The sequence below is a fragment of the Microcystis sp. M179S2 genome (assembly GCF_020245805.1).
Classification (GTDB): domain Bacteria; phylum Cyanobacteriota; class Cyanobacteriia; order Cyanobacteriales; family Microcystaceae; genus Microcystis; species Microcystis aeruginosa.
Map to the genome: position 1 here is coordinate 1 of NZ_JADBUE010000108.1, position 41,139 is coordinate 41,139.

37 protein-coding genes are annotated in these 41,139 nt (G+C 40.8%); 14 read left to right on the forward strand and 23 right to left on the reverse strand.

The genetic code is table 11. From position 1 onward, the window contains the following. Positions 1-68: 68 nt before the first annotated feature. Complete coding sequence (locus IM500_RS06145; RefSeq protein ID WP_072927475.1) at positions 69-362, forward strand: hypothetical protein; 294 nt, start codon at positions 69-71, stop codon at positions 360-362. Here IM500_RS06145 and hrcA read toward each other — a convergent pair. Together hrcA and IM500_RS06155 are read right to left on the reverse strand one after the other, a co-directional pair. Next, positions 349-1,425, reverse strand: coding sequence for a heat-inducible transcriptional repressor HrcA (gene hrcA, locus IM500_RS06150; protein ID WP_287628919.1), 1,077 nt, complete (start codon positions 1,423-1,425; stop codon positions 349-351). The two genes, IM500_RS06145 and hrcA, sit on opposite strands and share 14 nt — an antisense overlap. A 137-nt stretch (positions 1,426-1,562) precedes the next feature. Further along, on the reverse strand, positions 1,563-1,901 hold the full coding sequence (locus IM500_RS06155; protein ID WP_190722022.1) for a rhodanese-like domain-containing protein: 339 nt from the start codon (positions 1,899-1,901) through the stop codon (positions 1,563-1,565). A gap of 210 nt (positions 1,902-2,111) precedes the next feature. Here IM500_RS06155 and IM500_RS06160 point away from each other — a divergent pair, with 210 nt between their 5' ends. The 4 genes from IM500_RS06160 (at position 2,112) to recJ (ending at position 8,334) form a co-directional block, all read left to right on the forward strand. Continuing rightward, the gene (locus IM500_RS06160; RefSeq protein WP_004163204.1) at positions 2,112-2,339 is read left to right on the forward strand and encodes a hypothetical protein; all 228 of its coding nucleotides are present in this window, start codon (positions 2,112-2,114) and stop codon (positions 2,337-2,339) included. A 138-nt stretch (positions 2,340-2,477) separates the two neighbouring features. Then, the gene (sbcC, locus tag IM500_RS06165; protein ID WP_287737979.1) at positions 2,478-5,501 is read left to right on the forward strand and encodes an exonuclease subunit SbcC; all 3,024 of its coding nucleotides are present in this window, start codon (positions 2,478-2,480) and stop codon (positions 5,499-5,501) included. 19 nt (positions 5,502-5,520) lie between these two features. Further along, positions 5,521-5,775 (forward strand): MoaD/ThiS family protein, encoded by a 255-nt coding sequence (locus IM500_RS06170; protein ID WP_190722026.1) that lies wholly within the window; start codon positions 5,521-5,523, stop codon positions 5,773-5,775. Positions 5,776-6,051: 276 nt separating this feature from the next. Further along, positions 6,052-8,334 carry a single-stranded-DNA-specific exonuclease RecJ gene (recJ, locus tag IM500_RS06175; protein WP_287737980.1) on the forward strand — a complete coding sequence of 761 codons (2,283 nt, stop codon included), beginning with the start codon at positions 6,052-6,054 and terminating at the stop codon, positions 8,332-8,334. 100 nt (positions 8,335-8,434) lie between these two features. On the opposite strand, the gene IM500_RS06180 is transcribed toward recJ, so the two are convergent. Beyond that, complete coding sequence (locus IM500_RS06180; protein WP_190722031.1) at positions 8,435-9,382, reverse strand: fused MFS/spermidine synthase; 948 nt, start codon at positions 9,380-9,382, stop codon at positions 8,435-8,437. Between the two features lie 174 nt (positions 9,383-9,556). On the opposite strand from IM500_RS06180, the gene accA reads away from it, so the two are divergent. From accA to IM500_RS06195, 3 genes are all read left to right on the forward strand, one after another. Next, positions 9,557-10,546 (forward strand): acetyl-CoA carboxylase carboxyl transferase subunit alpha, encoded by a 990-nt coding sequence (gene accA, locus IM500_RS06185; protein WP_190722033.1) that lies wholly within the window; start codon positions 9,557-9,559, stop codon positions 10,544-10,546. A gap of 137 nt (positions 10,547-10,683) precedes the next feature. After that, on the forward strand, positions 10,684-10,974 hold the full coding sequence (locus IM500_RS06190) for a nucleotidyltransferase family protein (protein WP_002736589.1): 291 nt from the start codon (positions 10,684-10,686) through the stop codon (positions 10,972-10,974). Further along, positions 10,964-11,242 carry a HepT-like ribonuclease domain-containing protein gene (locus IM500_RS06195; protein WP_012264355.1) on the forward strand — a complete coding sequence of 93 codons (279 nt, stop codon included), beginning with the start codon at positions 10,964-10,966 and terminating at the stop codon, positions 11,240-11,242. The genes IM500_RS06190 and IM500_RS06195 overlap by 11 nt, the downstream gene beginning before the upstream one ends. A gap of 179 nt (positions 11,243-11,421) precedes the next feature. On the opposite strand, the gene IM500_RS06200 is transcribed toward IM500_RS06195, so the two are convergent. The 3 genes from IM500_RS06200 to rplU all read right to left on the reverse strand — a co-directional run bounded on the left by IM500_RS06200 (position 11,422) and on the right by rplU (position 13,311). After that, positions 11,422-12,354, reverse strand: coding sequence for a phytanoyl-CoA dioxygenase family protein (locus IM500_RS06200; protein WP_287737981.1), 933 nt, complete (start codon positions 12,352-12,354; stop codon positions 11,422-11,424). 263 nt (positions 12,355-12,617) lie between these two features. After that, complete coding sequence (gene rpmA, locus IM500_RS06205; protein ID WP_002760283.1) at positions 12,618-12,887, reverse strand: 50S ribosomal protein L27; 270 nt, start codon at positions 12,885-12,887, stop codon at positions 12,618-12,620. Positions 12,888-12,921: 34 nt separating this feature from the next. Then, positions 12,922-13,311 carry a 50S ribosomal protein L21 gene (rplU, locus tag IM500_RS06210; RefSeq protein ID WP_008196982.1) on the reverse strand — a complete coding sequence of 130 codons (390 nt, stop codon included), beginning with the start codon at positions 13,309-13,311 and terminating at the stop codon, positions 12,922-12,924. A 195-nt stretch (positions 13,312-13,506) separates the two neighbouring features. On the opposite strand from rplU, the gene murQ reads away from it, so the two are divergent. The 4 genes from murQ to IM500_RS06230 all read left to right on the forward strand — a co-directional run bounded on the left by murQ (position 13,507) and on the right by IM500_RS06230 (position 17,190). Then, complete coding sequence (gene murQ / locus IM500_RS06215) at positions 13,507-14,427, forward strand: N-acetylmuramic acid 6-phosphate etherase (RefSeq protein ID WP_287737982.1); 921 nt, start codon at positions 13,507-13,509, stop codon at positions 14,425-14,427. A gap of 27 nt (positions 14,428-14,454) precedes the next feature. Then, positions 14,455-15,945: a site-2 protease family protein gene (locus tag IM500_RS06220; RefSeq protein ID WP_287737983.1), complete on the forward strand. Its 1,491-nt coding sequence runs from the start codon at positions 14,455-14,457 to the stop codon at positions 15,943-15,945. Positions 15,946-16,124: 179 nt separating this feature from the next. Further along, on the forward strand, positions 16,125-16,502 hold the full coding sequence (locus IM500_RS06225) for a DUF4164 domain-containing protein (protein ID WP_287628910.1): 378 nt from the start codon (positions 16,125-16,127) through the stop codon (positions 16,500-16,502). A gap of 109 nt (positions 16,503-16,611) precedes the next feature. Further along, a complete protein-coding gene (locus IM500_RS06230) occupies positions 16,612-17,190 on the forward strand; it encodes an esterase/lipase family protein (protein ID WP_004163225.1) in 579 nt (192 codons plus the stop codon). Between the two features lie 171 nt (positions 17,191-17,361). On the opposite strand, the gene IM500_RS06235 is transcribed toward IM500_RS06230, so the two are convergent. The 14 genes from IM500_RS06235 to IM500_RS06295 form a co-directional block, all read right to left on the reverse strand. Beyond that, a complete protein-coding gene (locus IM500_RS06235; protein WP_190722043.1) occupies positions 17,362-17,946 on the reverse strand; it encodes a HEAT repeat domain-containing protein in 585 nt (194 codons plus the stop codon). Position 17,947: 1 nt separating this feature from the next. Further along, on the reverse strand, positions 17,948-18,733 hold the full coding sequence (locus IM500_RS06240) for a HEAT repeat domain-containing protein (RefSeq protein WP_190722045.1): 786 nt from the start codon (positions 18,731-18,733) through the stop codon (positions 17,948-17,950). A gap of 41 nt (positions 18,734-18,774) precedes the next feature. Continuing rightward, complete coding sequence (locus IM500_RS06245; RefSeq protein ID WP_190722047.1) at positions 18,775-18,978, reverse strand: DUF6887 family protein; 204 nt, start codon at positions 18,976-18,978, stop codon at positions 18,775-18,777. Further along, positions 18,962-19,102 (reverse strand): DUF6888 family protein, encoded by a 141-nt coding sequence (locus IM500_RS24705; RefSeq protein ID WP_423202542.1) that lies wholly within the window; start codon positions 19,100-19,102, stop codon positions 18,962-18,964. The genes IM500_RS06245 and IM500_RS24705 overlap by 17 nt, the downstream gene beginning before the upstream one ends. 256 nt (positions 19,103-19,358) lie before the next feature. Next, positions 19,359-19,622 (reverse strand): type II toxin-antitoxin system Phd/YefM family antitoxin, encoded by a 264-nt coding sequence (locus tag IM500_RS06250; protein ID WP_002750215.1) that lies wholly within the window; start codon positions 19,620-19,622, stop codon positions 19,359-19,361. Between the two features lie 106 nt (positions 19,623-19,728). Then, positions 19,729-22,833 carry a HEAT repeat domain-containing protein gene (locus tag IM500_RS06255; protein ID WP_287737986.1) on the reverse strand — a complete coding sequence of 1,035 codons (3,105 nt, stop codon included), beginning with the start codon at positions 22,831-22,833 and terminating at the stop codon, positions 19,729-19,731. Between the two features lie 230 nt (positions 22,834-23,063). Next, complete coding sequence (locus tag IM500_RS06260; protein ID WP_002754005.1) at positions 23,064-23,408, reverse strand: hypothetical protein; 345 nt, start codon at positions 23,406-23,408, stop codon at positions 23,064-23,066. A 191-nt stretch (positions 23,409-23,599) separates the two neighbouring features. Beyond that, the gene (locus IM500_RS06265; protein WP_190720593.1) at positions 23,600-24,334 is read right to left on the reverse strand and encodes a M15 family metallopeptidase; all 735 of its coding nucleotides are present in this window, start codon (positions 24,332-24,334) and stop codon (positions 23,600-23,602) included. A gap of 31 nt (positions 24,335-24,365) precedes the next feature. Beyond that, positions 24,366-25,757: an NAD-dependent malic enzyme gene (locus tag IM500_RS06270; protein ID WP_287737984.1), complete on the reverse strand. Its 1,392-nt coding sequence runs from the start codon at positions 25,755-25,757 to the stop codon at positions 24,366-24,368. 407 nt (positions 25,758-26,164) lie between these two features. Further along, entirely contained in the window at positions 26,165-28,318 is a 2,154-nt protein-coding gene (locus IM500_RS06275) for an O-linked N-acetylglucosamine transferase, SPINDLY family protein (RefSeq protein WP_287737985.1), read from the reverse strand. Between the two features lie 12 nt (positions 28,319-28,330). Further along, the gene (locus tag IM500_RS06280; protein ID WP_190720601.1) at positions 28,331-30,490 is read right to left on the reverse strand and encodes an O-linked N-acetylglucosamine transferase, SPINDLY family protein; all 2,160 of its coding nucleotides are present in this window, start codon (positions 30,488-30,490) and stop codon (positions 28,331-28,333) included. A 19-nt stretch (positions 30,491-30,509) separates the two neighbouring features. Further along, on the reverse strand, positions 30,510-32,663 hold the full coding sequence (locus tag IM500_RS06285) for an O-linked N-acetylglucosamine transferase, SPINDLY family protein (RefSeq protein WP_190720604.1): 2,154 nt from the start codon (positions 32,661-32,663) through the stop codon (positions 30,510-30,512). A gap of 17 nt (positions 32,664-32,680) precedes the next feature. Further along, positions 32,681-34,831: an O-linked N-acetylglucosamine transferase, SPINDLY family protein gene (locus IM500_RS06290; protein WP_190720607.1), complete on the reverse strand. Its 2,151-nt coding sequence runs from the start codon at positions 34,829-34,831 to the stop codon at positions 32,681-32,683. A gap of 237 nt (positions 34,832-35,068) precedes the next feature. Then, on the reverse strand, positions 35,069-35,560 hold the full coding sequence (locus tag IM500_RS06295; protein ID WP_061430519.1) for a c-type cytochrome: 492 nt from the start codon (positions 35,558-35,560) through the stop codon (positions 35,069-35,071). Positions 35,561-35,588: 28 nt separating this feature from the next. Between IM500_RS06295 and IM500_RS06300 the strand changes: the two genes are divergently transcribed. Next, complete coding sequence (locus IM500_RS06300; protein ID WP_061430518.1) at positions 35,589-36,650, forward strand: mechanosensitive ion channel family protein; 1,062 nt, start codon at positions 35,589-35,591, stop codon at positions 36,648-36,650. A gap of 44 nt (positions 36,651-36,694) precedes the next feature. On the opposite strand, the gene IM500_RS06305 is transcribed toward IM500_RS06300, so the two are convergent. From IM500_RS06305 to IM500_RS06315, 3 genes are all read right to left on the reverse strand, one after another. Beyond that, complete coding sequence (locus IM500_RS06305) at positions 36,695-37,375, reverse strand: GerMN domain-containing protein (RefSeq protein WP_190720610.1); 681 nt, start codon at positions 37,373-37,375, stop codon at positions 36,695-36,697. 218 nt (positions 37,376-37,593) lie between these two features. Beyond that, complete coding sequence (locus IM500_RS06310) at positions 37,594-38,409, reverse strand: LmeA family phospholipid-binding protein (RefSeq protein WP_190720614.1); 816 nt, start codon at positions 38,407-38,409, stop codon at positions 37,594-37,596. A 7-nt stretch (positions 38,410-38,416) separates the two neighbouring features. Then, on the reverse strand, positions 38,417-38,659 hold the full coding sequence (locus IM500_RS06315; RefSeq protein ID WP_002763591.1) for a hypothetical protein: 243 nt from the start codon (positions 38,657-38,659) through the stop codon (positions 38,417-38,419). A 121-nt stretch (positions 38,660-38,780) separates the two neighbouring features. Between IM500_RS06315 and IM500_RS06320 the strand changes: the two genes are divergently transcribed. Beyond that, a complete protein-coding gene (locus IM500_RS06320; RefSeq protein ID WP_190720617.1) occupies positions 38,781-40,745 on the forward strand; it encodes an FAD-dependent monooxygenase family protein in 1,965 nt (654 codons plus the stop codon). Positions 40,746-41,139: the final 394 nt, after the last annotated feature.

Consider the following 41,139-nt stretch of genomic DNA (forward strand, 5'->3'; position numbering starts at 1 on the left):
AAAACTTTTTCAGCAGACCCCTATCTAGGACAGTCAGCTGAAAATTCCCGCAACCTTCCTAGCCACCGATGAGAGCGATCGCTAAAGATGATATTCTTTATATTCACCATGAGGATGTGCCGGTTTACAAAAAAGGCGGTTCAGTGGTGAGAAATAGTTATTTTTGGGCGCTAAAATCGATCGCCTGTGGAGCGCGTCGGGGACAGGATTGGGAGTTCGATGCGGAGGTGTGGGTGGCGCTGGTGCGGATGTTGCTCTGTTTTGCCAATTCTGGCTATTTGGGGGATGGTGAGACAATTTTAGAGTTTACTGTCGATTCTCCTATTCCCGAACCTTTGCGGGGGATATCTACTTACTTATAGCCTCGCTGAGATAGTTAGCGGTGGATTCCACCAGGGGAATAGTATTTTCGTATAACATTCGCGTCGGTCCGATAATGCCAACACTACCGACGGGAGTATCTCCCTGTTTATAAAAAGCGGAGATAAGAGTACAAGGGCGCATGGATTCCAGAGGATTTTCGGAACCAATAGTGATTTTGACTTTTTTAGCTGATTTTTCCGGTTCTGGTCTTTGTAAAATCAGGGGTAAAAGGCGATCCTGTTCTGCTTCCAATAGATGCAGTAACATTTGTACTTGTTGCCATTGGGCGAATTCTGGCTGTCGAATGACTTCAGCGACACCATGGACGATAATCTCCGGGGTGGCAGTGGATTGGAGACTAGCGCCGATTTCTTGGCTTAATTGTTGGAGAAAATGGGTATAACGGGCAAATTCTCGCTCGATTTGCCGCCAATCGAGGTTAATTAAATCTGCCAAGCAATAACCTTTTAATTTTTCCCCGAGAAAATTAGAGAGGATTTGTAATTCTTCTGCTAATCCATCCTTCTTGTCCGTTGCCATAGACTCAGGAATTTCTATCATAACCGAGCGTGTTTGTAAACTATCTGTAACAATAATTAACATTATCTGCTTGGCTGAGACAGGGATTAATTGCAGATGACGCAGGGTATTGGTGAGGGTGTGGGGAAGAGTAACGATAGCGATATAACCGCTTAAACCGGCTAAAAGTTGGGTGGCCCGTTGCAGCAGACTTTCGAGACTCCAAGCGGGAGATTTAGCATTTTGATGCAGATAATAGCCGATTTTTTCGCCGATACGGTCATCGGGAGTCATCAACTCATCGACGTAGAGACGATAACCCCAATCGGAGGGAATGCGTCCGGAGGAAGTGTGGGGTTGATAGAGTAAACCTTCTTTTTCCAGTTTACCCAGAGCATTGCGAATCGTGGCGGAACTAACAGTAAACTTGTACTCATCGAGTAGAGTTTTCGAGCCAACCGGTTCGGCCGTGGCGATATAATGTTGGATTGTCGCCTTTAAGATATGTTGATAGCGATCGCTGAGATGGGTTCTAGCGGACATAGGGGAATAATCTTAAGATAAAGATTTATAACATTTTTTTAGACAGTATAACGCTTAATCAGTTATCAGTTATCAGTAATCCATGGTGAGAAAGGGGATAGTTTGCCTCTCTCTTTTCCCGATGGTGGCCATGAAAATTAGTAACGGGGAATATTAGGGTCGACGAGGAGGGAATAAGCATCGATGCCACCGTTAATATTCTTAACATTAGTAAAACCCTGACTTTGTAGCCATTGGCACATTTGCAGGGATCTCATGCCATGGTGACAGATAACGAGGGTTTCTGCTTGGGGGTTGAATTGGCTGGCAATAGTGGGCGACCATTCTTGGTATTGACTCAAGGGTAAAATGGTAAAATTGGCTACAGATGCCATGGCAACTTCCTCTGGTTCGCGCACATCAATAAGTTGTAAATTAGGATCATGATCGGCTAAACGGAGAGCGAGTTCATGGACGCTAATTTCGGTAATGCTCATAGATTTGGTTTTAAGAATCGGTTATCTTTCCTTTAGAGTAGCAAATCGGGGGACCCTGAGCGGTTAGGGACTTGCGTAGGAATAATATCCCAGCCAAGTGGGGGGATTTGGTCAGTGCCAGAGCGGGGGGGGTGATATGATGGGGAAAGGGCAGGTATTGAAGAGATTGATGCTTTTTAGTACGCCGATTAATCGACCAGCTGAATTTTGATGAATATTGAACAAGCCGTTATCGAAAACTTGCGAAAACTTCCTTTAGAAAAACAACAAGAAGTCTTAAACTTCAGCCAATTTCTAACTCAGATAACTTCGCCAAAAATTGAAGAGATGACCTCCCAAGAAAAAGCAGAAGATTGGCTAAAATTTCTGGAAAGTCAACCCAAGGATACCCCCGGATTACCCGATGAAGCATTAGGGCGTGAAACTATCTATGACTAATGGCTAAATATCTATTTGATACTAATATTTTACTGAGGCTGAGTGACCGAATTTCCGCTAATTATGCCTTGTACTGTATTCTCCCCACTTCCCCACCTCCCCACTTCCCCACTTCCCCACTTCCCCACTCCCTAGCTTATGATTCCCCTACAATTAACCCTAAAAAATTTTCTCAGTTATCGCGAGGCAGTGCTAGATTTTCGCGGATTACATACTGCCTGTATTTGTGGTGCCAATGGTGCGGGAAAATCCTCTTTACTCGAAGCAATTACTTGGGCAATTTGGGGAGAAAGTCGCGTCTCGATTGGTGATGATGTGATTCATGCGGGCAGCGATTATGCGCGGGTAGATTTTGAGTTTAGTTATGGGGGAGAAATCTATAAAATTATCCGTAGTCGTCACCGGGGAGGGAAAGCTTCTGGTTTAGATTTTCAGGTGATTAATGATCAGAGTTTTCGTCCTTTATCGGGTAAAAGTATTAAAGATACTCAAGCACAGATTAATACTTATCTGAAAATAGACCATAAAACTTTCATTAATTCTGCTTATTTACGACAGGGACAAGCGGACGAGTTTATGAAACAGCCTCCCAGTGGTCGTAAACAGATTTTAGCAGAATTATTACAACTCGATCGCTATGAAATTTTAGCAAATAAAGCCAAGGATATATCGAAACAATTTGATGGACAGTCCCTCCAGATCGAGCAGCAAGTAGAAACTATCAAACTCCGTCTTCAGGAGAAAAATTCTTATCAAGAACACCTGCAAGAGTTAAGCAGCCAAATTAACCAAATTAATCAAGAACAAGAGGTAAATAATCGGCGTTTACAGCAACTACAGGGGGAAGAAAATCAGCGTCAGAATTGGGAAAAACAGCTGCAGTGGCAAAGAGAACAGGAGCGAGCTTTATTAGCAGAAATCGAGAGATTAGACAGGGAAAAAGTTAGTCTAGACAATCAATTAAATCAAATAAGGACTATTCTTCATCGCAAAAATGACATTATTACTGCACACGAGCGCCTAATCAATTTAGACAAGAAAGAGGCCAGTTTGTCAAGTCAATTGCAAGCTTGGCAACAGGCCCAGTATGATAAACAACAATTAGAACAGAAATTACAGCAAAAAATTAACGAATTTACCCTTCCCATCCAACAAACGAGCGCTCGTTTAGAAGAATTGGGAAGACAGGAACAAGAAACTCAAAAAATTATCGAGCAAGCGGGGGATATTCAAGCAGGATTAGAGAAATTAAATTATCATCGTCAACGTCTTCAGGAATTGGATAGATTAGCTTTAAAATATGCTCCTTTAAATAGCCGAAAAGCTGATCTAAATATGCAGTTGGAACGGGAAAAAGCTAAGATCAATGCTCGTCGGGAACAACTGCAAAGAAATCGGCAACAATTAGAGACAGAAATCGCTCGTATTCCTCTACTAAGAGAGGAAGCTCTCAATTTAGCCAAACGAATTAAGGAACTAGATAAAAAACAAACCTATTGTGAACGAGTTGAAGAAAAGGAAACTCTTAAACAAGTGGATAAAAAAAGTTTATTGGATCAACAGAAAAGATATGAAGAACAACTTTTAGAGTTAACTGATAAATTGGAAAAATTAAATATTCCCGATTCGGTTTGTCCTTTGTGTGAACAGAATTTAGACAGTCATCACCGTCATCAAGTAATCAGGAAAACCCATCAACATCAAGAACACATTCAAGAGCAAATCTGGTCCCTACAGGAACGGATGGCAGACTGCGATCGAGATTTAAAACGTTTAGGGGAGGAATTAGCCCAAATTAAACAAGAATTGCCAGCAAGATCGAATCTACAACAAAAATATGTGCAGTTGGAAGTCAAGTTAGAAACTATTGAAGAAAAGGAAATAGAACTAGAGAAAACCGAGGAGATACTTGTCGAGTTAGAAGCACTTTTAAGCAGTGGCAATTATGCCCTAGAATTACAGCAAGAATTACAAATTGTCAATCAAGAAATCGCCTTTTTAAACTATGATGAACAAAGTCATGCTTTAGTCAGAGGAGAAGAAAAAAGATGGCGTTGGGCAGAAATTCAAGAATCAGAACTTAAGCAAGCAAACCGTCGTTTAGCTAATATCAAGGCCGAGAAACCTAATTTAATTAATCAATTAGCTAGACTAGAACAAGAGAAGCAAGAACTAGGTCAAAACTCCCCACTTAAACAGGAAGTTGAACGCTTAGAAAAGTTTATTCAAAACTTAAATTATGATCGCAGTGAACATCAGAATATTCAAAATCTGATCCGACAATTACAGGGGGTAAGATTACAGTATCAAGATTGGCAACAAGCAGAAAAAAATTATCCAGAAATAGCTGCTAAAATTGCTGACATTGAGCAAAGATTACAGCTGCGAAATCAGGATCGCCAGAAGATAAATCAGGAGTTAGCAAATATTAGTCAAAAGATTGGTACTTTGACCGACTATCGCCAAGAAATAGCCGCATTATCGACTAATATTCAACAGCGAAGACAGATAATTGATGGATTGCTCTCCCAAAAAGGTCGGGTTGAGGAGAAGTTACATCAACTAGAAACTTTAGGTAAACAACTGACAGAAAAAGAGGGCGATTTAGCTAAAGTTAAAAAACAATATACAGTTTATAAAGAGTTAGCCATAGCTTTTGGCAAAAATGGTTTACAAACTCTGATGATTGAGAATATTTTACCTGAGTTAGAAGCCCAAACTAATCATATCTTAGCTCGCTTAACTGGTAATCAATTTCATGTGCAGTTTTTAACCCAAAAAAGCGGTAAAGGTACGAAGAAACAGCGACAAAAGTTAATCGATACTTTAGATATTATTATTGGCGATACCCGGGGCTCTCGTCCCTACGAAACCTATTCAGGAGGAGAAGCTTTTCGGATTAATTTCTCGATTCGATTAGCTTTAGCGAGATTATTGGCACAAAGAGCCGGAACAGCCCTACAAATGCTCATTGTTGACGAAGGATTCGGAACTCAGGATGCGGAAGGATGCGATCGCTTAATTGCGGCAATTAACGCTATATCCGCTGATTTTGCCTGTATTTTGACTGTAACTCATATGCCCCAATTTAAAGAAGCTTTTCAACATCGCATCGAAGTCCGCAAAACCGAACAGGGTTCTCAATTAATGTTATTATCCTAGGAAAAATATTGATGTAAAGATGGAAAAGATTACGATCACAGTCAAACTATTTGCTATTTATCAAGAAGTCTATCAAACTTCACAATTAAACCTCGAATTTCCTGCCCACACTTCCGTTACAGAAGTGTTACACTATATTATAGCCCCCTATCCTCAATTAGAAAGATGGCGCGATGTTACTCGTTTTGGAGTTAATCTTCAGTTTGTTTCGGGAGAGAAAATCCTTGAAAATGGCGATGAGATAGTTTTAATTCCCCCCGTTAGTGGTGGCTAAATGGGGTTTGCTGAAAAAGTACGGGCGAAGCATTCGGATAGAAAATCTACGGTTTCACCGATAGGTTATTGTCCGAATGCTTCGCCCCTACAGGACGCGGGCTGATGAAGACGCAAGGTTTTGAAGCACGATTCTCTCAAAATCTTGCACCTGTTTCGCTCGTAAAGCCACAAAACCCTTACCTTGCCTACATTTCACATTTATTCAGCAAGCCCTAAATGGAGATAGGGAAAATCACAAAAACTGCCACCTTTTTTACTTTTTCCTTGATATCCCGTGTCTAGCTGGCAAATTCCCCCATCGGTAGAGCTTCCCCAAGAGTTTTTAAAAATAGTCCAAGACTACACCCCAGAGTCGGATGGCAGCGTCGTGGCACAAATATTATGGCATCGCGGTGTCCGGGATATGGCGACTCTGGGGACGTTTCTGGATGAGAAAGCTTATCAGTCAAAAACTCCCTTTGATTTTGGGCAAGAAATGAACTTTGCCGTCAAAAGACTGGAAAAAGCCCTAAATAAAGGTGAAAAAGTGAGTATTTGGGGGGATTTCGATGCCGATGGTGTCACCGCTACCAGTGTACTCTGGGAAGGATTGGGACAGTTTTTCCCACCCTATCAACAGTTAGATTATTACATACCCGATCGCCAAAAAGAATCCCACGGCCTCAATTGTCCTGGTATCGAGAAACTAGCGCATCAAGGAACCAGTTTAATCGTCACCTGTGACACGGGAAGCACGAATATCGCCGAAATTGACTATGCAAACAGTCTAGGTATCGATATTATCATCACCGATCATCATACCCTACCCGACGAGCGCCCCGAGGTGATTGCCCTGATTAATCCCCGCTACTTTGTGGAAACCCATCCTTTCTATCATCTTTCTGGGGTTGCCGTTGCTTATAAATTAGTGGAAGCGATGTATTTAACCCTGGCAGATATTCCCAGAAAACCCCTAGAAAATTTACTGGATTTAGTTGCGATTGGTTTAATTGCCGATTTAGTCAAATTGACGGGAGAATGTCGTTATTTAGCCCAAAAAGGTCTTAAAAAACTGCAAAACACTCAGCGTTTGGGAGTTAAAAAATTACTGGATTTATGTAACAAAACCGGAGATAGACCGATGGATATATCCTTCGGTATTGGACCGCGCATTAATGCCGTCAGTCGCATTTATGGCGATGCCAGATTTTGTGTAGAATTACTTACCAGTGAAGATGAAAAACGTTGTCACGAATTAGCTGAACAAGCGGAATTGGCCAATATTCGTCGCCAAGAAATCCAACGGGATATTATTAAACAAGTTCAGAAAAAACTAGAAAGAATTGATCTTTCCACCACTAATGTAATTATTTTAGATGATCCCCAATGGCTGGCGGGAATTTTAGGATTAGTTGCGGGACAAATTGCCCAAGAATACCAGCGACCAACAATTTTATTAAGTACCAGTGAGCCACCTTTTGCTAAGGGTTCCGCTCGGTCAATTCGTGATATCGATCTCTATCAATTAGTATCCTCTCAATCCCATCTTTTACATCGTTTTGGTGGTCATCCTTTGGCCGCAGGTTTAAGTTTAACTATAGAAAATTTACCGCTATTTATTGAGGGAATTAATCAACAATTGCGACGCACAGGAATTGATTTAACTTCCCTTTCTTCCGAGATAGAAGTGGCTGCGGTGGTGACGGTTTCCCAATTGGGAAAAAGTCTATTTAGAGAATTAAAATTACTGGAACCCTGCGGGATGGGTAATCCGACACCGAAGCTATTAATTCAAAATTGTTATTTTCACAATCTTTGGCATAAAAATCTTGAAGATTTCAAAGGCAGAAAAATCGCTTATCCCCGGACAACTTTTGAGATCTGGGATAGTTCAATCGAGCAGGGATTCCCCGGTATGTGGTGGGGTCATCACAAAGACGAAATTGCTGCCGATACCCGTTATGATGCCGTAGTCGAATTAGATTTTAATACCTACAAAAATCGCTATGAAGTGCGCTTAATTGCCCTGCATCCCTATCAACAAGAATCCCTAACCTATAGCGATAAAAAAGATTTTTTAATCGACAATCGCCATCGAGAAATTAATCGAGAAGTTAGCCAATTAAATCCCCTTTTTCTCTGGGAATGTCCCCGGGATTGGACAAAACTTTCCCGGGAATATCAACAGGCAATTTTACGCGATAAAAAGTTAGTTCTTGCCTATGGTAGTCCTTTGAAAAAATCCGCTCACACTACATGGATAAACCTTGTCGGGATCGGGAAATATTTAGCTAGAACTAAAACCAGTATTTCCCGTCAACAATTACAAAACCGCTTAAACCTCAGTTATCATACCCTAGAATTAGGATTAATTTCCCTAGCAGAAAATGGCTTTAAAGTCAAGAAAAATCAAGAAAATTTATCCTTTGAATTAGTCAATCATGAGGCAAAAATTAATAAGATTGAGCAATTTCTAGAAGCGGTAGCTCTAGAGAACTTTCTCCAGCAATACTTTGCTACTGTTCCCCTAGAAATACTGCAAGCAATTCTTAATCATGAAGACTCGATCGATTTCTAGTTATAACCCTTATTTACTGATTACTGATTACTGATTACTGACTCCTAAATCCCTATCACCCTATCACCCTATCTCCTGACGACCGACTCCTGACTCCTGATTACTGGTCACTGATTACTCCTTGACCGAAGAATTTCGGGGGTTTTGCCAGGGTATAAACTTCCGTATTTTGTGCGATTGCTTGACGAATATAGAGAGGAGTTTGTAACATTCCTAGTAAACTCATGCCATCAATTAAACGTAATCCTCCCGTAGTTGTATCGCTGATTAATTCATCTACCACGTCCGGATCGGGACGAGTATTTAAAGGATGATTAGCACAGAGAGTAAAACCCCAAGGGGAACCATAACTAGGAGTGGGAGCGCAATAGGAATGAACGTAGGGAAAAACTGCTTTTAAAGTATTCACCAAACGCGCATGATACATCACCGAAGGAGGAGAAACCGGGCCAGATTGGACAACAACAATGCCATTTGCTGCCAAAACTCTTTGTAGTTTTTCAAAGTATTCTTTCGTGAATAGGGGGAAAGAAGGACCCTCTTCGATGGGATCAACCAGATCGGAGATAATAATATCCCATCGATCGTTAGTGGTGTCTAAAACTTCTAAAGCATCAGCGACAACTAACTCAAAACGAGGATCATCAAAAGTGCCTTGGTGCATTTCGGGAAGATGTTCCTTACAAGCTGCCACCACATCCCCATCGATATCGATCATCATCACTTTTTCGATGGTTTTCCAACGCAATAACTCCCGCGTTGTCGCACCTTCACCACCTCCCAGAATTAAAGCAGTTTTTGGTTCTTGGTGGGCCATCATTGCCGGTTGCACTAATGCTTCATGATAAATAAATTCATCCCCCGTACAAGATTGCCATTTGCCATCCAGTACCAAGGCTTTTCCATAGGCCCCCGATTCAACAATATACATCTCCTGAAAAGCGGTTTTTTTGTAGGCTAAAATCCTGGAAACCCCATGACTATAAATGTCCCAGGGGGTAATATATTCGTTAACCCATAGATCCGCTTTTAGTTCACTTCCTGCCATAACTAATCCTCCTTGGGGTGAAAAAGGCACGATCTACTATTATACGACAATTGACAAAATTCGATCGATAACCTGAAATGATCTCCCGGTCATCCCGAAGCTGTCGATAATCGATCGCTGAAAAACGGTAAGCTAGAAAAGATTAGCGAACAGTAAACTTCTAGCCACTAACCTATGACTAAAAACGAGACTACCGAGAAAAAGATTTTTCTCCTAGATTTTGAGAAACCCCTCTACGAATTAGAATCCCGCATCGAACAGATTAAAGAATTAGCCCAAGAAAATAGCGTAGATGTCTCGGAACAAATTAGTCAACTAGACGAACGAGCTAATCAATTACGTCGTGAAATTTTTAGCAATCTCACCCCTTCCCAAAGGCTACAATTAGCCCGTCATCCCCGGCGCCCCAGTACCCTAGACTATATTCAAGCAATCACCGATGAATGGTTCGAGTTACACGGTGATCGCAGTGGTTACGACGATCCTGCCCTTGTGGGTGGTGTTGCCCGTTTTAACGGTCGTCCCGTGGTGATTATCGGGCATCAAAAAGGCCGGGATACTAAGGATAATGTGGCTAGAAATTTCGGCATGGCTGCCCCCGGTGGTTATCGTAAAGCCATGCGTTTAATGGAACACGCCCATCAGTTTAATCAGCCAATTTTAACCTTTATTGATACCCCCGGCGCCTGGGCGGGGGTGGAAGCGGAAAAATTAGGTCAAGGGGAAGCGATCGCCTATAACCTCCGGGAGATGTTCCGTTTAGATGTACCGATCATTTGTACTGTTATTGGCGAAGGTGGTTCGGGCGGTGCTTTGGGCATTGGTGTCGGCGATCGCCTATTAATGTTAGAGCATTCTGTCTATACCGTGGCGACTCCCGAAGCTTGTGCCGCCATTCTCTGGAAAGATGCCAAAAAATCCGATAAAGCAGCAGTTGCCCTCAAAATTACCTCAAAAGATTTAAAAGAGTTAAATATTATCGATCAGATCGTTCCTGAACCCTCCAGAGGGGCCCATGCTGATCCGATTAGAGCGGCAGCCAATTTAAAAGCCGCTATTAGTGAAAATTTAGAGGCTTTATCTTTGTTAACTCCCCAACAACGGCGCGAATCTCGTTATCAAAAATTCCGCAATTTAGGCGTATTTTTAGAAGCTACAGCTTAATCAGTGAGCAGTGAGCAGTTATCAGATGTGAGTTTTCAGTGATTAGTTTGTTTTGTAGATTTGGAAGATTTCAGCTTCAGTTTAAGGGTTGCATCGACAAAGCTATAATATTGATGGCAGGTTCAAAGACACACCAGATGAAACGGGACGAGGTGCTGGCAATTCTAGAGGCACACCGAGAACAGTTACAAAAACTAGGGGTGAAATCTTTGTCTTTATTTGGTTCAGTGGCCAGGGATGAAGCTGATGCCGATAGTGATGTAGATTTGTTAGTAGAATTCGATCGACAAGGTGGTTTTTTTCAACTTCTGCAAGTACAGTATTATTTAGAAGATATTCTGGGATGCTCTGTGGATTTAGGAACTCAGGATGCCTTAAGAGAACATTTACGGGAACCTGTGCTTGAGGATCTGATCAATGCCTTCTAGAGATTGGCGACTTCGCCTTCAAGACATTTTAGAATCTATCAGTGAAATTGAACAGCGAACAAAGGCAATGACGTTTGAGGAATTTGCCAAGAATCAAACAAATATCAAAGCGGTTCTCTATGATTTTATTATTATCGGAGAAGCAACTAGAAATGTACCGAAGGAAATTCAGTCTCGCTATCCTCTTATTCCTTGGCGTTTAATGGCAGGAATGAGAAATGTTGCAACTCACGAATATTTTCAAGTTAATTTAAGTAGGGCTTGCTGAATAATGGTAAAACCCTTTTAAAATAAGACTTTTGACCTGTTAAAATCCGATGTTATACTAAATCCAGTTATTAAAGACGGATTATCTATTACCCCTATTGCCTCTCCTCATAAGTAGCCTATACTAAACGGATTTAGTATTATTCCGATTATTTCCGAGTTATTAGTGGTAAATTAATCTTACCAATTAAAAGGTCCCAAAGCCCGATCGTTGTAATCGCCACCCTCGGCAATAAAATGAATGACCATCGATTTACGGGTTAGCAGGGTATTATTAATCTTCCCACCACCATGAATTAACATTCCGTGCCAGAGAAGAATCTCTCCTTTTTTAGCAGTAAATGATTGACAGTCATAATTCTGAGCGCGCTGGTTAACATAATCTTGGTATTGGGGAATTTGAGCGGCAGTAATATTTTTAAGATTGACGGCGGGATAGTCTGGAAAAAAGTCAGTTACTTTGATATTTTTATGAGATTTAGGATAAAAAATTAGCGGCCCAGCATCGGCGGAAATATCTTCCAAGGCAATCCAAACACCAACTAAATGATTAGCAGGATGAACATAAAAAACTGCCATATCCTCGTGCAGCCCCTGCTCTGTACCGTGCAGGAAGTTGATGGAATATCTCGGTTCGCAGGATTTGCCAATAATTAAATTAACTAAATCTCTCAGATTTTGATTGTCAAAAATTGATCGAGCAGCGGGGGAAATCTCATGAAAGGCATGGAGTCGCCAAATAGAATTAACCAAGGCTTTTCTTTGCTCGATATCTAGGGCTAAAACTTGCTCGTGACTTAAACTCGCCGGTAGATTTTCTGCTTGAATGCCTTCAATTCTTAATCCAGGGATAGCCGATTCTAGGAAAAATAAATCGGCTAATTCCGCTACTAAATTATCGATCGCCGTTGCGGGAATTAAATCTTTGACAATACAATAACCCAATTCTCGCCAATGGTCAAGGAGTTGATATTCTCGTTCGGAAATTCGCCGTTGTTGACGAGCTTTTTGCAGGGATTTTTCGGCTCGCGATCGATCTAACCAGGGTAATTCGGCAGTAGAATTGAAAGACCAGGGAAAATTTTTTAAGATATCGGCAATTTTAAGAATCATGGTGAGTCCATCTTTTCCGAGCTACTTTCGGACTATTCTAATCTATGAGTGTTCGGTCTAGTCTGTCAACAGATATATAGCGTTTTTCAGTCTGCTGAGGTACAAAAGTTATGGGTTTTAGGCACTCATGCAAGAGGCAAAAGGCAAAAGGGAAGAAAAATAGGTGTACCTCACTAGCTTAGGAAACGATATAAATTATCTGAAAAAACCCCCTAGGATGAGTTAGGAGGTTACAGGGAAAAAATTAATCAGGGTTGATGGGATTAACTGGCGCTAACTTCAGAGGGATAAACGCTAACTTGACGGCGACTTTTATCCTTGTATTCAAATTTGACCACACCATCAATTAAAGCGAATAAAGTATCATCGCCACCACGACCGACATTTTTACCCGGGTGAACTTTAGTACCCCGTTGACGGATGAGAATATTTCCCGCTTTTACCACTTGACCACCGTAGCGCTTAACGCCTAGTCTCTGGGAACGAGAATCGCGTCCGTTGCGGGTACTACCCGTACCTTTCTTATGAGCCATAATTTCTCTCCAAATGCTTTTTTGATTCTAAAAGTTATTCTTCTTCATCGCTACTATCTTCTACAACTTCAGCGACGGAGGTAGCAGCAGTGGCGACTAGGGTTTTACCGTTATAATTGATTGAATCAATCATAAAACGGGTAATTTCTTGACGATGACCGCGTTTTTTACGGGTTTTCTTTTTCGGGCGCATTTTATAAACAATAACTTTTTTGCCCCGACGATGTTGTATGACAGTGCCTTCGACGGTGGCCCCTTCGATAAAGGGTTGACCGATGCTAATATCATCCTCATCATGGATTAATAGCACTTTGTCGATGGTATGGGTACTTTGTTCATCGACGGGAAGAAGTTCGATATCGTAATAGCGACCTGGTTCTACCCGAATCTGTTTGCCACCGGTCTCAATAATTGCGTAACTCATGAATTTTCTGCGCTCGTTTTGCCGTACAGGTAGCTGAAAAAAATTCCAGCTTTTGTGCTAATGTCCTCACCTGATCCGAGCAGGAATTGACACAATTTACTATTATCTAATATCTAGGGGGCAATTGTCAAGCTTTTAGCCCACCGATTCGCTATATACTGAAAATAATCTTACGAAAAACTCAATTAAACCGTTATGGAACAGTGGGAAAGCAGAGGACACCTGTTAACCGAACAAATTAACCCAAACAGCCTAAATTTAGACCAATTAAACCCGCTCGAATTGGTGGATCTGTTCAATCGCGAGGATGCCCAAACCCTAAAAGCGATCGCCATGGCCCGGCAAGAATTGGCCCTAGGTATCTCCCTGACCAGTCAAGCTCTGGCTAAAGGTGGCAGACTCTTTTACATTGGGGCGGGAACCAGTGGCCGGCTGGGGGTTTTGGACGCGGCCGAATGTCCCCCCACCTTCTGCACTCCCCCGGAATTGGTACAGGGAATTATTGCCGGTGGAGCGGCGGCGCTGGTGCGTAGTTCCGAAGATTTGGAGGATAAAGCGGAAGATGGGGCGGCGATTATTGCCCAGCGAGAAATTCACGAATTAGACGTGGTAGTGGGGATTACCGCCGGGGGGACAACCCCCTACGTTCATGGGGCTTTACAGGCGGCAAAACAGCGAGGTGCGACGACGATTGCTATTAGTTGTGTCCCCGCCGAACAAGTGGAGATCGCGGTGGATGTGGATATCCGGTTATTGACTGGACCGGAACTTTTGGCCGGCTCCACACGGCTGAAAGCGGGAACGGTGACGAAAATGGCTTTAAATATCCTTTCCACAGGGACAATGGTCATGTTAGGCAAGGTTTACGGCAACCAGATGGTCGATGTGGCAGTTACTAATCATAAACTCCATGACCGCGCCCTGCGGATTATCTGCAACCTTACCGATGTTAGTCGCGAGGAAGCGGCTATTTTACTGGAAAAAAGTGGCCGCCGGGTTAAACTGGCTTTGTTAATGCAGAAAACGGGACTTTCGGCGGCCGCAGGACAAGAATTGTTACAAAAGCATCGGGGTCAATTACGGGCCGCCCTGCAAGCTTATAATCAAATTGATTGATAAAAACCTATTGATTTTGACTTTCCTATGGTTAATATTTCTTCGGAAATTGCTGCGGTCGCTGTTATTTTCCTCGTCGCTGGTGCTATCTTGACTTGGAGTTTTTATCGGGCTAAACCCTACGGCCAACTGGGAATTTTAGCTTGGTTACAATCCTTGGTACTCATAGCTCCTTGGTTAATTTTTTTCTGGCTATTTGCAGCGAGAATTTATCTCAATCTAGCGGTAATTCTCTTTTTACTGGTTGCTTCCACCATTATCTATATTTATTTGGGCAACCGTTTACGCTTACTGAAAACCAATCAGATAATTGAACCGAAAGTTAACCAGGCAGTTAGCCAGTCCGTTACTCCTCTAGAAACCACGGCAGCGGTGACAGTAATTGTACCGGATGTGATGCCAATTCCCGAAGAGGATTTAAAAGTTATTCAGAGTATTTTTGGGATAGATACTTTTTTTGCCACCGAAACTATCTCTTTTCAGGAAGGGGCAATTTTTAAAGGCAATTTACGGGGAGAACCAGATATCGTTCACTCGCGCTTAACCCAGAAATTAAGTGTTCATTTTGGCGACAAATATCGTTTATTTCTGGTGGAAGGAACCGAGGAAAAACCGGTGGTAATTATCCTTCCCAAAACTAATGATCCTAGTCCTGCCACTCTTGCTCAAAAAAATCTCTCTTTAGTTTTGTTAGTAGCCACTATTGTCACCAGCTTAGAAGCGGCGGGAATTTTATTAGGTTTTGATTTGTTTAGTAATTGGCAGAGATATCGAGAAGCAATTCCCCTGAGTTTGGGTTTATGGTCGGTATTAATTGCCCACGAAATCGGTCATCTAATTATCGCTAAACGCCATAATGTTCGTCTCAGTTTACCCTATTTTCTTCCCACTTGGCAGATTGGTTCTTTTGGGGCGATTACTCGTTTTGAATCTTTATTACCTAACCGCAGTGTTCTATTTGATATAGCTTTCGCTGGTCCTGCTTTGGGCGGTTTGGTTTCTTTAATCTTATTAATTATTGGACTGACTTTATCTAATTCGGCCAGCCTTTTTCAAATCCCTAGTAACTTTTTCCAAAGTTCAATTTTAGTGAGTTTTTTAGCGCGGATAGTTTTGGGCGACGAGTTACAAAATGCTGTTATATCCGTGCATCCTTTAACTGTTATCGGTTGGTTAGGATTGGTGATTACCGCCCTTAATTTACTGCCTGCTGGACAGTTAGATGGTGGCAGAATTGTTCAGGCTATTTATGGTCGCAAAATTGCCCGCCGCACCACTGTGGCTACTTTGGTTATTTTGGGCATTATTTCCTTAGTTAATCCCAGTAATCCGATTCCTCTCTATTGGACAATTTTAGTCGCTTTTTTACAAAGAGAGTTGGAAAGACCGAGTTTAAACGAGTTAACCGAACCCGATGACACCCGCGCCGGTTGGGGTTTATTACTACTCTTTTTAATGTTGGCGACTCTGATTCCTTTAAGCCCTAGTTTAGCGGGACGGTTAGGCATCGGTGGCTAAATACTTCCCCGAAATTCTTGCCATTGATTGCCGTCAAAAAAAAGCTTGACAAAAACTCAAGTCTTGACTTATAATTTTCTTATAATGGGAATCCGTGTCCGCCTATAGACCCCTGATTTTTCCGTAAAATATAGCCTCCAGCATTTACCCCTGAAGATTTAACTTTTGGAGTTGCTTAAATGTCTAACGAAACTGTCACTTATTCCCTAGAAGCTGTCCTGACAAGGATTGAGGGGAAAATCGACTCTCTGGAAAAACGTATTGATGAGAAAATCGACTCTCTGGAAAAACGTATTGACGAGAAAATCGACTCTCTGGAAAAACGTATTGATGAGAGATTTGACAAGGTAGAAGACCGGTTAACTAAAGTAGAAATAGGACAGGCCGAACTCAAGGGAGAAATCAAAGCTCTGGATGAACGAGTAAGCACAAAAATCGAGGGATTAACTGCAAGGGTTGCCTATCAGGAATTCACCAATCGAGGAATTCTGATAGCATTGGTAGTCGCTATTTTAGGAGGTGCCGCTAAACTTTTTGGTTTTTTCCCTAATCCTTAGAAGTTGCCGGTAGCCGTACCTAGTAGATAGGCTCTTCCCCAAAATTTTTCGCTCATTACCCCGATCATTCGTTAGAATAGATTCAGAATTTAAGGATAAAATCTCATCTATGAATCCCGTTGTTTTGGTGCATGGTTTTCTGGACACTACTGCTGTTTTTAAACCGATGAGCGAGTATTTAAACTATCATGGTTGGCAGGTGCATAGTTTTAATCTAATTCCCAATCATGGTTACAAAAAGTTAGAAGTTTTAGCTGGTCAGGTGGAGAATTATATCGAGAAAAACTTTGCTAAAGAGCAGAAAGTAGATCTGATTGGGTTTAGTATGGGAGGATTAATTACCCGCTACTACCTGCAAAGATTGGGAGGAGTGGAAAGAGTGCAACGTTACCTAAATATTTCTGCTCCGAATCGAGGCACGTTAACCGCGTATAGTTTACCCTTAGATGGGATTAGACAAATGCAGCCCGGGAGTCAATTTCTAGAGGATTTAAATCAAGATTGTCAACAAATTTTAAATAAAATTAAAACCACAATTATCTGGACTCCCTACGATTTAATGATATTTCCTGCCCATAGTTCCCGTTTATCGGTGGGCAAAGAAATTTCCATTCCGGTATTGCTCCATGCTTGGATGGTCAAAGATAGCAAAGTTTTAACAACAATTAAAGAGACTTTACTAGAATAGAAATACTGGTTCTCTCCAATACCCGAACAAGGTCAAAATATCACCAACAAAAAAGTTAATTATCATCAAAAAAGCTTGACTTATGGTTATAATTGTGCTAATTCAAAAATGAAACGCATCAGCGGCGGACTTCGGGATTTGTATCATTAGAAGATTATTAAACCTCTAGGTTTAATCACTTAAATTAGCAGTTTCTAGCCATTTTTTACCCATTTCAATGGGAATACCGAGGGGAGGACAGAGAACTTTAATTAATTCAATTCCTCCCGTGATTAAAATGCTTCTTAAGCGAGAATTTTTCTGGATTTCTGCGTCAACTTGTGCGACAAAAGTTTGTTTTTCAATTTCGGTATTAGTGGGATAAGTTTGGGCAAGTTGGCTGATAAGTTGTTGGATTTCTTGAGCGGCTTCGGCTAAATTTTGGGGTGTGGCGTAATTATGAATAATGCCATCACCCTGTTCAATAATCTGGACGTTTTGGGGTTGAACAATGTTGTATTTAGAGCCTTGAGTATTTTCTGACATAGGTGTTTCTGAAGTTAAGTTATCTATTAAGACTATAGCATCCATAATAGAGAATTGAACAGCGAGATCATTTTCTGCTTCTAAGGCCTGACATAGGAGAGGAATTATTGATTCATCACCCATTTTTCCGAGACATTGAGCGGCTTTTATTCGCATTTGAGCATCGGAATGTTTTAGCCTTTTGGAAAAGGCTTCAATAACTAGCTGTAAATAGTCAGGCTTGAGTGCCATTTTAGGTTAAGGCATAACGAGAACCAATTTTACCGATTGCATCGGTGGCACTGAAACGAACGCTATCTTCTTCATCGGATAAGGCATTGATTAAAGCGGGAATAGCTTCTTCTAGTCCAATTTCACCTAAAGCCTCGGCTGCGTTCCTACGAACATCTTTATTAGAGTCTTCTAAAGCCTTGAGTAACTCCGCAATCGCTGTTTCCGAGCCAATTTTACCCAAAGCCTCGGCTGCGGACATACGAACATACTCATCAGAGTCTTCTAAAACCTTGAGTAACCCCGGAATGGCTATTTCTGAGCCAATCTTACCCAAAGCCTCGGCTGCGTACATACGAACATACTCATCAGAGTCTTCTAAAGCCTTGAGTAACCCCGGAATGGCTATTTCTGAGCCAATCTTACCCAAAGCCTCGGCTGCGTACATACGAACATACCAATGAGAGTCTTCTAAAGCCTTGAGTAACCCCGGAATGGCTGTTTCTGAACCAATATTACCCAAAGCCTCGGCTGCGTACCCACGAACCTCAAAATAAGAGTCTTCTAAAGCCTTGAGTAACCCCGCAATGGCTGTTTCTGAGCCAATATTACCCAAAGCCTCGGCTGCTTTGATACGAACAAACCCATCAGAGTCTTCTAAAGCCTTGAGTAACCCCGGAATGGCTGTTTCCGAGCCAATTCTCCCCAAAGATTCAGCCGCTTTAGCGCGAATTTCGGGGTGGTTATCATCTAGTTTTTTAGAGAGGGAATTAACGGCGATTTTGGTATATTCATTAATTTTAATCATATTGTTTTCTATTTGGTGATTAGTTGTTAAAAAAATTGATTTTATTTATCAATTTTTGCCCTGAGAAATTTTTCTAATTTCTTCATGTCTTCCGGACTAGGAGTCAGGGTAAATCGAGTTACACCTGGTTCAGTTCGCATTCTATCCATATAAATTCTTAAGGCTTCATCATCTTCTCGATGGGAGAGGACATATTTTCTTAATTCGGGGCGAGACATTTGGCAAAAATCAGGTTGATGATTCATCTTCAAACTCCACATTTCCGTTAGTTAATATGATAAAGCTAAGAGTTTCACCTGCTAGTATATAAATTTCCTTGCGTTTTTCATCATAGCGAAATAGATGAATATCGGTGTAGAAATTAGACAGGGTTTAACACATTCTAAGGCAAGTAAGCATCTGTTCGGGGGTGGGTATCATTATTGATGGATTTTTCCTCCAATTTACCAGTTTATCCCTGTGAGAAGTATAGCATCCTACAGTCCTTGAGATTGAGTAGATGATGAGGACGAGGTTTTTGTAGTAGAATTAGGAATATTTTGACTATCCTCTCCAAAACTGGCTATCTCTGAAAAAGTAATAGGTGTATATCTGACGATTCAGCAAGAACCTATTGGTTTAGCAGTTACCAACCGAGTTGTTTTTTAGCATCTTCCCAAGTAATTCTTTGTCCTGATTGATCCTGTTGAATTGCTTCAGATAGGATTTCGGCAAACTCTTTGTCTTGTAAAATATCAAGAGTTTCTAACCAAGATTCAATTTGAGCGTAATTCAGGGCAACCATAATGGGTTGACCTTCTTTGGTAATAATAATAGGTTCGTCAGTCATTTGCTCAGACCATTCAACCAGCTTTTGTCCTGTTTCAGTAATGTTTAGATATTTAGTCATGTCAGCAATTAAAATTTATCAAAAAAATCGGGTTTAAAACCTCGCCTTTTAAGGCGAAAAGTTTTCGGTATTTCTGCAAATGCGAGACGCACCCGCTTAAGCACAACTACGAACTAGAATCCTGAATCTGTCCATCACCTTTTTCAATAATCTGGACGTTTTTGGCATGGATAGTATATTTAGATTCTGACTTGACTGGAGATTGATTAGATACTTTTTGACCATCCTCTGCAAGTTTAGTTTCTACTTTTTGAATCATAGCTGCAAATTCCGATTGGCGGTGTAAGTCGATATTGAGGGTATTCATATCTTTAAGAATGTTGGTTAGATTATCAATATTGTCCCTGATTTCATCATATAAGTTTAATGTCGCCATGATACTATTAGTGTTAACTAAATCAAGTTGTTTGTATTTTGCTTGTAGTTTTGCTTTTTCGTCTTCCCAATATTTCAGGTAGTCTATGCGCTCGAAGTCTTTATGAATTCTGGCATCTGGTAAAATAATCGGGAATATTCTTTTATAAAAGTCACCATTTCTGGCAATTTCCACTAATTCAAACATACAGTTTTCTGATTTTAAGTATCTATCGCTGATGACGGCGACGACACATTTCCCCTGTCCAATTTGCCGCATAAAGTTTTTGATGGAGTCTTTATAGGTGGTGTGGGTTTTATCCCGAATAATCTCAATTCCTTTAGCGGCAAAAGCTTGGACGAGTTGATTAGCCATTTCGTTGCTGTCTTCTTGCCAGTTGTAGGAGATGTAAACTTGTTGATTCATGGGTTGGGAGAGGGGGTGATAGTATTTAAGTTTGTTTTGAATTGTGTCTAGTGCTTTTCTAGCTTGAAAGAGAGTATCACCATCATTTAATGTGACAAAATCAGGATTTTTCAGGCATTTGATAAGTTCAGTCATCGCCGCTTCCGAGCCAATATTACCCAAAGCCTCGGCTGCCTTCCCACCAACAAACCTATCAGAGTCTTCTAAAGCCTTGAGTAATCCCGGAATCGCTGTTTCTGAGCTAATTTTACCTAAAGCCTCGGCTGCCTTCCAACGAAAATACACATCAGAGTGTTCTAAAGCCTTGAGTAACTCCGGAATGGCTGTTTCCGAGCCAATTTCACCCAAAGCGAAGGCTGCGTTCCAACGAACATACACATCAGAGTCTTTTAAAGCCTTGAGTAACCCCGCAATGGCTGTTTCTGAGCGAATTTTACCCAAAGCCACGACTGCGTTGCTACGAACATCTTTATCAGAATCTTTTAAAGCCTTGAGTAATCCCGGAATGGCTGTTTCTGAGCCAATTTTACCTAAAGCCTCGGCTGCCTTCCCACGAACAAACCTATCAGAGTCTTCTAAAGCCTTGAGTAATCCCGGAATCGCTGTTTCTGAGCTAATTTTACCTAAAGCCTCGGCTGCGTACATACGAACATCTTTATTAGAGTCTTCCAAAGCCTTGAGTAACCCCGGAATCGCTGTTTCTGAGCCAATTTTACCCAAAGCCTCGGCTGCCTTCCAACGAACATACACATCAGAGTGTTCTAAAGCCTTGAGTAATCCCGGAATGGCTGTTTCTGAGCTAATTTTACCTAAAGCCTCGGCTGCCTTCCCACGAACAAACCTATCAGAGTGTTCTAAAGCCTTGAGTAATCCCGGAATCGCTGTTTCTGAGCCAATATTACCCAAAGCCTCGGCTGCGTTCCAACGAACAAACCAATCAGAGTCTTCTAAAGCTTGGTTTAACTCATTAACAACTTCATTAGACTTTGTTAATCCCAATAACTCCACCTTAAACCGTTTCGGTACATCCAACCCAAGCACTAACCCCACTGTCTGCTTTTGAAACTTAAAGTTGACTTCTCCTGCTAACCTCGCTCCTAATTTTAAATCAATCGCTAAACCTAACTTAACCACCCGTTTTGCTTGGGTTTCATTATCCAATAACCCCAACAGCAACGCCATAGGTTCCGTCCATTTGAGATAATTCAAATAGTCCCACTGTAACTGCTCATCCCTGAGATGGGGTAACTTTTTCTTTAATTCCTCAGCCGTGTAATACTCTTGAATCAGTTGATGGCGAAAAGCAATTTTATCATTACCTTCTAGGTGAATTAGATGATATTTCAGTAAATCCTCTAACCACTGCTTACTGTAATATTCTGGGAATCCTTTATTTTTGATAAATTTGCTTAATTCTTCCTCTGCTTCTGTTCGGGAAATAGCCACCTGAATCTCAGTTTTTGACTCCCCTTGGGTCATTTTCCAAGCTAACACTTGCAGCAATTCTCGCCACCAATACCGGGATTCTTGGTAAGTAGGAACATCTGCTTTTAATTTCTTGTCATAAATTCCTGTAAAAATCTGGAAAACTAAGCCCAAATTAGCAGGAATTTTGTTCTGATTATTATCAAAAACTGAACAAAGCATCCACAAAAGCAGGGGGGTTTCTGCCAATTCCTTGAGACGATTTTCCAACTGTTTAAGCATTTCTTCGCCTTTTTCAGGCAAATAGGCCTTGACAAAATCCCGCATCTGTGGTTCAGTCAGGGGGAGCATTTCCAGCTTTTTTTCAATATCTAAGTCGTCGCTGCCTAAATCCCTTGTGGTGAAAATCATCGAAATTTCTGCATACTGCTGGCGAAAGTTTTTTAAATTCTGTCGCGCAGCTTCCGAGGGCAACTCATTGATACCATCAAATAATAATAATGGTCTAAAATTATGATTTTCTAACAGCCAACTTTCTAGGGTATTACTATCAATAATTAATTTATGGCGTTTCAGGAATTGTAAAATTAAATCAAGAATTGAGGTTTCATACAAGCGTAATTCGATGAGAATGGGAATTTGAATGATTTTAGCCTGATTTTGTTGATTTAGGCGCAAGCTTTGCGCCCCTACAGATTCTTCTAATAATAATCTGGCTAAAGCGGTCGATTTTCCTGAACCGGGACGACCTTTTAAAAGAACGTGATTAGCCGCATACTTGCGTAAACCATCTAAAACCGTGAATCTTTCGGTTTTTTCTGGTCTTTCTGGTCTTTCTTGTCGGTTTTGTGGTTCTTTTTCAATCGTCTGTACCCACAAATCCCTTAGCAAAGGTGCAGTTTTCGGCGGGCGTGTTTTTCCCTCTACGTCCGTGAGGGTGTAAAATGTCTCCCACTGGGCGCACTTTTCCGAGATTGATTTGAGATAGGGAGTCCAGTCAATCATTGATGCTGTCAAGTATTTAAATTACCTGTTGAGACGAGGAAAAAGGCAACCCCCCAACCCCTAGCAGGGGTAGGGTTGATTCATGAATCAACCCTACTATGAATCAACCCTACCTTGCTTATTTTTAATTGTAGGCTAAGAAGATTTGGTCATGACTTACAAGATAGAATCGGAGTTTCTGCATCCCTCTCTCCTGTCAGACAGGGAAAACCCCATCCGAATATAAACACTCACGCTGCTGTCGTACCTTGTTCCAAGCACTTTAGCGTATATCTGGCACGAGTTTTAAGAATTGTTAATTGATCTGTTTTTGCCAACAACTCATCTAACTCAGCTACTTCATCAGCGCAGAGTAAAGATTCTGCATTTCTCGTCACTAAATCATCTAAACGGGTTTGCTCTACGAGGGACAATTGACAACTTGCCAGCGCTTTTAATTCATCCACACTCAAACCAATCAAACAATCTTCATCGAGTCCTAATGAATTGGCAAATCGAGAATAGGTGTTCCAGTCTAATAAAACCCCAACTCGTTCCCCTTGCTCATTTGTTAAGTATTCTACTGGCTTGGACATATTAGAAACACTCACAATACAATATAATCCTATTTTAGTAATTAATTCCAGAAAATGCCATCGATCGCCGATAAGGTTATCTTATTTTTGTTTTCCTAATTGTTGGGGTTTCTAAAAAGTTGGTGCGTTACGGCAATATTTAGACCTTGATTTTTTCCCTAAAAACAATGGATGCCTAACGCACCCTACGTTTATTTTTGTTTTCCTAATTGTTGGGCCTTATAAAAAGTTTCTAAACTGTGACTATCCCCGACAAAACGCCAGTGCCAGGGTTCATAATTAATACCCTGGGGATTATTTTCAGGGAAAGATAACTCGAAACTATACTGGGCAGCGTTATTTTGCAACCAACGAAAAGCGGCAGTATTAGCAAAACTGCTACTTAAATTTGTGGCGGGAGCGTGACCATCGCCAATATCGATCGCATAACCGGTATGATGTTCGCTGTAACCCGGAGGTGCGCTCACTTCTGCTCGTTTGCGGGTTTGCTGATTGCGTTGTTTTTTAACTTCAAAAAAGAGCTTTTCTTGGGTTGCTTTCGATCGAAATGCGGAAATCGGCATTAAAATCACCCCCGACCTTCTCGCGTCACTCTGCATCTCGATAAAAGCCTTGGCTGCCGGTTTCCTTAAACGCATAGCACCATCCCCAGTAATAGGGGCTAATTCCGTCTCTGGAGCCTCTTGATAGGGTAAATGACCTAGAATGTTCTCAATGGGGCTAGGAGTGGCTTTAATGGGGGGGGATGGGTTAATAACCGGTTTTTCTACGGTAGCAGGGGGACGATTCAAGACTGCTATGGCAATTAGGCCGGTTCCCACCAGAGCAAGTAAACCGCTGGCGATCGCTATGAGACCATTAGGATTAGTAGTTTTTCTGTACTGGTTGTCCCGCAAAGCTTCGGGAATATCATCGATCGGTTTCACGGTTTACTTACCCTCCTGCACCATAATTACATTATTCCCCGGCCACTCCATCTTGACGAGCAGCGTGTTGAACGGCGGCGGCCACAGCCGTAACTACACGACTATCAAAAACCGAGGGAATAATATTCTCTCGATCAAGATTAGCAGGAGTGATCAGAGAAGCGATCGCTTTGGCCGCTTCCAGATACATATTATCGGTGATTGCCCTAGCGCGACAGTCCAGGGCCCCGCGAAATAATCCGGGGAAAGCGAGAACATTATTAATCTGATTGGGATAATCGCTGCGTCCGGTAGCCACCACGGCCACTAAATCATTGATTAATTCCGGTTGAATTTCGGGAATCGGATTAGCCATGGCAAACACGATCGCATCTTTAGCCATTCCCTTGACCATTTCGGGAGTCAATACCCCCGGTACACTCACCCCCAAGAAGACATCAGCGCCTTTAAGAGCATCCCCTAGCTTACCACTGGCAGCCACGGCCCAAGCTTGTTTTTCTGGGGTTAAATCGTCCCGTTTTTGGGAGAGGATACCAAGGGAATCACAGAGGATTATATTTGTAGCTCCTGCGGTTTTAAAGAGAGTAGCGATGGCGATTCCCGCTGCACCTGCACCATTAATGACGATTTTGACTGTATCAAGCGATTTTTTGACCAATTTGAGGGCATTAATCAGGGCAGCCAGGGAAACGATCGCTGTACCGTGTTGATCATCGTGGAAAACGGGAATATTTAATTCCGCTCGCAGACGTTTCTCGATTTCAAAACAGCGTGGCGCGCCGATATCCTCTAGGTTAATGCCACCAAAAACCGGAGCGATTCTTTTGACGGTTTCGATGATTTCTTCGGGGTCTTGGGTGGCTAAACAGATGGGAAAAGCGTCAATTCCGGCGAATTCCTTGAATAACATTGCCTTCCCTTCCATTACTGGTAGGGCAGCCTCCGGCCCGAGATTTCCTAATCCTAATACCGCGCTACCATCGGTCACTACAGCGACGGTGTTGCCCTTGATGGTCAATGAGTACACTTGTTCGGGGTCGTGGGCGATAGCGGTGCAGATGCGACCAACTCCGGGGGTGTAGGCCATGGCCAGGTCATCTTGGGAGGTGAGGGGAATACGACTCTCAATGGAGATTTTACCCCGACGATGGAGATCGAAGGTGCGATCGGAAACTTTCAGGAGTTTAACATCCGGTAGAGCTTTAACCGCGGCGATAATCTGTTCCGCTTGGTCGGTACTAGCGGCATCAACCATCACCTCGCGGGTGCTAATCTTTAAATTGCGTTCGATCAGAGAAATTTGCCCTAAATTACCCCCGACATCGGCGATCGCATTGAGGACAGAAGCGAAGGTTCCCGCTTGATTGGGGATTTCTATCTTGAGACTTAAACTATAGCTAGGATTGGGCGTTAAATGAACCATGCTGAAGGCTTCCAATACTGATAAATATTGATTATCTTCTATCTGTGAAGGACTTTGGTATCTAATCGCGCAGTTTCTTTAGCTATTAGGGTTTCTCTGGGCCTAACACCAGGGGAGCGGGGTGTGGGGTGTGGGGTGTGGGGTGTGGGGAGAAGGTAGGAAGGCTGCATCTCACATTTGCAAAAATACCGACAATCAGCAATTATCAGTCACTCTCAAATGCGTACAAATGTATTAGTAACTGCCTGTAAGCAGCCCACCGAAAAGCTAATGCGCTCCGGGGTTTGGGGGGTTCTACCCCCCAAAAGCCTGGATTGAGTAATAAAATCGGAAGTAAAGCCCAATTTTAAAAGAGAGTTTTCCCTTAAAAATCCCAACTTAGTAGATTGACAAAAATGAGATGCACCCTAAATATTCCACATTTGTTGATAAGCAGTTTCTAAATCTCTGGTAAATTGTTTGGCATTCCAGAGGGGAGATGTATGACGAGATTGACGTAATTGATAACGGACTTCTTCCCTCAAATTTTTATCCAATCCTAACTTAATTCCCCACTGCACATATTCCTCATCACTCCAAGCTATACCCTGACTAATGCCAGCATTTTTCATAAAAGTATAGCTATTGCGGGCCGCAAATTGTTCACCAACCCTAGTGACTAAAGGAATCCCCATCCAGAGGGTTTCTAAGGTTGTGGTAGCACCATTATAGGGATAGGTATCGAGAACTATATCAGCAATTCCTAGATTAGCGCGATGGGTTTCCTCATTGAAATCATTGGGCAAAAATCTTAATCTATCTTGACTAATTCCCAATTCGTCGGCACTTTTGAGAAATAATTCTCGAATGGTTTCTTGGTCGGCAAAACCTTTGATTAAAAGATAGCTATTAGGAACCTGTTGGAGAATCTGCAATTGCAGATAAATCATGTTTAAGGTGCGTTTTAATCCCGATTGCACGGTCAGATAAATAATAGCATCATCGGGAATATTTAAATCAGTTCTTCTCCTAGTAGGAACACCCACTTCAAAACCATCTACAGATAAATAAGAGTTAGGAAGTCGGATGATTTGTTCTGAATATATTTCTTGAACATTTTCGGGTAAAACGTAGTTATCGGCGATAAAATAATCAATCGCAGGGATTCCCGACGCATCTAATCCTAACCAAGTTACCTGTATCGGTGCTGGTTTTAAGGCCATTACTAGATAAGTGGTATTATTGGTTAAGCTATCAAGATCCACTAAAATATCTAATTTGTCTTGACGAATTTGGGCAGTTATTTGTTCAATTTTTGCTGGCAAGTTATAGCTATAATCTGAGTTATTTTTAAACCATTTTTCAGTAATTTCGTCCGCTGCTTGGTTGACAAAATAGGTGTAAATTTCAAATTTATCTCGATTATGATAGTGAAATAACCAGCGACTTAACCAACCCACAGAATGGCGACGGAGAGTATAGGCAATATAACCAATTTTTATTTTTCTTGCTGGAGATTTTGGAGAATAAACAGGAGCAATATAGTTATAGCGTGTTCTTACATCTGCTTGAAAAATTTCCGCTAGTTTACTTTGTAAATAGCGATTAATTTTCGGATTATCTTGATAGTAGGGAAGACAGCTACTAACTCCTAAAATAGAGTCGATAATAAAGGGACGTGCATTAAATTGTTCGGCATTAATTTGTCGCTCGATTAGTTGTGTTAATTCATCGATAAATTTAGGTAAATTTCCCCAGTCTCCCTTAGCTTGTAAAATACCAATTACCAGAGAAATTCCGAACAGCTTTTCAGTAGTTGTCTGGCAATTTTTATAAAAATTATCGGCAATTTCTAGAGCTTTTTTATAGTCAACAGTGGTGGTTTTGTAAAGATTAAACAAACTATTTTGTAGGTATAAATTATCTGGTAGAAAGCGCAAACAAAGTTCTACTAAATTAATGGCAAATCCACTTTGCTTTTGTTGATAACCATAATTTACAATTGCTGAGATAACTTTGGCCGCAATTATTTCTGGATTATTGATATGTAAGGCTGCTAATTCTAAAAAGTAGATGGTATCAGTACAGGGGTAGATTAAAACTTTTTCCGTCACTCGCAGCAGTAAATCAAGATTAATTGCTGCTGTAGCTGTATTCTCTAACAGTTCAAATACACACCAATCATTGCACTTTTCCATAGCAAATGTTTGGAATTGTATTTCTAATTCCATCAGATGCAGGAGATTATTTAAAAAACTAGGATTAAGATTTTGTAGCTGCCATCGAATTAGATAACTTGTCTCTAGTCTTTGGGAATTTTCTTGTCTGGTTGCCTCTGCATCTAAGATTTGAGTTAAAGTTTCTATCCACCCCGATAATTCTGATTCGGCTGCTTGACTCAACACCAGTAACCAAGTAGCTTGTGCGTCTTCTTCTCTATCTTGTAAAAGATAGGCTAATCCTAGATAAAAATAATCCTCAATTACCAGAGAATTGTTTTCAATTAATTGTTCATAAAACTGCACCACCAGTTGATAATTGTTGTCGTTTAAATGGGTTTGTATGTCTTGATGCCATTGCATAGTTTTTATCCGCTAAGATTGACAATAAATATTCCACATTTGCCGATAAGCAGTTTCTAAATCTCTGGTAAATTGTTTGGCATTCCAGAGGGGAGATGTATGACGAGACTTTCGGAGTTTCCAACGGACTTCTTCTCTTAAATTTTTATCCAATCCTAACTTAATTCCCCACTGCACATATTCCTCATCACTCCAAGATATACCCTCAGTTATTCCCGCATTCATCATTAAAGTATAACCGTTGCGTGATGACCATTGTTGCCCCACCTTAACCACCAGAGGAATTCCCATCCAGAGGGTTTCTAAGGTGGTTGTACCACCATTAAAGGGATAGGTGTCCAAAACCACATCAGCGATGGCTAAATTTGCCCTGTAGGTTTCCGTCTGATAGAGAGGAAGCATCTTAATTCGATTAGTTTCTACCCCAACTTCTGCGGCAATTTGACAGAATAAATCTAGGAGAGAATTATCATCAGCAACTCCTTGAATCAGGAAATAACTATTAGCTACGGATTTGAGGATTTGCATTTGTAAGCGAATCATCGCAGGATTCCGCTTAATTGCTGTTTGAGAACTTAGATAAATAACCGCATCGTTATTAATATCTAAATCTTCTCTTCGCAGGGTAGGAACGGCTATTTCAAAACCATCCACAGCGACAAAAGCATCAGGTAAACGCCAGATTTTTTCTTGATAATATTCTTGGGCATTTTCTGGTAGTACATAAGGATCCGCTAAAAGATAATCTACTGCGGGTAAACCGGAACCATCAAAACCTAACCAGTTAACTTGAATAGGAGCAGGTTTTAAGGCAATAACTTGGACAACCATTGGTCCGGTACCACTATCTAAATCCACAAGAATATCGATGTTATCTTCTTTGATTTTGCGGTAGGTTGCTAGGGAATCAGCAGTAGCATGATAGATTTTATCTGCGGGATTAGAAAACCATTTTTTAGTTATTTCATCCACGGGTTGACTCACCATATAAAGGTGAATATCAAACTGCTCACGATTGTGATAATTGATAGTCCAACGACTCAATAAACCGACGGGATGACGTTTTAAGGTTTGGGACATGTAACCAATTTTCAGTTTTTTATCGGGATTATATTCTCTGGATTTGTCAAAACCTTCCTCCTGAAAACCCAGCATTTCTTTGTAGGTTTCTTGGAAAAAAATACTAATCTGATTTAAAAGCGGTCGATTCTCTTTCGGGTTATCTTCATAGTAAGAAATCGGGTTCATAACTGTTAGTAAAGCTTCCCGAACTAAGGGATGTATATCTTGGGGCTTTTTTTCTATAAATTTTTTAATTAAGTGTTTATACTCTTGACAAATACTAGAAATGTCATTCCATTTTGAGGCTCGTAAAGAACCATTAAAGAGAAGAGATTGACTAAACATTTTTAAATCAATTGTTTGACTTTTGTCTTTCAACTTATTGACTAAATTGATGGCTTTTTCATAGTCAGGTAAAGAGATATAAAACCAAAATAAATTAACTTCTAAGTACAAATTTTCGGGATAAAGGGGAAGAAAAGCTTCCGCTAAGTCAACGGAATAAATAGGTTGATATTTCTCAAAAGCAAAGCGTCGGGTAACAGTGATGACGTGATTAAGTAATTCTAGAGAATTGTCAAGATAGGGTAAACTTAACCGAACTAATTCTATGGTATATTCATGAGCATAAGGTATGACGGCAATTACTACCCGTTCCAATAATTGAGAGTTAACTGAACCCTGAGTAATTAATTCTAGTATTTGCCATTCTTGCAGTTGTTGAGGATGAAATCTATTTAATTTAATTTCAACGAGAGTTAAATGCAGTAAATTATCGAGATAACTGGGATTAATTTCCTGTAGATGTTTACGAATTAACCAAGTGATTTCTAGATTTTCTAACTCTAATTGTCGGTTAGCTTCGGCTGCTAAAATATTGCTTAATTCTAGCAGCCATGAATCAGTTTCCTGTTCTTCTCCTTGAGTGAAAACAAATAACCAAGTAGCTTGTGCTTCTTCTTCTTTTGCCTGCAAAAGATAGGATAATCCTAAATACCAATAATAACTAATTTCTAGGGGTTCTCTTTCTATCAGTTCTTCGTAAAACTGACTAACAATATCGTATTGATTGTTTTCTAAAGCGGTTTTAACTTCATTTTGCCAAGACATGATTTAATTCTCTCCTTAATTAACTTTCACAATAGATTTGCCACATTTGACGATAGGAGCTTTCCACATCTTTAGTAAACTGACGTGCATTCCAAATCTGTGCTGTTTGACGAGAAGCTTGCAATTGCATGGCTATTTTTTTTCTTAATTCCTCATCCATTCCTAATTTTATTCCCCAATCGATATACTCCTCATCACTCCAAGCAATACCCTCGCTAATTCCCGCATAAGTCATAAAAGTATAACTGTTACGACTGGCCCATTGTTGACCAACTTTTGTCACTACAGGAATACCCATCCAAAGAGTTTCTAGAGTAGTGGTTGCACCACTGTAGGGATAGGTATCGAGTACCACATCGGCAATTTGGAGATTAGCGCGATGAATTTCCTCCGTAGCAACTCCTGAGAGAAAGCGCAATCTATTTTCATCGATTCCTTCCTCTTTAGCAATGCTGATAAATAAATCTTTGATTAGCTTTTCACTTCCCGCACCTTTGATTAATAAATAACTGTTAGGTACTGCTTTAATAATCTGCATTTGTAAGCGAATTGTGGCAGGATTTCTTTTTAATCCCACTTGCAAAGTTAAATAAGTAACTGCCTCTGCTGGTATGTTTAAATCCTCTCGGGTTAGAGTTGGTGTCCCGATTTCAAATCCATCCACGGCAAGATAACAATTAGGTAAGCGCCAAAGCTTCTCTTGATAAAACTCCTGAGCATTTTTTTCTAAAACTAAATTATCTACAAGGAAGTAATCAATAGCAGGTATTCCCGTGGCATCTAATCCTAACCATGTTATTTGAATCGGTGCAGGTTTAATTGCCATAACTCCACAGGTGGTATCCTTAGTTATACTATCTAAATCTACTAAAATATCGATGTTATCTTGATTAATTTGTTCAGCAATAATTTGGGGATTTGCTGGTAAATTATCATACTTATCCACCTTATTTTTAAACCATTGTTCCGTAATATCGTCCTCGACTTGATTGACTAGGTAGAGATGAATATTAAAGTTATCTCGTTGATGATAATGAATTAACCAGCGACTTAAAAACCCGACGGAATGTCGCCGTAAAGTATGGGCAATATAGCCAATGTTTAGTTTTTTATTGACATCTTTAGGTTTCTGAGACTCGATAGTAACTTGATTAAATCTTTTTCTAACTGCCTCTTGAAATAGTTTAGCTAACTGATTAGTTAACCAGCGATTGCCTACTAAGTCATCTTTTAAATAAGCTAAGGGAGAAGTAATAGAAATAACCTCAGCTTGATTTCTCATGGGACATTGACACCGTTCTAAATTATTTTGAATTGCTTGATAATATTCCTGAGCTTTATTGCCAATATTTAACCAATTACCTGCTAAAAGTTCCGTATAGAGCAGCAGATAAATACTATCCAGTTTTGATACTTTATCATTGGATAAATTCCTGATTTTATTGGCAGTTTCCAAGGCCAACTCAAAGTTACCAGTCTCGATATAGTATTGATGAATTTTATGCAAAAGTAGTAAGCGATCGGGTATAATATCTAGGCAGCTAAGAGTCAAAATAACAGCATTAGTTTTATCGGTATAATAAATTTTTTCAATATGTTGTTCGATAATTTCCAATATTGCCGATTGTTGTGACTCTATTTTTAAAAGGGTTATGATAATGTCCAGAACTTCTTGCGCTGGCCAATCTAGAAGTCTATAGATTGTGTTTAGGAGTAAATTTATATCGAAAGTTGTTAACTTGTCCGAACTAATTAAATCAACTATTTGCCAATCTTTAAGTTTTTGGGGATAAAAATATTCTAGCTTAATTTCTAACAGGACTAGATATAATAAATTTTCTAGTTTATCTGGATTTATCTGGTAGATATGCTGACGAATTACCCAGCTTAATTGCCAATTTTTTAGCTTAACTTGTCTTCGCGCTTCCCCATCCAAAATATTGACTAAATCTGCTGTCCACAGCATCACCTCCTGTTCATCCCCTTGACTGAGGACGAATAACCATGTGGTTTGCGCTTCTTCTTCCCTAGCTTCCAAAAGATAGGCTAATCCTAAATACCAATAATGACTAATTTCTAGGGGTTCTTTTTCTATCAGTTCTTCGTAAAACTGACTAACAATATCGTATTGATTGTTTTCTAAAGCGGTTTTTACTTCATTTTGCCAAGACATGGTTTAATTCTCCCTAATTAACTTTCACAATAGATTTGCCACATTTGACGATAGGCAATTTCTACATTTTTAGTAAACTGACGTGCATTCCAAATCGGGGAAGTTTGTCTAGATTCATCTAATTTAGCGATAACTTTGCGTCTCAGGTTTTCATCCTTACCTAACTTAATCCCCCAGTCGATATACTCCTCATCACTCCAAGCAATACCCTCACTAATTCCCACATTAACCATTAAAGTATAACTATTTCTCGATGACCATTGTTGACCAACTTTTGTAACCAAAGGTATCCCCATCCACAGCACATCTAAAGTCGTCATTCCTCCCGTAAAAGGATAGGTATCTAAAACCACATCAGCTATTCTTAAATTTGCTCGATAAATTCCTGTGGGATAGAGGGGTAAGATTTTTAATCTCTCATAATTAATTCCTTCTTCCTCGGCAACTTTGAAAAATAATTTTTCCACTGATTTAGCATCACTTAACCCTTGAATACTCAAATAACTATTAGGAACTGCCTTTAAAATTTGTAGCTGAAGTCGAATAGTTTCAGGGTTACGTTTAACCCCCGTTTGTACGGTTAAGTAATTAATTGCATCCTCTGGAATCCCTAAATCATCTCTTCGGAGAGAGGGGTAAGCAACCTCGACACCATCCAGACAAATATAGGAATTAGGTAAGCGCCAAATTTTTTCTCGGTAATATTCCTGTGCATCTGCTGGTAAAACGTAATTATCAGCAAGATAGTAATCAATTGCAGGAATTCCTGACGCATCAAAACCTAACCAAGTCACTTGTATTGGTGCAGGTTTTAGTGCCATGACTTGACAGGTAGTATTATTAGTGATGCTGTCTAAATCTACCAAAATATCAATGTTATCTTGACTAATTTTTTCAGCAATTAGCAGCGGGTTATCAGGTAAATTATAGCAAGCATTTACCTGATTTCTAAAATCATTTTTAGTGATAAAATCTTCTTGTTGAGATACTAGGTATAAGGAGATATGAAATTCATTATAGTCATGATACTTCATTAACCATCTAGAGATTAATCCGATAGAATGATTATATAAAGTATGGGCAATATAGCCAATTTTAAGAACTTTATTGGCATCTTTAATAGTCGATTTTTGCAGAGAATGACAGTTAGAATTATTGCGAACATATTCCTGAAAAAGTTGACCAACACAATTACTAATATAACGATTTTTTCTTGGGTTATCTTCTAGGTAAGCTAGAGGGGATAAAATTGTTAGGGATGGTTTATTCAATAATCTGGGACATTCTCGATTAGCGATACTTTTTTGCAAGGATTCTGCATATTCTTCAATATCTGCCTTAATATCGACCCAATTACCACTAAATAATTTGACATAAAGAGCAATATAATCAGCTACAGCTTGAGAAGGCAACCCTTGACAACTTGTTTTTAATTGATTAGCTACTTGCATAGCAGCGGCAAAATCTCGATTATCAAAATAACATTGATAAAGTTCAGCTAACAGATAAATTTGCTCTGGTTCCACTGCTAAACAAGTATTAATAATATCAATAGCCAATGGTTTATTATTCATGGCTAGAGAAGGTACTTTAGCTTCTACTACTTTGATGAAAGTTTGTCGCTGACAGTTAGATTGAAATATTGCCTCTAAGTAAGGGACAATTTCTGGTATCTGATAATCGAGAAATTTTTCTAAAACTTCTGCTAATAAACTTAACTCCAGACTCTGGAAATTATTTGTTTTTAACACATCGACAAATAACCAAGTTTTTAACTGCTCTTTTTCAAAATAATTCAAATTAATTGCTAATAAAATAAACCGCAGTAAATTATCAATATTATCGGGACTAATCTCGCGAATATGTCCTCGAATTAACCAACTGGTTTCTAAATTGCCTAACTCTAATTGTCTTCGCGCTTCCCCATCCAAAATATTGACTAAATCTGCTGTCCACGCAGTCATTTCCTGTTCATCCCCTTGACTGAGGACGAATAACCAAGTAGTTTGTGCTTCTTCTTCCCTAGCTTCCAAAAGATAGGCTAATCCTAAATACCAATAATGACTAATTTCTAAGGGTTCTTTCTCCGTAATTTCCTCATAAAACTGGCTAACTTGCCAGAAATCCCCTTGGATAACTGCCGGTTCAACTTGGGAATGCCAAGACATAAGTATTTATCGTTAAGTGTCTCTACTAGCGTACCCAAATAGAAGCAAAATTTTTCTATATAAGTAAAATTTATCAGTCGCTCAGGGGTTGGGTTTTGGGGTGGTCACTGCGTGCGTGTTGCGGGGGGTTTTGGGATTTTAGTTGAAATTCCCCATTCCCTCACCTCTCCATTCCCCACCTGTCACTCTCCACCCAGTTTCAATGCGTCCTAGCTTACCATCAATGTCAGCCAAGAGTCAGTTTTTTGAAAGATTTTCTAAATAAACCAATAAATCGGCCATAGCTTGATAATCGGGCTGAAATTTGGGCATTGGTGGGGTTTTACCGCTAATTACCTGTTCAATCAGACTAATTCTCGATTTGCGATGGGAAACGTCCTCTAAACTCGGTCCGACGATGCCATCAGCAAACTGGCCGTGACAAGCAGCACAGTTAATCTGAAAGATTTCGTAACCGCGACTGACATTACCTTGTAGGGATAACACCTCTTTAATGTAGGGATCCGACATCTTAGCCAGATGAAAAGTGATTAAAAAGGTGCTAATCAGGAACAAAACCACGATTATAACCATTAAGAATCGATAAAGCCCGAATTTTGGTTTAACTAACTGACTATTCACGCAAGCTGCCGAAGGAAAGATGAGTTTCTCTTTACATTTTGCAACTTTTTGCCCCAAAATTCCACCGCCGCTGCTAGAGATAGGCAAATGGAGAATAATATAAGACAAAAGTGCATCTTTTTCTAACCCTCTAGCAATGAACCTATTAACCAGACTGGAAGATTGGCCCTATATTATCTTACCTATCACCATCATCCTCAGTTTCCTGCTGTTGGGATGGCTCGTAGAAAAGCGCGTTGTCAGTCAACTTTTATCAATTGCCAGAGAAAAAAACCTGCGTTTCTCGGAAGGGGTTTTACGTTCCCTTCGTGGATTAAGCATACTTTGGTTCGGACTTTTGGGTTTAAATATTGCCCTCTCCCTTCCTAATCTTCCCCTCTTTCCCTCCCTCATTCTCCTGAGCAAAACATTTCTGCTAGTGGCTTTTTTAGCTTCGGCTACTTGGGTTGTTGCTCAATTATCCGTGGAAATATTACGAGTTTATACCACGGGAGATGATGGCATTTCTTCCCTAACTTCCCTATTTGAATTTCTCGCCAAAGTTCTGATTTTTAGCTGCGGTTTTTTGCTGATTTTAAGCTCGATTGGCATTTCTATAACTCCCCTGCTTACTGCCTTGGGTATTGGGGGTGTTTCCCTCGGTTTAGCTCTCCAAAATACCCTAGCTAATTTAATGTCGGGGATTAATATTATCACTTCTAAAAAAGTTAGACCGGGAGATTATATTGAACTGAGAACGGGAGAAGCTGGTTATGTGCGAGATGTGGATTTAAGATGCACAGTCATCGAAGAAATTACCAATAATCTTTTGGTTATTCCCAATGCTCAGATCATTTCTTCTAGTTTCCGTAACTATAGTTTACCAGATCACTCCCTACTGATTCCCGTGGAAGTGGGCATTAGTTACGATAGTGACTTAGAAAAAGTCGAAAAAGTTACCCTAGAAGTTATGCAAGAAATCGCTCAGTTATTGCAACCTCACCTCGGTAACTATAAACCCTTGATTCTTTATGGTAAACTCGATTACTATAGCATTGTGCTAACAGTTTATCTCAAGGTGGTAGAAGAAGAATTTTTTCAACATCTCACCATTAAACACGAATTTATTAAACTCCTACACCGACGCTATCAGCAAGAAGGAATTAAACTTCCCTATCCAATTCTTTTTCCCTATCCCCCCAGTAATCCCCCTAGTTAACCTCAATTTGCTATCGCAACAAACAATTGAAATGCGCGGACAAATTACAATTGATAATTCTCCTCAAAAAACTTACGAGTCATCGGTTGGACAACTTCAATACCGTGGCCTTCTCCTAATAATTCTAGGGGTTTTCCTTCCACTTGAATCCAGACTTTGGCATTGGGATCCTCGGTAGTAGTAGTATAGATGATTTGTGCCAAACGACCGATTAACATATCAGGACCATCATCATTGCCAAACTCGCGCGAGAGATTAATCTTAATTCCCGTTTTATCTACTTTTAAATCCAGTAATTTAGTCCCGGGGGGAATAGTAGTCATGTCCTGAGGATTACTTGGACCAGCTAATAGAATCTTCAATACTGCTGTTAACTCTCGGTCGTCGCTATCCGCTTTTTGAACGGTAATTTCTTGGGTGACTAATTGATTACCCGTATCGGTCACTTTTAACCAATAAACCTGTCGAGTTTCCCTAACAGGAATAGCTGCAGGAGTTGCTGTCGGACTTGTCTTCACTGGACCAGGAGAAAGCGGTTCAACAATTGGTGATTGACTTATCGGCACCGGACTGGGAGATTCAATCGGGTTTTCACTGGTTTTCTGGGAGGAAGATAGGTGATGGACGGCAAACCAAGCAGTGGCCCCACCAGCAGTAAATAAAGCGAGGCCGATACCAATTATCCAAGGCAAAGAGATTTTATCACTAGAGCGAGAACTAGGCATAATTCAGTTATCAGTTATCAGTTATCAGTTATCAGTTTTAAGTTATCAGTTATCAGTTTTAAGTTTTAAGTTTTAAGTGAGCAGTTATCAGTTTTAAGTGAGCAGTCGAACGCTTTTATTCTCGCCATCTCCCCACTTCCCCACTTCCCCACCACCCCACTTCATAATTGATAATTCATAATTCCCACTTCCGATCTCCTGTTTTCCGACCGTTAAATTTAATTGGGGTTCCCCGATCGAGGTTCAATGCTGCCAAAGGCGGCTATACTCAGCTTATCATCGTCGATCTGCAATTGGAGAAGGCGGGCGATAATTCCTTGTTTCTCGAAGTTTTTTAAATCTAACTGGGTGGATATACCCTCGGCAAACCCCTTGAGAAGGCGCGAGGAGATGCGACGACCATTAAGAGTGGCTGTGGGGTCAATAAGCTCGATTTTTCGCCCCTGCACTAGCTTAAATCCCACTTCTAGGCTCAGATCGAGACTGGCTGCGGGACCGTCCGGCCCTTGGGTCTCTAGCTGCAGGCTGAGGGCGACTCGATTATTATTAAGAAAATTAAAATTTGCTTGACTAAGTTGATATTTTGTGCTATGCGATTCTTCCCTAGATGGAATCAGATTATTAATCAGGGTCTGAATTTGTTCTTTGACCGCTGCTGATTGTAAAGCTTGATTAACATTAGTTTCCGTGAGGACAAGATGCAATGCTCCCGCAGCCGTTCGGCGCAAGGCGGCGGCTAAACTGCTGTTTTTTTGCTGTAATTGCCGCAAATCGAGGCTAATTGGCTCAGTTTCTAGCTCGATCTTCTCAATGCGAACATCAGCAAGGGGATAAATTCCCCGTGCGGAAATGCGAACTCGAGCGATTTTGCCTTGCAGAGCCTGATAATTGGGAGTATTATCGACCCTGACGGCTAATTGTTCCACTTTTTGGACTTGGGAGCGAAGGGTATGGGCTAAAACCGTATCGATAATTGCCCCTGCGGGAGTTAACAGGGTCAAAACACCAGCGAGAGTGATTGTTAGCCATTCCATCGCTCAATTACACCCATCCAGCTAAATTTTGCCAAGCATTAGTCAAAAGCTGACTTAACCAACGTCGTTGCACTTGATCTAAAATCGGGTCTTCTGCGAGAATTTCTTCAGTCAGATCATCGAGAGATTGACCCTGAGCGCGGGCCATTCTAATAATTCCCGCAATCACGGCAGCGATCATCTCCTCATCGACGGGACGCTGTCGGAGGGCGGCAATTTCTTCGGGGGTGGTCGGGATGGGATAATTCATAATCAGATGGGGTAGGCTGTGTATTAATCTGGGTATGTAAAGTTTTTTAAACTTTTTTCAGAAAACTTTTTGTGTAGTCTAGCGTAATCAGACGATTTTTGGGTGTAATAGCTAAATCAAGATGAGAGAAATACTTTACAGAGAAATTCCGACTCCCGACTCGATCGCCGTTTGTCAGTGGTTACAATCCGATTGGCAACCCGCAAGCGGTGTCAAGACAAATACACCTAACGGGGTGAGATTGCGCTTATCGGAGGCGATCGAATTGTCGATCTTTGTCTGGACGCTGCAACGGACTACTTATTTAAAAGTTTTCCGCTGGGGTGAGCAATCGCATGATCAAGAAACATCCCTGACTCGGCAGCTCGATCGAGCTTTACAAAAGCGTTTTCCGCCGCAGCATAACACGATACCAAATATCGATCAAAAAAATCACTCAATTTTTACAGATTTAGAAGCGGACTATCCCCTAACGGTTCACTACTTCCGCAAAATGCCGCAAGGGGAGGCAGATTTAGAACGTTTGTATTGGTGGGAAAAACGTTGGCGCGACAGTGCCAAAAATCCCCAACAACCGCAGCCGGTAATTTTCTCTAGCAGTGAGGAAAATGATCATCCCATCACCTACGACTTAATTTATATTGGTGGTGCCTTGGGGGCAATTCATGCGGCACAGATGGCCAAATTAGGTTATCGAGTCCTCTTAGTAGAAAGACTGCCTTTCGGACGGATGAATCGGGAATGGAATATCTCTCGATCGGAGTTTCAAAGTTTAATTAATTTAGGCCTATTTACCGCCGAAGAATTCGAGGAATTAATCTTCCAAGAATACATCGATGGCTTTAATAAGTTTTTTGATGGCAATAATCCCCCCCATTTGAAGGCGGAGATTCTCCATACTCCCACGGTTTTAAATATCGCCATTAATTCCGATAAATTGCTGCAATCCTGCGCTAAAAAAATACAGGATCATGGCGGTAAAATTCTCGATCAAACCGAATTTATTAAGGCTGATATTACTGCTAATAGTGTTACTGTCACCCTTAATCATGGTGGAGAAATTCAACAGATAAAAGGCCGTTTATTGATTGATGCCATGGGTTCCGCCTCTGCCATTGCTTGGCAATTAAACGGAGTGCGTGCCTTTGATAGTGTCTGTCCGACGGTGGGGGCAGTAGTAGAAGGATTCGAGCCGGTGGTGTGGGATTCTCACTATGGTGATGTCTTAAATTCCCATGGCGATATTTCTAGAGGTAGGCAATTAATTTGGGAATTATTTCCGGGGGAAGGAAAAGAATTAACCTTTTATCTATTTCACTATCATCAAGTCCATCCAGATAACCCCGGTTCTCTGTTGGAAATGTACGAAGATTTCTTTACTATTTTGCCCGAATATCGACAGTGTGACCCAGAAAAATTAACTTGGAAAAAACCCACCTTTGGTTATATACCGGGGCATTTTAGCACAGGAAAAAAAGATCGAATTGTCTCCTTTGATCGCATTTTAGCCATCGGTGATGCCGCCTCCCTGCAATCACCGTTAATCTTTACTGGATTCGGTTCTTTGGTGCGTAATTTAGAGCGCTTAACCCATCTTTTGGATACGGCCTTAAAACACGATTTACTAACAGCTAAAGACCTAGAAAACGTGCGGGCCTATCAAAGTAATGTGGCGGTAACTTGGTTATTTTCTAAAGGAATGATGGTTCCCACGGGAAAAACCTTACCCCCCCAAAGAATTAACGCCATGTTAAACACATTTTTCGGTTTATTGGCCGACGAACCGCCGGAGGTTTCCGAAACTTTTATTAAGGATAAAACCGATTGGTTGACCTTTAGCCGTTTAGCAATTAAAGCGGCCAGAAAAAACCCCGCTTTACTGTTATGGATAGCAGAAATGGCCGGCAGTCAGGATTTAATTCGCTGGTTGGGTTCCTATCTCGATTTTAGCCTTGATGGAGTCAAAAATCTGCTTTTCGGTTCCTGGTTTTCCCAATGGTTAAAAAACTCCCAAAGCTGGCTAGAAAAAGACAATCCTCGCCTATGGTTAAAGTTATTGAGTTTTAATTATGGCCTAAGAAATTAATTAGAGTTTGCTGAAAAAGTAGGGGCGAAGCATTCGGGCATAACCTATCGCTGAAACCGTAGATTTCCTATCCGAAATGCTTCGCCCCGAAGATGCAAGGTTTTGAACCACGATTCTCTCAAAATCTTGCACCTGTGGGAGCGAAACAGGCATCTAAAACCCTTACCTCGTCTATATTTCACATTTATTCAGCCAACCCTAAGTAGGAGACTCCCAGACAGCTATCGGGGATCAGATTTGAGTTTTTACACTAAATCCAGTTATTAAAGACTGATTATTTATTTCCACTTTTGCCTTTTGCAGGAGTGCATGAGTGCCTGTCTTCATAAGTAGCCTATACTCAACGGATTTAGAACGTAGGTTGGGTTGAAGCATGAAACCCAGCGCCCGCATG

What these genes read in the sequence shown, in the direction of transcription:
- murQ (WP_287737982.1), top strand. Translation starts at nt 13,507, where the DNA reads ATGGAACAGTGGGAAAGCAGAGGACACCTGTTAACCGAACAAATTAAC.
- sbcC (WP_287737979.1), top strand. Translation starts at nt 2,478, where the DNA reads ATGATTCCCCTACAATTAACCCTAAAAAATTTTCTCAGTTATCGCGAG.
- IM500_RS06270 (WP_287737984.1), bottom strand. Translation starts at nt 25,757, where the DNA reads ATGGTTCATTTAACGCCCAATCCTAGCTATAGTTTAAGTCTCAAGATA.
- IM500_RS06180 (WP_190722031.1), bottom strand. Translation starts at nt 9,382, where the DNA reads ATGGCAGGAAGTGAACTAAAAGCGGATCTATGGGTTAACGAATATATT.
- IM500_RS06160 (WP_004163204.1), top strand. Translation starts at nt 2,112, where the DNA reads ATGAATATTGAACAAGCCGTTATCGAAAACTTGCGAAAACTTCCTTTA.
- rplU (WP_008196982.1), bottom strand. Translation starts at nt 13,311, where the DNA reads ATGAGTTACGCAATTATTGAGACCGGTGGCAAACAGATTCGGGTAGAA.
- IM500_RS06285 (WP_190720604.1), bottom strand. Translation starts at nt 32,663, where the DNA reads ATGTCTTGGCAAAATGAAGTAAAAACCGCTTTAGAAAACAATCAATAC.
- IM500_RS06290 (WP_190720607.1), bottom strand. Translation starts at nt 34,831, where the DNA reads ATGTCTTGGCATTCCCAAGTTGAACCGGCAGTTATCCAAGGGGATTTC.
- IM500_RS06300 (WP_061430518.1), top strand. Translation starts at nt 35,589, where the DNA reads ATGAACCTATTAACCAGACTGGAAGATTGGCCCTATATTATCTTACCT.
- IM500_RS06145 (WP_072927475.1), top strand. Translation starts at nt 69, where the DNA reads ATGAGAGCGATCGCTAAAGATGATATTCTTTATATTCACCATGAGGAT.
- IM500_RS06310 (WP_190720614.1), bottom strand. Translation starts at nt 38,409, where the DNA reads ATGGAATGGCTAACAATCACTCTCGCTGGTGTTTTGACCCTGTTAACT.
- accA (WP_190722033.1), top strand. Translation starts at nt 9,557, where the DNA reads ATGACTAAAAACGAGACTACCGAGAAAAAGATTTTTCTCCTAGATTTT.
- IM500_RS06320 (WP_190720617.1), top strand. Translation starts at nt 38,781, where the DNA reads ATGAGAGAAATACTTTACAGAGAAATTCCGACTCCCGACTCGATCGCC.
- IM500_RS06155 (WP_190722022.1), bottom strand. Translation starts at nt 1,901, where the DNA reads ATGAGCATTACCGAAATTAGCGTCCATGAACTCGCTCTCCGTTTAGCC.
- IM500_RS06245 (WP_190722047.1), bottom strand. Translation starts at nt 18,978, where the DNA reads ATGAATCATCAACCTGATTTTTGCCAAATGTCTCGCCCCGAATTAAGA.
- IM500_RS06315 (WP_002763591.1), bottom strand. Translation starts at nt 38,659, where the DNA reads ATGAATTATCCCATCCCGACCACCCCCGAAGAAATTGCCGCCCTCCGA.
- hrcA (WP_287628919.1), bottom strand. Translation starts at nt 1,425, where the DNA reads ATGTCCGCTAGAACCCATCTCAGCGATCGCTATCAACATATCTTAAAG.
- IM500_RS06305 (WP_190720610.1), bottom strand. Translation starts at nt 37,375, where the DNA reads ATGCCTAGTTCTCGCTCTAGTGATAAAATCTCTTTGCCTTGGATAATT.
- IM500_RS06250 (WP_002750215.1), bottom strand. Translation starts at nt 19,622, where the DNA reads ATGACTAAATATCTAAACATTACTGAAACAGGACAAAAGCTGGTTGAA.
- IM500_RS06235 (WP_190722043.1), bottom strand. Translation starts at nt 17,946, where the DNA reads ATGGCACTCAAGCCTGACTATTTACAGCTAGTTATTGAAGCCTTTTCC.
- IM500_RS06275 (WP_287737985.1), bottom strand. Translation starts at nt 28,318, where the DNA reads ATGCAATGGCATCAAGACATACAAACCCATTTAAACGACAACAATTAT.
- IM500_RS06280 (WP_190720601.1), bottom strand. Translation starts at nt 30,490, where the DNA reads ATGTCTTGGCAAAATGAAGTTAAAACCGCTTTAGAAAACAATCAATAC.
- IM500_RS06255 (WP_287737986.1), bottom strand. Translation starts at nt 22,833, where the DNA reads ATGATTGACTGGACTCCCTATCTCAAATCAATCTCGGAAAAGTGCGCC.
- IM500_RS06195 (WP_012264355.1), top strand. Translation starts at nt 10,964, where the DNA reads ATGCCTTCTAGAGATTGGCGACTTCGCCTTCAAGACATTTTAGAATCT.
- IM500_RS06200 (WP_287737981.1), bottom strand. Translation starts at nt 12,354, where the DNA reads ATGATTCTTAAAATTGCCGATATCTTAAAAAATTTTCCCTGGTCTTTC.
- rpmA (WP_002760283.1), bottom strand. Translation starts at nt 12,887, where the DNA reads ATGGCTCATAAGAAAGGTACGGGTAGTACCCGCAACGGACGCGATTCT.
- IM500_RS06240 (WP_190722045.1), bottom strand. Translation starts at nt 18,733, where the DNA reads ATGATTAAAATTAATGAATATACCAAAATCGCCGTTAATTCCCTCTCT.
- IM500_RS06225 (WP_287628910.1), top strand. Translation starts at nt 16,125, where the DNA reads ATGTCTAACGAAACTGTCACTTATTCCCTAGAAGCTGTCCTGACAAGG.
- IM500_RS06220 (WP_287737983.1), top strand. Translation starts at nt 14,455, where the DNA reads ATGGTTAATATTTCTTCGGAAATTGCTGCGGTCGCTGTTATTTTCCTC.
- IM500_RS06190 (WP_002736589.1), top strand. Translation starts at nt 10,684, where the DNA reads ATGAAACGGGACGAGGTGCTGGCAATTCTAGAGGCACACCGAGAACAG.
- IM500_RS06170 (WP_190722026.1), top strand. Translation starts at nt 5,521, where the DNA reads ATGGAAAAGATTACGATCACAGTCAAACTATTTGCTATTTATCAAGAA.
- IM500_RS06230 (WP_004163225.1), top strand. Translation starts at nt 16,612, where the DNA reads ATGAATCCCGTTGTTTTGGTGCATGGTTTTCTGGACACTACTGCTGTT.
- IM500_RS06260 (WP_002754005.1), bottom strand. Translation starts at nt 23,408, where the DNA reads ATGTCCAAGCCAGTAGAATACTTAACAAATGAGCAAGGGGAACGAGTT.